The 54,881-nt window shown below is 65.4% G+C and carries 57 protein-coding genes and 2 pseudogenes (2 of these 59 only partly in view); 34 read left to right on the top strand and 25 right to left on the bottom strand.

From position 1 onward, the window contains the following. The 5 genes from NDN16_RS07535 to NDN16_RS07515 form a co-directional block, all read left to right on the top strand. On the top strand, window positions 1-251 hold the 3' portion of the coding sequence (locus NDN16_RS07535) for a hypothetical protein (RefSeq protein ID WP_251112985.1). Its footprint begins 22 nt before the window's first position; 251 of the gene's 273 nt are visible here — the last part of the coding sequence; the start codon falls outside the window, past its left edge; it ends in the stop codon at window positions 249-251. A 226-nt stretch (window positions 252-477) separates the two neighbouring features. Next, window positions 478-873, top strand: coding sequence for a hypothetical protein (locus NDN16_RS07530; protein ID WP_251112984.1), 396 nt, complete (start codon window positions 478-480; stop codon window positions 871-873). Between the two features lie 5 nt (window positions 874-878). Continuing rightward, window positions 879-1,265 carry a DoxX family protein gene (locus NDN16_RS07525; protein ID WP_251112983.1) on the top strand — a complete coding sequence of 129 codons (387 nt, stop codon included), beginning with the start codon at window positions 879-881 and terminating at the stop codon, window positions 1,263-1,265. Window positions 1,266-1,342: 77 nt separating this feature from the next. Beyond that, window positions 1,343-1,600, top strand: coding sequence for a type II toxin-antitoxin system Phd/YefM family antitoxin (locus NDN16_RS07520; RefSeq protein WP_251112982.1), 258 nt, complete (start codon window positions 1,343-1,345; stop codon window positions 1,598-1,600). Continuing rightward, window positions 1,597-1,977 (top strand): type II toxin-antitoxin system VapC family toxin, encoded by a 381-nt coding sequence (locus tag NDN16_RS07515; protein ID WP_251112981.1) that lies wholly within the window; start codon window positions 1,597-1,599, stop codon window positions 1,975-1,977. Before NDN16_RS07520 ends, NDN16_RS07515 begins: the two co-directional genes overlap by 4 nt. Window positions 1,978-1,995: 18 nt before the next feature. On the opposite strand, the pseudogene NDN16_RS07510 reads toward NDN16_RS07515, so the two are convergent. From NDN16_RS07510 to NDN16_RS07495, 4 genes and pseudogenes are all read right to left on the bottom strand, one after another. Further along, a pseudogene (locus tag NDN16_RS07510) lies at window positions 1,996-2,157 on the bottom strand (integrase core domain-containing protein); the annotation flags it as partial. Between the two features lie 21 nt (window positions 2,158-2,178). Continuing rightward, on the bottom strand, window positions 2,179-3,492 hold the full coding sequence (locus tag NDN16_RS07505) for a PQQ-dependent sugar dehydrogenase (protein ID WP_251112980.1): 1,314 nt from the start codon (window positions 3,490-3,492) through the stop codon (window positions 2,179-2,181). Then, entirely contained in the window at window positions 3,489-3,926 is a 438-nt protein-coding gene (locus NDN16_RS07500) for a DUF2231 domain-containing protein (protein WP_251112979.1), read from the bottom strand. Before NDN16_RS07500 ends, NDN16_RS07505 begins: the two co-directional genes overlap by 4 nt. 91 nt (window positions 3,927-4,017) lie before the next feature. Continuing rightward, window positions 4,018-4,950 carry an AraC family transcriptional regulator gene (locus tag NDN16_RS07495; RefSeq protein WP_251112978.1) on the bottom strand — a complete coding sequence of 311 codons (933 nt, stop codon included), beginning with the start codon at window positions 4,948-4,950 and terminating at the stop codon, window positions 4,018-4,020. 97 nt (window positions 4,951-5,047) lie between these two features. Here NDN16_RS07495 and NDN16_RS07490 point away from each other — a divergent pair, with 97 nt between their 5' ends. The 4 genes from NDN16_RS07490 (at window position 5,048) to NDN16_RS07475 (ending at window position 10,784) form a co-directional block, all read left to right on the top strand. Then, window positions 5,048-5,803 (top strand): SDR family oxidoreductase, encoded by a 756-nt coding sequence (locus NDN16_RS07490; protein ID WP_251112977.1) that lies wholly within the window; start codon window positions 5,048-5,050, stop codon window positions 5,801-5,803. A 73-nt stretch (window positions 5,804-5,876) separates the two neighbouring features. Beyond that, entirely contained in the window at window positions 5,877-6,665 is a 789-nt protein-coding gene (locus NDN16_RS07485) for a DUF3667 domain-containing protein (RefSeq protein WP_251112976.1), read from the top strand. 29 nt (window positions 6,666-6,694) lie between these two features. After that, complete coding sequence (locus tag NDN16_RS07480; protein ID WP_251112975.1) at window positions 6,695-8,446, top strand: TPM domain-containing protein; 1,752 nt, start codon at window positions 6,695-6,697, stop codon at window positions 8,444-8,446. Window positions 8,447-8,573: 127 nt separating this feature from the next. Beyond that, a complete protein-coding gene (locus tag NDN16_RS07475) occupies window positions 8,574-10,784 on the top strand; it encodes a TonB-dependent receptor (protein ID WP_251112974.1) in 2,211 nt (736 codons plus the stop codon). Window positions 10,785-10,826: 42 nt separating this feature from the next. Here the strand turns inward: NDN16_RS07475 and NDN16_RS07470 are convergent, their stop codons facing one another. From NDN16_RS07470 to NDN16_RS07455, 4 genes are all read right to left on the bottom strand, one after another. Beyond that, window positions 10,827-11,537: a DUF1428 domain-containing protein gene (locus tag NDN16_RS07470; RefSeq protein WP_251112973.1), complete on the bottom strand. Its 711-nt coding sequence runs from the start codon at window positions 11,535-11,537 to the stop codon at window positions 10,827-10,829. Window positions 11,538-11,713: 176 nt separating this feature from the next. Beyond that, window positions 11,714-12,268 (bottom strand): AAA family ATPase, encoded by a 555-nt coding sequence (locus NDN16_RS07465; RefSeq protein WP_251112972.1) that lies wholly within the window; start codon window positions 12,266-12,268, stop codon window positions 11,714-11,716. Beyond that, window positions 12,265-13,137 carry an alpha/beta hydrolase gene (locus NDN16_RS07460; protein ID WP_251112971.1) on the bottom strand — a complete coding sequence of 291 codons (873 nt, stop codon included), beginning with the start codon at window positions 13,135-13,137 and terminating at the stop codon, window positions 12,265-12,267. Before NDN16_RS07460 ends, NDN16_RS07465 begins: the two co-directional genes overlap by 4 nt. 146 nt (window positions 13,138-13,283) lie before the next feature. Continuing rightward, window positions 13,284-14,192 carry a LysR family transcriptional regulator gene (locus NDN16_RS07455; protein WP_251112970.1) on the bottom strand — a complete coding sequence of 303 codons (909 nt, stop codon included), beginning with the start codon at window positions 14,190-14,192 and terminating at the stop codon, window positions 13,284-13,286. A 100-nt stretch (window positions 14,193-14,292) separates the two neighbouring features. On the opposite strand from NDN16_RS07455, the gene NDN16_RS07450 reads away from it, so the two are divergent. The 8 genes and pseudogenes from NDN16_RS07450 (at window position 14,293) to NDN16_RS07410 (ending at window position 22,355) form a co-directional block, all read left to right on the top strand. Next, window positions 14,293-15,015 (top strand): SDR family oxidoreductase, encoded by a 723-nt coding sequence (locus NDN16_RS07450; protein WP_251112969.1) that lies wholly within the window; start codon window positions 14,293-14,295, stop codon window positions 15,013-15,015. Between the two features lie 16 nt (window positions 15,016-15,031). Then, window positions 15,032-15,547: a nuclear transport factor 2 family protein gene (locus NDN16_RS07445; protein WP_251112968.1), complete on the top strand. Its 516-nt coding sequence runs from the start codon at window positions 15,032-15,034 to the stop codon at window positions 15,545-15,547. Between the two features lie 124 nt (window positions 15,548-15,671). Continuing rightward, entirely contained in the window at window positions 15,672-16,415 is a 744-nt protein-coding gene (locus tag NDN16_RS07440; RefSeq protein WP_251112967.1) for a GntR family transcriptional regulator, read from the top strand. 151 nt (window positions 16,416-16,566) lie between these two features. Next, a complete protein-coding gene (locus NDN16_RS07435) occupies window positions 16,567-17,349 on the top strand; it encodes a transporter substrate-binding domain-containing protein (protein ID WP_251112966.1) in 783 nt (260 codons plus the stop codon). A 69-nt stretch (window positions 17,350-17,418) separates the two neighbouring features. Beyond that, window positions 17,419-18,093, top strand: a complete 675-nt coding sequence (locus NDN16_RS07430) for an amino acid ABC transporter permease (RefSeq protein WP_251112965.1) — start codon at window positions 17,419-17,421, stop codon at window positions 18,091-18,093. 19 nt (window positions 18,094-18,112) lie between these two features. After that, on the top strand, window positions 18,113-19,330 hold the full coding sequence (locus tag NDN16_RS07425) for a cysteine desulfurase-like protein (protein ID WP_251112964.1): 1,218 nt from the start codon (window positions 18,113-18,115) through the stop codon (window positions 19,328-19,330). Next, window positions 19,327-20,775 (top strand): annotated as a pseudogene (gene hydA, locus NDN16_RS07415) (dihydropyrimidinase). Before NDN16_RS07425 ends, hydA begins: the two are co-directional and overlap by 4 nt. Before the next feature lie 44 nt (window positions 20,776-20,819). Then, on the top strand, window positions 20,820-22,355 hold the full coding sequence (locus NDN16_RS07410; protein WP_251112963.1) for a cryptochrome/photolyase family protein: 1,536 nt from the start codon (window positions 20,820-20,822) through the stop codon (window positions 22,353-22,355). On the opposite strand, the gene NDN16_RS07405 is transcribed toward NDN16_RS07410, so the two are convergent. Beyond that, window positions 22,349-22,948 carry a TetR/AcrR family transcriptional regulator gene (locus tag NDN16_RS07405; protein ID WP_251112962.1) on the bottom strand — a complete coding sequence of 200 codons (600 nt, stop codon included), beginning with the start codon at window positions 22,946-22,948 and terminating at the stop codon, window positions 22,349-22,351. The two genes, NDN16_RS07410 and NDN16_RS07405, sit on opposite strands and share 7 nt — an antisense overlap. Before the next feature lie 125 nt (window positions 22,949-23,073). On the opposite strand from NDN16_RS07405, the gene NDN16_RS07400 reads away from it, so the two are divergent. Then, window positions 23,074-23,469: a RidA family protein gene (locus tag NDN16_RS07400; protein WP_251112961.1), complete on the top strand. Its 396-nt coding sequence runs from the start codon at window positions 23,074-23,076 to the stop codon at window positions 23,467-23,469. A 3-nt stretch (window positions 23,470-23,472) separates the two neighbouring features. Here the strand turns inward: NDN16_RS07400 and NDN16_RS07395 are convergent, their stop codons facing one another. After that, entirely contained in the window at window positions 23,473-23,793 is a 321-nt protein-coding gene (locus tag NDN16_RS07395) for a hypothetical protein (protein WP_251112960.1), read from the bottom strand. A 145-nt stretch (window positions 23,794-23,938) separates the two neighbouring features. After that, entirely contained in the window at window positions 23,939-24,652 is a 714-nt protein-coding gene (locus NDN16_RS07390; protein WP_251112959.1) for a DUF2927 domain-containing protein, read from the bottom strand. 183 nt (window positions 24,653-24,835) lie between these two features. Here NDN16_RS07390 and NDN16_RS07385 point away from each other — a divergent pair, with 183 nt between their 5' ends. Then, window positions 24,836-25,492, top strand: coding sequence for a DNA-3-methyladenine glycosylase I (locus tag NDN16_RS07385; protein ID WP_251112958.1), 657 nt, complete (start codon window positions 24,836-24,838; stop codon window positions 25,490-25,492). On the opposite strand, the gene NDN16_RS07380 is transcribed toward NDN16_RS07385, so the two are convergent. After that, complete coding sequence (locus tag NDN16_RS07380) at window positions 25,449-26,399, bottom strand: NAD-dependent epimerase/dehydratase family protein (protein ID WP_251112957.1); 951 nt, start codon at window positions 26,397-26,399, stop codon at window positions 25,449-25,451. The two genes, NDN16_RS07385 and NDN16_RS07380, sit on opposite strands and share 44 nt — an antisense overlap. A gap of 265 nt (window positions 26,400-26,664) precedes the next feature. Between NDN16_RS07380 and NDN16_RS07375 the strand changes: the two genes are divergently transcribed. The 5 genes from NDN16_RS07375 to hisG all read left to right on the top strand — a co-directional run bounded on the left by NDN16_RS07375 (window position 26,665) and on the right by hisG (window position 30,897). Beyond that, window positions 26,665-27,123: a MerR family transcriptional regulator gene (locus tag NDN16_RS07375; RefSeq protein WP_251112956.1), complete on the top strand. Its 459-nt coding sequence runs from the start codon at window positions 26,665-26,667 to the stop codon at window positions 27,121-27,123. A 7-nt stretch (window positions 27,124-27,130) separates the two neighbouring features. Further along, on the top strand, window positions 27,131-27,427 hold the full coding sequence (locus tag NDN16_RS07370) for an I78 family peptidase inhibitor (RefSeq protein ID WP_251112955.1): 297 nt from the start codon (window positions 27,131-27,133) through the stop codon (window positions 27,425-27,427). Between the two features lie 121 nt (window positions 27,428-27,548). Then, entirely contained in the window at window positions 27,549-29,072 is a 1,524-nt protein-coding gene (gene hisS / locus NDN16_RS07365) for a histidine--tRNA ligase (RefSeq protein ID WP_251112954.1), read from the top strand. Beyond that, on the top strand, window positions 29,069-30,205 hold the full coding sequence (locus NDN16_RS07360; RefSeq protein WP_251112953.1) for an ATP phosphoribosyltransferase regulatory subunit: 1,137 nt from the start codon (window positions 29,069-29,071) through the stop codon (window positions 30,203-30,205). The genes hisS and NDN16_RS07360 overlap by 4 nt, the downstream gene beginning before the upstream one ends. Further along, complete coding sequence (gene hisG, locus NDN16_RS07355; RefSeq protein WP_251112952.1) at window positions 30,202-30,897, top strand: ATP phosphoribosyltransferase; 696 nt, start codon at window positions 30,202-30,204, stop codon at window positions 30,895-30,897. Before NDN16_RS07360 ends, hisG begins: the two co-directional genes overlap by 4 nt. Window positions 30,898-31,926: 1,029 nt before the next feature. On the opposite strand, the gene NDN16_RS07350 is transcribed toward hisG, so the two are convergent. The 5 genes from NDN16_RS07350 to groES all read right to left on the bottom strand — a co-directional run bounded on the left by NDN16_RS07350 (window position 31,927) and on the right by groES (window position 36,364). Then, window positions 31,927-32,382: a DoxX family protein gene (locus tag NDN16_RS07350; protein WP_353050201.1), complete on the bottom strand. Its 456-nt coding sequence runs from the start codon at window positions 32,380-32,382 to the stop codon at window positions 31,927-31,929. A 58-nt stretch (window positions 32,383-32,440) separates the two neighbouring features. Then, window positions 32,441-33,835, bottom strand: coding sequence for a class II fumarate hydratase (gene fumC / locus NDN16_RS07345; RefSeq protein WP_251112951.1), 1,395 nt, complete (start codon window positions 33,833-33,835; stop codon window positions 32,441-32,443). A gap of 169 nt (window positions 33,836-34,004) precedes the next feature. Then, window positions 34,005-34,190 (bottom strand): CsbD family protein, encoded by a 186-nt coding sequence (locus NDN16_RS07340; RefSeq protein WP_251112950.1) that lies wholly within the window; start codon window positions 34,188-34,190, stop codon window positions 34,005-34,007. A gap of 169 nt (window positions 34,191-34,359) precedes the next feature. Then, the gene (gene groL / locus NDN16_RS07335) at window positions 34,360-35,994 is read right to left on the bottom strand and encodes a chaperonin GroEL (protein ID WP_251112949.1); all 1,635 of its coding nucleotides are present in this window, start codon (window positions 35,992-35,994) and stop codon (window positions 34,360-34,362) included. A gap of 73 nt (window positions 35,995-36,067) precedes the next feature. Then, window positions 36,068-36,364 carry a co-chaperone GroES gene (gene groES / locus NDN16_RS07330; protein WP_039188743.1) on the bottom strand — a complete coding sequence of 99 codons (297 nt, stop codon included), beginning with the start codon at window positions 36,362-36,364 and terminating at the stop codon, window positions 36,068-36,070. Between the two features lie 311 nt (window positions 36,365-36,675). Between groES and NDN16_RS07325 the strand changes: the two genes are divergently transcribed. From NDN16_RS07325 to NDN16_RS07310, 4 genes are all read left to right on the top strand, one after another. Continuing rightward, window positions 36,676-37,509 carry a TIGR01459 family HAD-type hydrolase gene (locus tag NDN16_RS07325; protein ID WP_251112948.1) on the top strand — a complete coding sequence of 278 codons (834 nt, stop codon included), beginning with the start codon at window positions 36,676-36,678 and terminating at the stop codon, window positions 37,507-37,509. Beyond that, a complete protein-coding gene (locus NDN16_RS07320; RefSeq protein WP_251112947.1) occupies window positions 37,506-38,504 on the top strand; it encodes a bifunctional riboflavin kinase/FAD synthetase in 999 nt (332 codons plus the stop codon). Before NDN16_RS07325 ends, NDN16_RS07320 begins: the two co-directional genes overlap by 4 nt. Before the next feature lie 79 nt (window positions 38,505-38,583). Continuing rightward, on the top strand, window positions 38,584-41,547 hold the full coding sequence (gene ileS / locus NDN16_RS07315; protein WP_251112946.1) for an isoleucine--tRNA ligase: 2,964 nt from the start codon (window positions 38,584-38,586) through the stop codon (window positions 41,545-41,547). 112 nt (window positions 41,548-41,659) lie between these two features. Next, window positions 41,660-42,310 carry a hypothetical protein gene (locus NDN16_RS07310; protein WP_251112945.1) on the top strand — a complete coding sequence of 217 codons (651 nt, stop codon included), beginning with the start codon at window positions 41,660-41,662 and terminating at the stop codon, window positions 42,308-42,310. Here NDN16_RS07310 and NDN16_RS07305 read toward each other — a convergent pair. Then, entirely contained in the window at window positions 42,307-42,750 is a 444-nt protein-coding gene (locus NDN16_RS07305) for a nucleoside deaminase (RefSeq protein WP_251113024.1), read from the bottom strand. The two genes, NDN16_RS07310 and NDN16_RS07305, sit on opposite strands and share 4 nt — an antisense overlap. 132 nt (window positions 42,751-42,882) lie before the next feature. Between NDN16_RS07305 and NDN16_RS07300 the strand changes: the two genes are divergently transcribed. From NDN16_RS07300 to NDN16_RS07280, 5 genes are all read left to right on the top strand, one after another. Continuing rightward, entirely contained in the window at window positions 42,883-44,532 is a 1,650-nt protein-coding gene (locus NDN16_RS07300) for a pseudouridine synthase (protein WP_251112944.1), read from the top strand. Window positions 44,533-44,541: 9 nt separating this feature from the next. After that, window positions 44,542-45,138: a 16S rRNA (guanine(966)-N(2))-methyltransferase RsmD gene (gene rsmD, locus NDN16_RS07295; protein WP_251113023.1), complete on the top strand. Its 597-nt coding sequence runs from the start codon at window positions 44,542-44,544 to the stop codon at window positions 45,136-45,138. A gap of 67 nt (window positions 45,139-45,205) precedes the next feature. Further along, entirely contained in the window at window positions 45,206-46,732 is a 1,527-nt protein-coding gene (locus NDN16_RS07290; RefSeq protein ID WP_353050200.1) for a M16 family metallopeptidase, read from the top strand. 5 nt (window positions 46,733-46,737) lie between these two features. Next, window positions 46,738-48,078, top strand: coding sequence for a M16 family metallopeptidase (locus NDN16_RS07285; RefSeq protein WP_251112943.1), 1,341 nt, complete (start codon window positions 46,738-46,740; stop codon window positions 48,076-48,078). A 10-nt stretch (window positions 48,079-48,088) separates the two neighbouring features. After that, window positions 48,089-48,979 (top strand): patatin-like phospholipase family protein, encoded by an 891-nt coding sequence (locus NDN16_RS07280; protein ID WP_251112942.1) that lies wholly within the window; start codon window positions 48,089-48,091, stop codon window positions 48,977-48,979. 9 nt (window positions 48,980-48,988) lie between these two features. Here the strand turns inward: NDN16_RS07280 and NDN16_RS07275 are convergent, their stop codons facing one another. From NDN16_RS07275 to NDN16_RS07250, 6 genes are read right to left on the bottom strand one after another with little or no spacing between them, the layout of a single operon-like run. Continuing rightward, on the bottom strand, window positions 48,989-49,342 hold the full coding sequence (locus tag NDN16_RS07275; RefSeq protein ID WP_251112941.1) for a RidA family protein: 354 nt from the start codon (window positions 49,340-49,342) through the stop codon (window positions 48,989-48,991). A gap of 13 nt (window positions 49,343-49,355) precedes the next feature. After that, complete coding sequence (locus NDN16_RS07270; RefSeq protein ID WP_251112940.1) at window positions 49,356-50,096, bottom strand: amino acid ABC transporter ATP-binding protein; 741 nt, start codon at window positions 50,094-50,096, stop codon at window positions 49,356-49,358. 4 nt (window positions 50,097-50,100) lie between these two features. Beyond that, window positions 50,101-50,790: an amino acid ABC transporter permease gene (locus NDN16_RS07265; RefSeq protein ID WP_251112939.1), complete on the bottom strand. Its 690-nt coding sequence runs from the start codon at window positions 50,788-50,790 to the stop codon at window positions 50,101-50,103. A gap of 1 nt (window position 50,791) precedes the next feature. Then, window positions 50,792-51,514: an amino acid ABC transporter permease gene (locus NDN16_RS07260; protein ID WP_251112938.1), complete on the bottom strand. Its 723-nt coding sequence runs from the start codon at window positions 51,512-51,514 to the stop codon at window positions 50,792-50,794. 4 nt (window positions 51,515-51,518) lie between these two features. Beyond that, window positions 51,519-52,430, bottom strand: coding sequence for an amino acid ABC transporter substrate-binding protein (locus tag NDN16_RS07255; RefSeq protein ID WP_251112937.1), 912 nt, complete (start codon window positions 52,428-52,430; stop codon window positions 51,519-51,521). Continuing rightward, complete coding sequence (locus tag NDN16_RS07250) at window positions 52,427-53,359, bottom strand: LysR family transcriptional regulator (protein WP_251112936.1); 933 nt, start codon at window positions 53,357-53,359, stop codon at window positions 52,427-52,429. Before NDN16_RS07250 ends, NDN16_RS07255 begins: the two co-directional genes overlap by 4 nt. Before the next feature lie 216 nt (window positions 53,360-53,575). Here NDN16_RS07250 and NDN16_RS07245 point away from each other — a divergent pair, with 216 nt between their 5' ends. Beyond that, the gene (locus NDN16_RS07245; RefSeq protein WP_251112935.1) at window positions 53,576-54,814 is read left to right on the top strand and encodes an NAD(P)/FAD-dependent oxidoreductase; all 1,239 of its coding nucleotides are present in this window, start codon (window positions 53,576-53,578) and stop codon (window positions 54,812-54,814) included. 18 nt (window positions 54,815-54,832) lie between these two features. On the opposite strand, the gene NDN16_RS07240 is transcribed toward NDN16_RS07245, so the two are convergent. Next, window positions 54,833-54,881: the end of a DNA topoisomerase IB gene (locus NDN16_RS07240; protein ID WP_251112934.1), read on the bottom strand. Its footprint extends 989 nt past the window's final position; the window shows 49 of its 1,038 coding nt (coding positions 990-1,038); its start codon lies off the right edge, out of view — the gene reads right to left on this strand; its stop codon occupies window positions 54,833-54,835.

The raw sequence follows: 54,881 nt of genomic DNA, 5'->3' as shown, positions 1-54,881 counted from the left end.
CGGCGCTCGCTTGCGGTTTTCACCAGCTTGCGCGCGACGGTCAGCAGATCTTCGGGAACGATCCGATGGGCGATGCCCACGAATGCATCCACCGGCAGGAGATAGCCGTCTTCGGTCTCGATGAGACGTCCGGGGATGTGTCTCCATTCGCCGGTCTTGAACCGGACGTGCATCAGGCCATCGCGGATGCGAGAGGTGATGCAGACGGTGGAGGAAATATGATAGAGGCTGGATTAGCCATGATGCTCTAAAACCTCGCTGGTTAAAATGAGCGTTACGGTCAGGCCCGGTGTGGGAGCCGCTAACTCTCCACCGGGCCGATTGGTTTATAGAACATAAGCTATTCTCTTGGAAAGCGCGAAGTTGCGACGACAACTTGTCGCAACCGGCCGGCGCCTGCCGCGTTATGCGGTGGCTCCCCATGGAGCTAGCCTCGTACAGGCTGTCGATTCGAGTTTTTCGAGGATGGAAGAACCAGTGAAGACGCTTCTGCCTTTCGCCCTTCTCGCCACGCTGGCGCTTGCCGCCTGTGGCGACGACCAGACCAACGATGCGGCGGGCACGACCACGCCGCCGCCTGCGGCCACCACCGAGCCCGCGCCACCGCCGCCGGCGCGGTCGGAAGCGGAGCAGGAAGCGCGCGAGGCCGGCCAGGCGATCGAGGATGCGGCCCGCCAGTCGGGCGACGCCATCGGCGCGGCTGCCCGCGACGTGCAGGAGCGCGCCGGCCCGGCCATGGAGCGCGCGCGGCAGGAAGGCGCTGAGGCGCTTGAGAATGCCAGGCAGGGCATCAACAATCTGACGCGCAGCGCGGCCTGCCAGACGGCGCGCGCCGCCAACGACGCCGAGGGCATCGCGGCCAACTGCGAATAATCCTGATGAAGGAACCGGCATTGCGGAAGGCGGCGCGGCTTTTGCTCGCCGCCTTTTTCGCGTTGGCAGGCATTGCGCATTTTGCCTACGCCGACGCCTTCGCGCGGATCGTTCCGCCTTTTGTTCCCGAACCTGTCCTGGTCGTTCAACTGACCGGACTTGCCGAACTTGCCGGCGCGTTTGGCTTTCTCATGCGTCGCTTCCGCCGCGTGGCGGGCATCGCGCTTGCGCTTTATTGCCTGTGCGTCTGGCCGGCGAACTTTTATCACGCGCTGCTCGACTGGCGCAGCGGCACCGGCCTGCCGATGGCGTACCACGCCCTCCGCCTGCCCCTCCAACCTGTTCTTGTAGCGTGGTGTCTGTGGGTTGGTGGGAGTTTGCGGGGAAGGTGATCTTGTTTTGGACCACCAGATAGTCTAGATTTTGATGCGTACAGAAATCTATCTGGTTTGGATCGGAGTGAAGTCACATGCTGGTATCTGTAACGGATGCGAAGGGGCAATTGACCGAGCTCGTTCGGCGTGCTGAAGCGGGAGTAGACGTCATCCTGACCCGGCATGGGCACCCAGCCGTGCGGCTGGTTCCTGTCACCGTAGCGGCGGACGGCGATACCCGACGCAAGTTGCTCGAAAGTGTTCGAGAGTCCGCAGCCGCGAAAGCAGTTGGAGGCTTGAGCGCGGCTCGCAGCCAGGATTTTCTCTACGGTGATGACGGCATGCCAAAATGATAGCGGTCGATACCTCTGCTTTGATGGCCATCATTCTAAATGAACGTGACGCGGATGGCTGTATTTCCGCACTGGAGACTGATGGCGATCTGCTGATCTCAGCAGGCACGGTAGCCGAGGCTTTAATCGTGGCTGCTCGACGCAACGTCGGCGAGGAAATGCATCGTCTCATCGATGGGCTTGGCTTCGAGGTTGTCGGCGTAACGTCGGCATCGGCGCGCCGGATCGCGAATGCTTATGAAACATGGGGGAAAGGCGTGCACCCGGCAGGGCTGAATTTTGGCGACTGCTTTGCCTACGAGGTCGCGAAGGAACATGGGTGCCCGTTGCTATATGTCGGCGACGACTTTGCGCGTACCGATATCGATAAAGCGTAAGCACGAGGGCGAGGCAGGCTAATCACTTGCCGGCAAATCGTCGAATGTCCTTGGTTTGATGCGTTTCAAACGAGAGGCGTCTAGCCGGGTAGGCCACACGATGGCCTCCGGCGCGAGTGGCTTATAGCCGAGCGATGAGTGCGGCCGCTCGGTATTGTAGTAGCGCCCCCATGCTTCAATCCGTCATCGCGGAATATCCTATCAACGCGAGGCCTGCTCCTGCGGGTTCTGAGACACACGCCAAATCGTGTTGGAAAGGTCGTCGGCGATCAGCAGGATCCGCTTGTTCGGATCAAAGGTAACGCCCACCGGGCGACCACGCGTCTCGCCCCCTTCGATGTGGAAGCCAGTGGCAAAATCGACCGGGTCGCCTGCCGGCTGGCCCTGTTCGAACGGCACCCATACAACCTTGTAGCCCGATGGGTCCTGACGGTTCCAACTCCCGTGTTCGCCGATGAAGGCGCCTTGGGCGAAGTCTCCGCCAAAGCCGTCCTCGGTCGCGAACGACAGTCCAAGCGCCGCGACGTGCGAGCCGAGCGCGTAATCCGGTGCGATAGCCGTATCGACAAGTTCGGGCTTCTGCGGATGGACGCGCGGGTCCAGGTTCTTGCCCCAGTAGCTATAGGGCCAGCCATAGAATGCGCCATCGCGCACCGATGTCAGATAGTCCGGCACCAGTTGCGGTCCAAGCTCGTCGCGCTCGTTCACCACGGCCCACAGGCTGTTGCTTGTCGGCTCGATCGCCAATGCGGTCGGGTTGCGGATGCCACGGGCAATCGTCCGGGTTGCGCCAGTGAGGCGGTCGATCTCCCAGACGACGGCCCGCTCTTCCTCCACGTCCATGCCACGCTCGCCGACATTGCTGTTCGAGCCGATGCCGACATAGAGCTTCGAGCCGTCGGCGCTGGCCGCGAGGGACTTCGTCCAATGGTGGTTGATTGCCGAAGGCAGCTTGGCCACCTCTTCGCCCGGCGCGGTCATCTCGGTCTGCCCCTCCTGGTAGGGGAAGCGCATCAGTGCGTCCTGATTGGCGACGTAGAGGGAGCCGTCGACGAAGGCCAAACCGTAGGGCGCATTGAGATTGTCGATGAAGACAGTCCTGATTTCCGGCGTGCCGTCATTGTTTGCGTCGCGCAGGAGGGTAATGCGGTTGCCGCTCTGGACCTGCGTGTTGCCCTGCTTCTTGATGTAGCCGGCGATGACGTCTTTTGGGCGAAGCGCGGGCGCGTTGCCGCCGCGCCCCTCCGCCACCAGAATGTCGCCATTGGGCAGAACGAGCATCTGCCTGGGGATCAGGAGGTCGCTTGCCAATGCAGTGATGGTGAACCCCTCCGGGACGGTCGGAACCTCTCCGTTCCACCCTGCGGGCTCGGCGATTTTCATAGGCGGGATCAGCGTTTCGTTCACCGCCGGCAGATCGGGCGTTGCCCCGACCTGGTTGAGGGAGGGGTCGCTCTCGCTGCAGCCCGTCAGCGCCAATGCGGCAACGGCAGTCATCAGGAATGTTCTGGTCATCGGGCTGCTTCCAAGCGTGCGGTTCGGGAGAAAAACATCCAGCCCGCGATCAGCGCGAGGATGGTCGTGGCAGCCGACAGGCCGACGCCCACCATGCCGACGGAGCTCCACGCATCCCGCGCATGATGAAACGCGTTGACGAGGCCAAGAACCCACATGAGGGCGATGACTGCGAAGTAGGCAAGGCGGCTGCCGCTGTCGGCGCGGCGAAGCTTGAAGAGCCAGTCGATGAGCGCCCAGGCGGCAACCACTCCACCGAACACGAGCGCTCCGGCAATGGACCAGCTTGCGAAGTTGGTCCATTGTATCTCGGCGGTGTTGAGGTAGGCGATGTCCGCGGCGAGCGCCGTCGCGAAAAGGGCTACCGGAAAGCTGAGCAGGATGCCGTGCAAGGCCCTCGAAGAGGACCTCCTGCCTTCGATTACATGGGTCATGCGCAACTCCGGTGCTTTCGGCTGAAACAAACCGGCAATCGATCTGTTCCACCGGCTGGCGGCGAACGGAAGGTTGCGATGCGATGCGCCGCTAACATGCAGCCTGCGCATCTGCCCCGGCTCGCATCGAAAGCGGAGTCCTCCGGGCATAGGCTCTCGGCGTCGCGCCAACCTCGCGCGAAAAGGCCACGCTGAACGTGCTTTGCGAGCTGTAGCCGACACGCCGGGCCACTTCGCCGACGGCCGGGCCGCTTGCTCCGCGCAGCAGGTCCTTGGCCAGGGCCATCCGCCATTTCAGCAGGTAATCCATCGGCGGAACGCCGACCGCCCTCCGGAAGCGGTCGTAGAAGGCCGAGCGCGACAGGGCCGCCTCCCGCGCCAGCTCGCCGACCGTCCAGGGCCGGGCCGGTTCGCCATGCATCCGGCGCAGGGCCGGCGCCAGCCTTTCGTCCGAAAGGCCGCGCAAAAGGCCGGGGGCGGGGGAGGAAACCTTCGAGGTGCGGAACGCCTCGATCAGCAGCACCTGCAACAGATGCTCCAGAACCACATCGCGGCCGGGCCGGCCGCTGCGCGTCTCGGCGTTCAGCAGCTCGACCAGCATGGTCAGCCGCCGCTCTCCGTGCACCACGATCATCTCCGGAAGCAGGGACATCAGCAGCGCCGAATCGTCGGAGCCGAACGTGCAATAGCCCACCAGCATCCGCGTGTCGGGCGTCTCCTGCGGCCCGAGGTGAAAGATGCCGGGCTCCAGCTCCACCGGGTCGGCCACATGTCCCGCCGCCGGTGCAACGCGGCTCGTGACCATGAAGTCGTCCACGGCGGGAATAAGGATGAAATCGCCCGTGCACAGGCGCTCGGGAGCGCCCCCGCCGACAGACAGAGCCACCTCGCCCTCCAGCACGGCGGCATAGAAGGGCTGGTCGCCCGGTGGACGCACCGCCCAGTTGCCGGCGGCCGTCACGAGCTTGGCATAGGAGGCGCCGGGCCTGAGAAGAGATATCACCTGCGCAAGCGGATCGATCACCGTCCGGACGCTCTCCAATGTTTTACGGATTTTGAAGCATAGCACGTCCGGCCCTGCGCAACCATCTCCCGGTCATCACCACGAGGAGAGATAGCCCATGCACACCGTTCTCATTACCGGAAGCTCCACCGGCTTCGGCCGCGAAATCGCCATGCGCTTTCTGAGCGAGGGATGGACCGTCATCGCCACGATGCGCGATCCGTCGGCCAACACCATACCCGCCTCCGACAAGCTTCGCGTCCTGCCGCTGGATGTCACCGATGCCGCGAGCGTCGAGGCCGCCGTGGCGCAGGCCGGCGCGGTCGACGTGCTGGTCAACAATGCGGGCATCGGCTGGCTGAACGCGGTCGAGGGCACGCCGCTGGACGTGGCCCGCCGCATCTTCGAAACCAACACGCTGGGGACAATAAGGGCGATGCAGGCGTTGCTGCCCGGCATGCGGGAGCGGCGCTCCGGAGTGATCGTGAATGTCTCCTCCAGCACGACGCTTGCGCCGATGGCGCTTCTGTCGGTCTACGCCGCCAGCAAAGCCGCGGTGAATATGCTGACGCAATCCGCCGCGCTGGAGCTGGCAGAGTTCGGCATCAGGGCGCGCGTCGTGCTGCCGGGGGCGGCGCCCTCAACCAGCTTCGGCAACAGCGCCCGCGCGCTGATCGGCGCCCATGGCGGCTTTCCGGATGCCTACGGTGCTTTCGTCGGCCAGACGATGGAAGCGATGCAGCGCCACGCATCCGGGCCTGTCACCACCGCCGAAGACGTCGCCGAGGCGGTGTTTCGGGCGGCGACGGACCCGGATTGCCCGATGATGCTGCCCGCCGGGGCAGACGCGCTGGCCCTGGCGCAAGGGCGCTGAAAATGCGGCTTGCGCAAGCCGGCAGGCCCTGAAGCCTTGCCGCGCCCGGCAGGGCGCGGCATCTTCCCGACCTGTGACCGATGATTTGCCGGCGGGCAGGGCGCTGACGGATTCCTATTTCGAAGCCGATGTCTGCCACAATTGCGGGGCGGCCTTGACCGGCCCCTATTGCCAGGCCTGCGGGCAGAAGAAGGCCGACCGTTTCGGCCGCTCGCATCTGAAGGACGAGATCTGGCAGAAGCTCCGCTGGTTCGAGGCGGAGATGCTGAAGGCCGCCTTCAACGTGTCTCTGCGCCCCGGCAGGGTGGCGCGCGACTATGTGCTGGGCAAGCGCAAGGCGCATGTGCATCCGCTGAAACTGCTTCTGGCCGCCATCGTCATCCTGCTGATCGTCATCGCGCAGACCGGCTATCTGGAATCGGGCGATGCGCGCCTGTCCAGGGCGTTGGAGCTGGTACGCACCTATTCCAAATGGTCGTTCTCGCTCGGCATCGTGGCGGTGCTGGTGGCCTCCAACCTCGTCTTCCGGCGGCGGCAGGGCTTCAACTTTTTCGAGCATCTGGTGCTGGCGACCTACGTGCAGTTCGTCATCATCGTCGCCAACATCATCAATCTTTCGCCCCTCCTGCTGCGCTCCGGCCCCGATCTGGTGGCGCGGCACCGGCAGGTGACGGGCCTCTACATGGATTGGGTGGAGGCCGGCATCGTCTTCCTGGCCTTTGGCCAGTTTTTCGCCATCGACTGGCGGCGGCAATGGTGGTGGCCGGCCATCGGCGCGGCCGTCTTCTATGTCGTGAAGGAAGGACTGCTCTATCTCTATGCTCGGGCGGTGATCCGCATCGTGATCGCGCAGTTGAGCTGAGTTGAAGGTTTCTTGCGGGAGGACACCGGATGAAGACCCTGTTCGTTTGCGGCATGATCGCCGGTTTCGGAGCAGCCCTTGCCCAGGCGCAGGCCGCGCCTCGAAGCCCGTTTTCGACGCAGGCCGACAAGGAGATCTGCGATCCGATCTTCGCCAGCCTCCAGCGTATGGAGCAGGGCATGCTGATGGCACAGGCCGAGGCGCCGCCGCCACCGCAGTCCGCCCCGGCGGAAGAGGGCGCGGCACAGGAGCTGAGCGAGGATGAACTGGCGACCGAACTCAGCGCCATGCTGCAGGCCTGCTCCTACGAGGGCAAGGCGCTGGCGGTGGACCCGAAGGCGCTGACCGCGCCGCAGCAGCCGGGCGAGGTGGAGGCGGTGGGCGCCATCATGCGCTTTACCGGCCTGCCGCAGAATTTCCGCATCATGGAGGGCGACGTGCCCAATGCGGCGGCGATGATCGTTCTGGGGCCGGACGGCATCCCGCAACGGGTGATCGCCTACAATGCCGGCTTCATGGAAGAGGTGCGCACCGCCACACGCGATAACAACTGGTCGCCGCTTTCCATCATGGCGCACGAGATTGGCCATCATCTCTCGGGTCATACGATGGTGCCGGGCGGCAGCCAGCCGCCCACCGAGCTGGAGGCCGACAAATTCTCGGGCTTCGTGCTGTTCAAGATGGGTGCAGCCCTGTCCGATGCGCAGATGGCGATCGCGACGCTGATTCCCGAGGCGGATGGCCCCACCCATCCGGGCCGGGCCAGGCGGCTTGCCGCCATCGAGGCGGGTTGGAGCGAATCCTGCGAGCAGCAGCAGGGCCGATGCGACGGTGCGGCCCCCGAAGCGGTCGCCGCCGCGGACACCGCGCCGGCGTCCCGGCCAGAGGCGGCCGGCATGCCGGATATTCCTGCCGCAGGGCAGATCATGATGCCGGACGAAGCCCGCCGCATGCGCGAGGCCGATGCCGGCCGCCAGTCGCAGGTAGACCGGATGCCCCGCCTGAGCGCGGAGGCGACCCCGGCCAAGTTCGACCGTTTCGTCTATGACGAACTGGGCGTGTTCGGCCCTTCCATCCGCGACAGGCTGCAGGAGACGGCCTTCCGCTTTGCGGCGGCAGCGAATGTGGAGATCGTCACCATCGTGGCACGCGATCTGCAGGGCCGCACCGCCGATGAATACGCGCTCGATGCGATGCGGCAATTGCGGGTCGGCAAGCTGGATGTCGGCAATGGCGCCGTTCTGGTTGTGGCGCCGGAAACAGGGCAGGCGGGCGTGGCGCTCGGCCCCGGCCTGCTGGTGCAGTACGACACGGTGGAACCGCTGCGCACCTATCTGCAATCCTATACCGACCTCGTCGCCGCCGGGGCGGAGCCGCGCACGGCAAGCCAGGTATTGGCCGATGCCTCCTACCGCATCATGCGCGATGCGCGCGCACTGGAATGGGACGTCCGCTACGGAAACCTCGGTGCCGTGGCAGCGGAGCCGGGCGCTGCCGCCCGCCGGCTGGTGGCCATCGATGCCACCATCGTCTCCACATCGCCCGACAGGGGCGACCCTGCGTTGGGCATCAACGAGCCGATGACGCGCCATACCGGCCCGGCGCTGCATGCCCGTACCGAAAGCGGACAGGATCTCGTCCTGTACGTCAACCCGAGCGTGCCCTCCCTGATGCCCGTGCCGCTGGAGGAAGGGAAGCGATATCGCTTCATCGCCCGCAACAGCCTGCTGATCCAGGATACGCCGCAACTGGACCTTATCAGCTACGACCTACTCCAATAGGGGTACGCCCGGGAGATCATCACGAAAACATGATGATTTGGGTCATAATTTAGAGGCGTTCTTCGTTGAGCGCCGCAATCCCGCCATCGTAAGCCCATCCCGAGATCGATCGCGGGAGGTTGGGGCGATGTCGAGGCAAGGTAAGGTAATCCGTTTTCTGGCGGCGAGTGCGTCCATCCTGACGCTGGCTCATGGTACATCCGCCCATGCGCAGCAGGCCGGCTCGGTGCTGCTGGACGAGGTCGTGGTGCAGGGCGCGGGGCAGGCCGGCAGCGGCCTTCCGGCCACCGGCACCTTGGGCCAGCCGCCCGCGCCCTATGCGGGCGGGCAGGTGGGTTCCGGCGCTCGTCTGGGCATGCTGGGCAATCGCAGCTTCATGGAAACGCCCTTCAACATAACCGGCTTTACCGACGAGCTGATCCGCGATCAACAGGCCCGCACACTGGCGGACGTCGTGCTGAACGACCCGTCGGTGCGCAACGACGCGCCGGCCTTCAGCGAGCGCGACGCCTTCTTCATTCGCGGCTTTTCCGTAACCAATCTCGATACCGCCTATGACGGCCTCTTCTATATCGCCAACCCCAGGCGCAGCTACCTGGAAGGGATCGAGAGGGTCGAGATCCTGAAAGGCCCGTCCGCCCTTCTCAATGGCGGCGTCGGGCGCGTCGGCGGCACGATCAACCTCGTGCCGAAGCGCGCGGGAGATACGCCCCTGACGCGGCTCACCACCACCTATATCAGCGACTCGCAGATCTGGCCGCATTTCGATATCGGCCGCCGCTACGGCCCGACGGGAGAGTGGGGCATCCGCGTCAACGGATCGTACCGCGCGGGCGATACCACGCTCGACAGGAACGACATCCAGCTCGGCGTGGGCGCGGTGGGGTTGGACTATCGCGGCGAGCGCCTGCGCGCCTCGCTCGATCTCAATTATTCCAACCAGAAGATCGATGCGCCGACGTCGCTGTTCAATGGCGCGGTGCCGGGCATAACCATCCCGCGCGCGCCGGACGGCAGCATCAATACGGCGAACTCGTTCGAATATATCGACAGCGTGCACCAGATGGCCGCGGGTCGGATCGAATACGACCTCTTCGACAATACCACGCTGTATATCGCCGGTGGCGCCAGCCGCTACAGGGAGGATTTCCTGACCTCTTCCTACCTGATCCAGGACGAGAACGGCGACGCCACCGCCACGCTGGCCATTCAGCCGCAGAAGATCCAGGGCTTCACCGGAGAGGTGGGCGCGCGATCGAAGTTCGATACCGGGGCGGTGGGCCACCAGTTGAACGTCTCGGCCTCGCAGGCGCTGAACGAGAACTATCGCGGCGGTTTCGCGCGCATCGCCCTGCCGAGCTTTCCCACCAATATCTACGACCCGACCTTCTTCGTCGGAAGCCCCATCGACACAAGCGCCTTCCCGCGCGCCAGCGGCCGGCCGAAATTCGCCGACCTGCAGCTTACCAGCGTCGCCCTCACCGATACGCTGTCCATGTTCGACGACCGCTTCCAGTTGACGCTGGGTGGGCGCTACCAGGATATCCGCTCGCGCGGCTTCTCCACCGTTCCCGGCCCCACGCTGGGCCAGCGTAACTACTACTACAGCGATTCCCGCCTGAGCCCAGCCGTGGCCGCCCTGGTGCGCGTGACCGACAGCCTGTCCGTCTACGGCAACTACGTGGAATCCCTGACCGAAGGGCCCATCGCGCCGGCGACCGCCGCCAACGCCAATGAAATCTTCGCGCCGGTGGTGAACGACCAGAAGGAAGTCGGCGTCAAATACGATTTCGGCTTCGTGGCCGTGACCGCCTCGCTGTTCGAGATCACGCAGGCCAGCGGCTTCACCGACCCCGTCACGCGGATATTCTCGGTGGGCGGTCGGCAGGTCAATCGCGGCCTGGAGTTCAACGTCTTCGGCGAGGTGGCCGACGGTGTGCGGCTGCTCGGCGGCGTCACGCTGCTCGACGCGGAACTGGAGCGCACCGCCGGCGGCCGCTTCGACGGAAACGACGTGCCCGGCGTCGCCAACGTCACCTTCAACCTGTATGGCGAATACGACATAGACTGGCTGACGCCGGGCCTGACGCTGACCGGCCGCGTGATCCATACGGGCAGCACCTGGTACGACCAGGCAAACACGCAGAAGATCGACGATTGGACGCGCGTCGATGCCGGCCTGCGCTACGCCTTCACCGGCCCCTACGACAAGCCGGTGGAACTGCGCGCCAATGTGGAGAACCTGTTCGGCGAAGACTATTGGGCCTCGTCCGCACGCGGCTTCCTGGCGGCGGGCGCGTCGCGCACCTTTACGGTTTCCGCCGCCTTCGAGTTCTAGATCCGAGGCTTTTCCTTTTCCCGGGAACTGCAGCGAAGCGCCTTAGCGGCTGACGACCTCGAAGCCGCCATAGATCACGCGCTTGCCGTCGAAGGGCATGGGGTTGTCGTCGCCGCTGTTCTCCATCTCGTCGGAGACGGCCTTCATCCCGTTGTCGCGGGTGGCCTTGTCGGGCCACTCGATCCACGAAAAGCACACGGTCTCGTCGGGCTTCACCTGCACGGCGCGCTGGAAGTCCGTCACCTTGCCGGCCGGCACGTCCACGCCCCAGCACTCGACATGGCGTGTCGCGCCGTTTTTCAGGAACATCGGCGCGGCGAAGCGGCAATGATCGACGAATTCCTGCCTGCGGGAGGTCGGCACGGCGAGCACGAAGCCGTCGACATAGCCGAAGTCGCCGCCCGGCCCTTCGTCCACAACGGGGTCGAAGCCGCCGAAGATCATCCGCTTGCCGTCGAAGGCCATGTCGGACATGTCCATGCGCGGGTCTTCCATCATCTTCGCCTCGCCGGCATCGCGCGTCGCCTTGTCGGGCCATTCGATCCAGCCGAAGCCGACGAGTTCGCCGTCCCGCGTGTCCACGGAGCGGTGGAAGTCCGTCAGCTTGCCATGGGGCACGTCGTCACCGACGGCATCCACCACCGATCGGGCGCCGAACTCCCGAAAGAACGGGGCGGCCTGGCGCGCCTGCTCGATGAAGCGTTCGCGCTTGCCCGCCATGACGGGGAGCACGCATCCGACGATATAAGGCATGGTCGTTTCCTCTTATGGTTTCGGCATGTCGTTGATGTGAATGATGTTGCCGTCCGGATGGCGGCTCTCTCTCGCCGCCGGTGTCTACCGATGAATTTTAAGTTGATATCAACACAAATTGCGCCTGTCAATCCGGGCGGCGGCTGTACCGCAGGCCGGGGCCTGCGTTCCGGTGGCTAACGCGAAAGGCAGGCCAGCACGAAGTCCGCGCGGTCGGCGATCCCGGTTTTCGGCAGGACGATCGTTTCGTAGCGAAGGTCGCCGCAAGCGGCGAGGAGACGATCATATTCGTCGGTGGCCTCGGTCAGTCCATGCCGACGCTCCGGGTCGCTTACGTAGATCTCGGGCCAGGGCGGCGTCAGGAAGACCCGGGAATGATAGCGCCCATGATCGGCAAGGGTCTGCCTTGCCGGATGCCCGGTCGCATGCTCCAGCGCCACGGCGGCATCGATGAGCCCACGGTCGAAGAAGACAGGGCCGGGCAGATGCGCGGCGGCCTTCCGGTCCGCTGCCGCCAACGCCAGCGCCCGCCTGGCGAAGGCGGCGAGGTTCACCCATGGCAGCGCCGCCCCGTCGCCCTGCAATTCCTGCTCCACGATCCGGCGGCCGGGTTCCGCGACGGTGGCGAAGCCCCGTTCCGCCAGTTCCGTCAAGAGGCTGGATTTGCCGCCGCCCGAACAGCCGGAAAGGACGACATGCGGGCCAGGCATCGGGTTCGGACATCGCTTCATACATGATCCCGCAGAAACGCCACGACCGTCTCGCGGATCGCCCGATCCCCGACGGGGAGCGCGGTAACCAACGAGGAGATCGGGCCTATATGGTCGACGCCATCGAACATGCGCAGCGCCACCACGCCGCCGGACCGCCCGATGGCCTGCGCCATGGAGGCCGAGTTCTCGGGATCGACCGTCCTGTCGGCCGTGCCGTGGATCAGCAGCGTCGGAGGCCCGCCGCCATCTGCAAACTCGACGGGCTGGCTGCGGCCGCGCAGCGACGGCGGGAAGATGCGCTTGTAGCGCTCGTCCGTCAACGGCAGGAAATCGTAGGGGCCAGCCAGTCCTACGAAGGCGAACAGGTCCGTCCGCGAAGAGCCGGCGGCAGCCAGATAGCGTTCGTCGAAGGCCAGCAGCGCGGCGATCTGCGCGCCGGCCGAGTGGCCCATCAGCGCCATGGGGCGCCGCCCCGCAGGCATGCCGCCGGTACCGGTGCGCGCCGCGTCCTCGATGGCGGCGAAGGCCATGGCCGCATCTTCGACGAAGGCGGGAAAGGTCACCTGCGGATAGAGCCTGTATTCCGGAATGGCGACGATGAACCCTTCCGCCGTCAGGGCCTGTCCGACGAAGCGGTAGATATCCTTCGAGCCCGTGTCCCACGACCCGCCATGGATGAACACGACCAGCGGCGTCGTCGGGGTTGCGTCGTCCGGCACATAGAGATCGTAGGTCTGGCGCGGATCCGGCCCGTAGGCGATATCCGCCGAAACGCCATATCCGGCCCGGCTGGTTACGAGATCGACGATCTGGCTGGCGCAACCGGTCAGGAACATTGCGAGCCCGGCGGCAAGCGACGCGGGGCGGAAGCGACGCGCAAGGCTCATGGATCGAGGGTCCGGTCGAATGGGCCCGGCATGACGTATCCCATCGCAGCGCTCCGTGGAAATCGCGGCATAGCCGCCGCCGGCCCGGCTGGAACTGGCGTAGCGCCGCCACTTGTCAAACGGCCCTGCGCGCCGACGCGGGCGCTCTATCGCGCGGAAGCCGTGTCCGGCGCCTCCCGCCGTACATGGGCGATCAGCGCGCGCAGTTTGGGCGCCATGTTCCGGCGCTGCGGAAAATAGAGGAAGAAGCCGGGGAAGGGTGGCAGGAACGCTTCCAGGAGGGGCACCAGCTCGCCCCGGTCGACATGCGGTTGCAACGTATCCATGGGCGCGAAGGTGATGCCGCCGCCGGCCAGAGCCGTTCGCAGCATCAGGCGCAGATCGTTCGTCGTCAGCTGCGGCTCCACCTGCACGTCGAAGCCTCTGCCGTTCTCCTCGAATTCCCATCTGTGCGGCGCCACGTTGGGCGCGCGGCGCCAGCCGATGCACCGGTGCCGCACAAGATCCCGCGGGTGCCGCGGCTTCCCATGGGCGGCCAGGTAGGCTGGGGCTGCCACGGCGATCTCCCGCTGTTCTCCGCCCAGCGGCACGGCGATCATGTCCTGCTCGATCACCTCTCCCAGCCTTACCCCCGCATCGTATCCGGCCGCCACGATGTCGAATTCCTCGTCGCTGACCGTCACGTCCAGCGTCACGCCGGGGTTTTCCTTCATGAATGAAGCGATCTGCGAGCCGGACAGGAACCGCTCGGCGATGGAGGTCGCCGCGATGCGGAGAAGGCCGCGCGGCGCGTCTTCGTCGGCGATGGCGTCCAGCGCGGTGTCGATTTCCGCAACCGGGCCGGCCAGCGCATCGAGCAGCCTTTCTCCGGCTTCCGTCAGCCGGACCGAGCGTGTCGTGCGCAGCACGAGCGCAACGCCGAAAGCGTCCTCCAGGCGTCGTATGCCCTGGCTGACCGCCGATCGCGTCACGCCGAGCCGGTCGGCCGCGGCACGGAAATTGTGTTCCTCGGCCACCGCCAGGAACAGGGGAAGGAGATTGAGGTCTATCCGCATTGTCCAGCACTGCTAACCAGCCAGTCGAGGAATGGCAGGATACCGGCGACAGGACGGCGCGTCCATCTTGGCCTCGCAGACATTGCGGAAAGGCAAGAGCATGAACAAGACCATCCTCATTACCGGCGCGTCCGGCGGCATCGGCGAGGGCCTGGCGCGGGAGTTCGCAGGCGCCGGCGCCCGCGTATTGCTCGGCGCCCGGCGCCTGGATCGTATAGGGCAGATCGCCAGCGATATCCGCGCGGCGGGCGGCGTGGCGGAGGCGCGCACCCTCGACGTCACGGAGCGCGACGGCATGAAGGCCTTCGTGCAAGCGGCGCTCGACCTTTGGGGCGGCGTGGACGTGATGGTCAACAACGCCGGCATCATGCCCCTGTCGCCGATGGCCGCCCTCAAGGAAGACGAGTGGGACCGGATGGTCGACGTGAACATCAAGGGCGTCCTGTGGGGCATCGGTGCGGTGCTGCCGGCGATGAAGGCGCAGGGACATGGCCATATCGTCAACATCGCTTCCATAGGAGCCCTGTCCGTTGTGCCCACGGCCGCCGTATACTGCGCGACCAAGTTTGCCGTTCGGGCCATTTCGGACGGGCTCAGGCAGGAAAGCCCGGACATCCGCGTGACATGCGTGAACCCCGGTGTGGTGGAAAGCGACCTCGCATCCACGATCACGCACGAAGAGACGATGGCGGTGATGGGGCAATACCGTGCCGTCGCCTTGAAGCCCGCCGACATCGCCAGCGCCCTGCGCCACGTGATCGAAGCGCCCGCCCATGTCGACACTACCGAAATCACCATCCGCCCGACCGCGTCGGCGAATTGACGAGAAGGATTGCATCATGGCCCTGTCCCATCACCTGGCAAGCACGCGCTCCCATGGCCGCAAACTCATCCTGGCCCTGGCCGCGATCATGACCATCGGTGTTGCGCACGCCGGCACGGGCGGCGAGGAGAGCCGCAACGCGGAACTTGTGCGCGCGGCGTTCACGGCGTGGGAACGCGGCGAGGGGGCGGTCTTCGATCTGCTCGCGCCCGATATCGCATGGACGATCCACGGATCCGGCCCGGTAGCGGGGACATATCATGGCGTGGACGCGTTCCTGGAGCGCGCGTCGGCGCCGCTCGTCAACCGGCTTGCGACCCCGCTCGTGCCGCGCGTGCACCATATCTGGGCCGATGGGGAACGGGTGATCGTGCGCTTCGATGCATCGGCCACGACGACATCCGGCGCACCGTACGAAAACCGGTTCGTCTGGATATTCAGGCTTGAGGACGGCGCGGTCGTCGAGGCGGAGGCCTTCCTGGATCTCGTCGCATACCAGCAGGTGGTCGAGAACAACGAACCTGCAAACTGATTGCACGCAATACGATAGTTGATCTGCATGCGATACGAAGCGGTCTGCGGCTTTGAATTTCCGGGTGGCCAACTGCTATGAGTGGGGCGACGCAACGCTTCTACGAAAAGCCGAACCAGAACCCATGGATGCTTCCAACCGCGCCCTCATCATTTGCCGTGCCATACGCCGCGCCATCCTGGAGCAGGCCCTGGCGCCAGGCGACAAACTGCCCGAGGACACCTTGGGCGAGCGTTTCGGCGTCAGCCGCACCATCGCGCGGCATGCGCTGGGGCAACTGGCCTCGGAGGGGCTGGTGGAGTTGCGGCGCAACCGCATCGCCATCGTTGCGACCCCTTCCTTCGACGAGGCACGGGACGAGTTCGACATCCGGCGCGAACTGGAGCGGCTGGTCATCCGGGCCTTGTGCGGCAACCTTTCGGACCATCAGGTCGAGGCCTTGAAAGCCCATGTCCGCGAGGAAGAGAAGGCGCACGGCGGACCGGATGCGAATTCGATCCGCCTCGCCACCGAGTTCCATGTGATGCTGGCCGACATGACGGGTAAGCCGACGCTCATGCGGTACGTCCGCGAGATCGCCTACAGGTCCAGCCTCTCGCTGGCCACGTTCGGGCGTCCGCACTCTTCGGAATGCGCCATCTCGGAGCATCGCGCCATCATCGATGCGCTCGTCGAGGGCGACCCGGACACAGCCGCTTCCCTCATGGCGCATCATCTGGACGAGGTCGCATCGCGCGCTTTCCTGAAGACGCCCCAGTCCCGCGGCAGCCTTATGGATCTGCTGGGGCCGTATGCCGAGGCCGAGAAGGCCGCATCGACTGCGCGCAAGAGGCGTCGCAAGGATCAGGATGCGGAGGAATCCTCTTGAGATAATGGAATTACCGCTTGGCGATTCCACAAACTGGTCGTACAGATTGCTTTATAAAGTGCATGCAATTTTAGTGCACGATTGTTGAGCATTCCTGTGCCCAAGACTTAGGCGGATGCTCGGCGTCGTTCCTCTCACGCAAGGAGCCGTCATGATCCGCAAGACAATCACCGCATTCGCGCTCGTCGCCGCCATCGCCTCGCCCGCCTTCGCAAAGACGCTGACGGTCGGCGCCAATGTCGGCAACGTGCCCTGGGAGTTCCAGAACGAGCAGTCCGAGATCGTCGGCTTCGAGGTGGAGCTGGTGCAGGAAGTCGCCACGCGCCTCGGCTACGACGAGGTGAAGATCGAGAACATTCCGTTCAACGGCCTGTTCTCGGCCGTGCAGTCCGGCCGCATCGACGCCGCCATCTCGTCCATCACCATCACGGACAAGCGGCTGGAGTCGGTGTCCTTCGCCCAGCCGTATTACGATAGTGATCAATCGCTTTCGGTGCTGGAAGCATCGGGCATAACGGGCCTTGCGGGGCTTTCGGGCAAGGCCGTCGGCGTCGATACGGGCTCGACCGGCGACATGTGGGCGACAGCTCACCAGGCCGAGTACGGCATTTCGGAAATCCGCCGCTTCGAGGGGCTTTCTCCGGCGATGCTGGATCTCGCGGCGGGCCGCATCGACGGCTACATCTCCGACATTCCGGCCGTGGAATATTACATCAAGGACAAGCCGCAATATGCGGTCGTCGAACGAATCCGTACCGGCGAACAATATTCCATGATGTTCGCCAAGGATTCGCCGCTTGCGGCCGAGGCCACCAGGGCGATCGGCGAACTGAAGGCCGATGGCTTCATGGCGAAGCTGCACGAGAAGTGGTTCGGCTCCGCCCCCGATGCTTCCACGTCCACGGTCACGAATGCCGAGATGCCGAAGCTCTGACGCAGTTCCCGATCCCGTAGCCGGAGGCGCAAGACGCTTCCGGCATTCCTGGCAAACGGAAACCCATCGATGGATCTGGTCAGCACCTTCTTCAACATCGACGTCCTGATCCGGTATTTTCCGCTGCTTCTGCAGGGTCTTGGCCGCACGGTGCTGCTGGGGCTCCTGTCCATCGCGTTCGGCCTCGTCGGCGGGCTCTTGCTGGCGCTGGTGCGCCTGTATGCGATCCGGCCATTCCGTATCTTTGCCATCGCCTATATCGACGTCTTCCGCGCGCTGCCGGTCCTGGTGTGGCTGGTGATCGTCTATTATGCGCTGCCTTTCGTCGGCATCCGCTTTTCGCCCTTCGTGGCGGCCTGCTTCGCGCTGGCGACGGTCTCCAGCGCCTATGCCGCAGAAATTTTCCGCGCCGGAATCGAGGCTGTGCCGCGTGGCCAGTTCGAGGCGGCCGATGCGCTGGGCCTGCACGCCTATCGCCGGATGCGCCACGTGGTGCTGCCGCAGGCGATCCGCGTCGTGATCCCGCCGCTGACCAACAATTCCATCAACGTCATGAAGGATACGGCGCTGGCCTCCGTCGTCGCGTTGCCGGACCTCCTGAAACAGGCGACGCAGGCGCAGGCCCTCGCCGCCAATCCGACGCCGCTCATCGGCGCGGCCATCCTCTACCTCGTCATCCTCCTGCCCATGGTGCGCCTGGTCGCCAGATACGAGCGGCGCAGCGCGAGGCAGGGGCGACACTGACAGAAAGCCAGGAACCCGAATGTCCCTCGACATCGATTTCGTCCGCGCGCAGTTTCCCGCCCTGTCGGGCGAATGGGCGTTCATGGACAATGCCGGCGGCAGCCAGGTGCTGCGCCGCGTCGCCGACCGCGTGTCCGACTATCTCCTCACCTCGAATGTCCAGACGGGCGCGAGCTACGCGCCGAGCAGGCTGTCCACGGAGCGCGTTTCGCAGACGCGCGAGGCCTTCGCGCGCTTCATGAACTGCGATCCCGGCGAGATCGTCGAGGGGCCCAACACCACGATCCTCTTGCGCTTCCTGTCCGAGGCGATGACGGGCCGGCTGCGGCCGGGCGACGAGATCATCCTGACCAATGTCGATCACGAGGCCAATATCGGCCCCTGGCTCAAGCACCAGGAGCGGGGCGTCGACATCAAATGGTGGCGCTGCGACCCGGAGACCTTCGAGCTGGACCTTGAGACGTTGAAGGGGTTGATGAGCGAACGCACGCGTCTGGTCTGCGTCACGCATGCCTCCAACATCCTGGGCACGATCAACCCGATCGCCGAAATCGCCGACATCGTCCACGGCGCCGGCGCCGAACTCGTGGTCGATGCCGTCGCCTATGCGCCGCACCGGGCCATCGACATGCAGGCCCTGAAGGCAGACTACTACGTCTTCAGCGTCTACAAGGTCTTCGGCCCGCACCATGCCGTGATGTACGGCCGGCGCGACCGGCTGGAGGCCCTCGACAACATCTACCACTACTTCTTCGACAAGAGCCGCGTGCCGCACAAGCTGGAGCCCGGCAACATCAACTATGAATGCGCCTGGGGCGCCATGGGCGCGGTGGACTACGTGGAGGAACTCGGGCGCATGGCGGGCGCCGACGGCCGTCGGGGCGCGGTCGAAGCCGGCTTCGCCGCGATCGCCGAGCAGGAGCGCGTGCTGACCGGACGGTTGATGGATTATCTGGTTTCGCGCAACTCGGTGCGCGTCATCGGAAGGACGTCCACGGCGATCGGGGACCGCGTCTCCACCGTTTCCTTCACCGTCGGTTCGGAAAGCTCGAAACGCATAGTCGATGCGGTCGACGCCGCGCGCATCGGCATCCGCCACGGCGACTTCTATGCGCGCCGCATCGTGGAAGAGCATGGCCTGACGGCGCGGGACGGCGTCGTGCGCGTATCCATGGTCCACTACAATACGGTGGACGAGGTCGACCGGCTGATCGCCGCTCTGGAGCCGCAGCTATGACGCTGGATCTCGTCATCCGAAACGGCATTGTGGCGACCGCGTCCGATGTCTTCCGCGCCGATATCGGCGTGCGCGACGGCCGCATTGCGCTGATCGGGGAGGGGCTCGGCCCCGCGCGAGAGGAGATCGACGCCGGCGGACGCTACGTCCTGCCCGGCGGCATCGACAGCCATGTCCACATCGCCCAGCCCTCGGGAGACGGCGTCGTGATGGCCGACGATTTTGAAAGCGGCACCCTGTCGGCGCTGTTCGGCGGCAATACCACGGTGCTGCCCTTCTGCCTGCAGCAGAAAGGCCAGTCGCTGCGCGCGGCCCTGACGACCTATCATGCGTTGGCGGAAGGGCGGTGCTATACGGATGTCTCCTTTCATCTGATCGTGTCCGACCCGACCGCGTCCGTGCTGGGCCAGGAACTGCCGGCCCTGGTGGCCGATGGCTACACGTCCTTCAAGGTCTTCATGACCTATGAGGGGCTGCGGCTCAACGATGCGGAAATCCTCGCCACGATGGACGTCGCGCGCCGCACCGGCGCGCTGGTGATGGTCCACTGCGAGAACGAGGATGCGATCCGCTACCTGATCGGCCGGCACGAGGCCGAGGGCGATGTCGCGCCGCGCGCCCATGCCGCGACGCGGCCGGTGGCGGTGGAGCGGGAAGCGACCCACCGCGCCCTGTCATTGGCAGAGATCACCGAGGTTCCGGTGGTCATCGTCCATGTGTCGAATGGCCCGGCCATGGAGGAGATCGCGCGGGCACGGGCGCGGGGCCTCATGGTGGTGGGCGAAACCTGTCCGCAATATCTGATGCTGACGGCCGACGATCTCGATGGCATGGATTGGGAAGGGGCCAAGTTCGTGTGCTCGCCGCCGCCGCGCGACCGCTAAAGCCAGGAGGCCTGTTGGCGCGGCATAGAGGCGGGGATATTCGATCTGTTTTCCTCCGATCACTGCCCGTTTCGCTACGACGACCCGATGGGCAAGCTCAACCCCAGGGGCCGGGCCAGCTTCCGCCATATTCCCAACGGGATTCCGGGCGTCGAGACCCGGTTGCCGATCCTGTTCTCCGAAGGCGTCATGAAGGGGCGGATCGATCTTCCGCGCTTCGTGGCGCTGACATCCACCAACCATGCCAAAACCTATGGGCTGACGGGAAAGGGAAGCATCGCCGTCGGCATGGATGCCGATATGGCGATCTGGAATCCGGACGAGGTCCGCACGATCCGTCACGCCGATCTGCATGATGGGGCGGATTACACGCCCTATGAGGGCATCGAGGTGCGGGGCTGGCCGACGACGGTCGTTCTCGGCGGGAAGGTGATGGTGCGCGACGGATATCTTGCCGGTGCGATGGGCGCGGGCCGCTACGTAGCGCGCGGGCTGTCGGCGCTCGCGGGCGGGGTGGAGCGTCGCAGGGCCCTTGCGGCAGCCGCCATGCACGACATCTAGCCCGCTCACGCCCCTGCCGGGGCCTCGATAGAGCGGTATCGCGAATGGCCCGTCTTCGCCTCGTTCTCGGCGATCAACTCAGCCGCAGCCTGTCCAGTCTCGCCGACCTGGAAGACGGCGATGTGGTGCTTATGGCCGAATTGGCCGACGAGGCGACCTATGTTCGCCACCACCAGCGCAAGATCGCCTTCCTGTTCTCGGCGATGCGGCATTTCGCGGCGGACCTCTCCGCCGAAGGCGTGCACGTGGATTACATGGCCCTGGACGCCGAGGGCAACAGCGGCAGCTTCGGCGGAGAAGTCGCACGCGCGCTTTCCCGTCACGCGGTGGACGGCATCGTCGTGACGGAATCCGGCGAATGGCGCGTCCAGCAGATGCTGGAAAGCTGGGAAGACGCCTTCGGCCTGCCGGTCGACATCCGGTCCGACCACCGGTTCCTGTGCCCGCTTGCCGACTTCTCAGGGATGTCCGGTGGCGGCGGGCCGCTGCTGATGGAGACCTTCTATCGCGCGATGCGCCGCCATACCAGCTACCTCATGGACGGGGACCGCCCCGTCGGGGGACGTTGGAACTTCGATGCCGAAAACCGCGAACCGTTGCCCCCGGACACGGCGCTGCCCGAAAGGCCGGCCTACCCGCCCGATACGCGGACGGATGCCGTGCTTTCGCTCGTGCGCGAGCGGTTCGGCAATCATTTCGGCCGGCTCGACGACTTCGACTATCCGGTCACGCGACGGCAGGCGCAGGGCTATCTGCGCTGGTTCATCGCCGAAGCGCTGCCCTGGTTCGGAACCTACCAGGACGCGATGGTGCAGGGGCAGCCGCTGCTGTTCCATTCGCATCTTTCGGCCCTTCTCAATTGCGGCCTGCTGCTGCCGCGCGAATGCTGCGAGGCCGCCATCGCAGCATTCGAGAGTGGTATGGCGCCGCTCAACGCCGTGGAAGGCTTCGTGCGGCAGATCATAGGCTGGCGTGAATTCATCCGTGGTATCTACTGGCGCGAGATGCCCGGCTACGATAACCGCAACAGCCTACGGGCGAAGCGTCCCTTGCCCGATTTCTTCTGGACCGGCGAAACCGAAATGAACTGCATGGCGCAGTGCATCGGCGAAACGCGGGACAACGCCTATGCCCACCACATTCAGCGGCTCATGGTGATCGGCAATTTCTGCCTTCTGGCCGGGCTCGACCCCAGACAGGTGCAGGAATGGTATCTCGTGGTCTACCATGATGCCTACGAATGGGTGGAGATGCCGAACGTGGTGGGCATGATCCTGCATGCCGATGACGGCCTTTTCGCCACCAAACCCTATGCCGCCTCGGGAAACTACATCAACCGCATGTCGGATTACTGCGGGAATTGCCGTTACGACGTGAAGCAGCGCACCGGCGAGGACGCCTGCCCGTTCAACTATCTCTACTGGGACTTCATGGCGCGCAACGCTGCGGCCTTTCGCGGCAACCGGCGCATGGCGCGCACCTTTTCCGCGCTGGAGAGCATGGACAGGGCGAAGGTCGCAGCCATGCGCCAGGACGCGACGATCTTTCTGGACGCGATGCCCGTCTCGGGCGGCTACTGACCGCGTCCGTTCAACAACCCCCCGGCCATCAGCCTGAAAGCCGCGACGGCCCTCGGCAGCGTTTCGGGCGGCGTTTCGCTTGCCGCTACCCAAAGCGCCGCGTTCATGGCCGCGCCGTTCAACAGGCGCGCGGCAGCCTCCACATCGACAGGCCGCATCGTGCCGTCCGCGACCAGCCGCGCAACGGTTTGTCGCGTTACGTCCAGACAGGCGCTCTGGCTCGGCCATTGCGAAGGATCGCCCAGGAAGGCGGGCCCATCCAGCAGGACGATACGGCGGATTTCCGGGTCCAGCGCCATGGCGACGTAGGCGGCGCCTTCGGCCATGAGGCCATCCCACAGCGATCCGGCCGCTGCGCCCGCCTCCTGGGCCCGTGCCGCCATCTCCCCATCGACCTCTGCGACGACGGCCGCCAGCAGCCCCTTCTTGTCGCCGAAATTATGGTAGAGCGCACCCCGCGTCAGGCCGGCAGACGCGGTGAGTTCGTCCATCGACGCGGCCGCGAAACCCTGCTCGGCGAAAGCCTTCCGCGCCGCGGCCAGAAGCTTCCGCCTGTTTTCTTCCATCGTGTCGACACGCCGCCGGAACGTCATCCTCGCAACTCCGATATTCACATACACATCGTATGCGGTTGACATACGGTGCGTATGTTCCGATATTCGACATACGCCATGTATCTGAAAATAGTGGCTATCCGCAACCGATGAAAGAGCCTTCCATGACACGAGAAACCGTTTACCCCGCCAGGCCCAACCCCCTGAACGAACAGCATGCCTATTCCCCCGCCGTCCGGCACGGCGATCTTCTGTTCGTCGCAGGCCAGGTCGGCGTTCGTCCGGACGGCACGCCCGAGCCGGATTTCGAGGCGCAGGTGCGTCTGGCCTTCGAGAACCTGAAGGCCGTGCTCGAGGCCGCCGGCTGCACCTTCGACGATATACTGGACGTGACGAGCTATCACACCGACCCGGAAAGGCAGTTCGAGACGATCCTGCCCATCAAGTCGGCCTATTTCCCCGACAAGCCCTATCCGACCTGGTCCGCCTTCGGCGTGACCTGGCTGGCAGGCTTCGACTTCGAATTGAAGGTCATCGCGCGTATACCGACGCGGAATTGAGGGTCAGTCCTTGGTGATGACGGCGGGCAGCGGGCCACCGCGCCCGTCGTCGTAGCTGCCCACGGGGCGTGTCACGCCGTCCGTGCCCAGGACGCCGATGGGCACGCCCTCGCGCAGGATAGCCCGCCCGGCGCGATAGGGCGTCACGAGGCGCGGGCGCGTATAGCCGGGAAACACGCCGCTGCCCGGCGACAGTTGCAAGGTGCGCTCGCTGGCGACCCTGTCCGGCAGCACAAGCCTCTGGCGTTCGCCGGCATGGGCGAGCGCGCCGCCGGAAAGGGCGGCCAGCATCAGGGCCAGTCTGGCGGGCGTGGCGAGGCGCATGCGCCAAGCTTGACAGTAAATGGTAGCCGGGAGATGAACGAATTCAGAGCATCGGACCGAAAAGTGGAATCCGGTTTTCGGATAATCCGATGCTCCATCTATAATCTAGAGCGACCTCTGTGCGTCCGATTGGACGCATGCCACTTTAGCGCGTACCGCGCCGGGCCTCGCGCGCTAGTATCGGCAGCAGCGGCCGCGCCGCCTGAAGGTTCGTGCCGGGGCGCAGGCGCGGATCGTACAGCATCGTCATCATGATGCGGTCGTAGCGTGTCAGTACGCTGTGCGTCGACGTGTCGTTGAAGACGCTGTAGGGCGCGTCCGGATTATCGTCCAGGGGGCCCAGCCCCTGCAGGATTTCCTCGATCAGGCAGCGCTGGAAAAGACGCTCGCCCCCATCGGAAACGATGACGGCCTCCGATCGTTCGATGCCGCGCCGCCCATAGCTGGCGCGGACGATGCAGTTTCCGGGTACCTGCATGAAGGGGTTGCGATGCACCCTGCGCGCGGTGGCCACGTAATCCTGCCGGTCGACCACATGGACGACGAAATCGGTGCGTTCCGCACCCTGCGCCATGCGGGTTTCCAGACCCGGGATCTCGCGTCCGATCCGGCTTATGAACGCCTCGACCTCCGCGCGCCGGTCCACGCTCGCATGATTTTCCACGCGGAAGCGCACGGGCCCGGCGAACTTCTTGACGAAACCGGCGTCGCTGAAGCGACCGGGGATCTCGGCGTTGAAGACGATGCGTTCGAAGCCGGCGATGATCTCGGCATCGTCCGGCAGGTCCGCCGCCTTCGAACTGGTGGGCGGGGTCAGGATCGCGGCGACGAGGGCAAGTGCCCATAGAAGAAGTTTCATGAAAGCGGTGCCCCCATGGCGTGCCCAAGCGGTACGCCATGCAACGACTTCTGGCGTATACGGGGCACCCGCCGCAACTGCCTGCGCGCGTACGTGAAGCGACGGATGGCGATGCGTTGCGCAAATGCCGCGTTGCACAGAGGGTGCGTTTCCACGGCCGGTACGTCGCAGTATCATCCAATCATGACCGACGACGATTCGACCGCACTTCCGGACGGGCTGACCCTGTCAGCCGATGGCAAGGCCCGCTGTTTCTGGCAGGCCGGTTCGCCGGAGTACGAAACCTACCATGATCGTGAGTGGGGCCGCCCCGTTGCCGGCGACACAGCCCTCTATGAAAAACTGTGCCTTGAGGGGTTCCAGGCCGGCCTTTCGTGGATCACCGTTCTGCGCAAGCGCGACGCCTTCCGCGAATTGTTCGAGGGGTTCGACGTGGAGCGCGTGGCGGCCTTCACGCCCGCCGACGTCGACCGTATCGTACAGGATCCGCGCATCATCCGGCATCGCGGCAAGATCGAGGCGACGATCTCCAATGCACGCGCGGTGATCCGCCTTCGACAGGACGAGGGCAAGTCGTTCGCGGCTTTTCTCTGGGCATTCGAGCCGCCGGCATCGGACAGGCCGTCCGTCATGACGCTGGGCTGGCTTCGCAGCAATGCCGTCACGCCCGCCTCGAAGGCGATGTCGACGGCCCTGCGCAAGCGGGGCTTCAACTTCGTCGGGCCGACGACGTGCTACGCCTTCATGCAGTCGATGGGTTTCGTGAACGACCATATCGAAGGATGCACTTGCCGCGCTATTTGCGAGGAAAAGCGGAGCGCGTTCTCACGTCCGCGCTGATGGCGGCCAGGCCCTCCGCGAACGAAGTGACGACGAAATCCGGAAACCGGATCTTGAATTTGTCCGACACGAAGATGTTGTCGGTCGCGTAGCGCGGCAGAAGCTCTTCGGCGTCCCGCACCGCAGGGCTGAACAGGCCCGCCAGTCGCAACTGCCAGCGCCTGAGCACACGGTAGCGGGGCGTGGTTCCCAATTGCTCCGCCGCCAGGCGGACGAAGTCACGATAGGTCGGCCGATCATCGTCGCACGGCAGATGCCAGGTCTGGCCGTAGGCGTCGGGCGTGTTGCCCAGGCGCGACATCGCGCGGCTGGCGTCCGGCGTGTAGATGAGGGTGCGCAGGGTGTCGTCGCGGAGGAAAACCCTGGCTGTCCTGCCTTGCGCCAACGGTTCGATGATCGTGCTGTTGGTAATGCTTTGCGTCCTGCCGGGTCCGTAGAACTCCGGAGCGCGACAGATCATGGCCGAGACGCGCCGCTGCTCCATTGCCGCAAGCAGATTTCGGGCGATCGTTGCGCGAACGCGTCCTTTTTCGCCATTGGGCCGGAATTCGGTGTCTTCCGTCTGCGGCGCGGCGGTCTGCGGATACATGTAGGTGTTGTCGAAGAATACCAGCCTGGCGCCGTTGGCGGCGCAGGCGTCGATCACGTTTCTCATGATGACGGGCCATTGCTCGACCCACAGCCTCGTATCCATCGGCAGGCCGGCAGTGAGATAGACGATCTCGGAGCCTTCGACTGCACGTCGCGTCTCTCCTGCGTCGAGCAGGTTCGCCCTGTGAAGCTCGTCGCTCTCGTTCACCTTTCCGGGGTTCCGGCTGACGAGGCGGATGTCGTCGGTGAAGTCGCGTTTGAGATGGACGGCCAGTTCCCGCCCGATCTGCCCGGAGGCGCCAAGAATTGTCTGCATGCGATATAGCTTTCGGCGATGGGGTGCCTCTTCGGCCCGCTGCGGGGAGCAGGCCGAAGAGGTGACTGCGGATAGAGGCGCCTTTAGCCCCGCGCCCCTTGCGGCCCCCAATCCTTGTAGAAGATTTCGACGCCGTCTTTCGTAGTAACGTAAGCCATGGGTCTCTCCTCGGAATTTCCGACCGGAAACGGATTGCCATGAAGCAGTGTGCCCGACCGGACACCGTCAAGCTTGACCGAAACCCGAGCATAACCTTAAAGTTCTGTTGAAGGTCAACGGGACGGAAATGCAGGTGAGGATTGGGGAGCTTTCGGAACGCACAGGCCTGAACCCTTCGAGGATACGTTTTTACGAGGCCGCCGGCCTGATCGGTACCGTCGAGCGCCGTCCCAACGGGTACCGCCGCTATGCACCCGAAGCCGTCGCGACCCTGGCGATAATCGTCAGCGCGCAGCGTGCCGGCTTTTCTCTGGACCAGATCCGCCATCTGATGCCGGCGGGCTTGCACTGGCGGCACGACGAACTGTTGGCGACGCTGAAGGAAAAGGTGGCCGAGATCGGCGCCATGCAAGAGCAGTTGGCACGGAACAAGGCGCAACTCGTTGCCGTCATCGAGGGTATCGAGAACCGGCCCGAAGGAATCGCCTGTTCGGATAACAAGACGCGCGTTCTCGACCTGATGCGCGGAGAGGGTGCCTTGCAGCACCGACGGAAAAAGGATTGATCCTCTTATGAACAGGAAACGGGTGAACGCCCTTACGCTTGCTTTCGCCGCTGCTTCCCTTGCCGCCTGCCAGGCAGGCACGGGCATGGACGGCGTGGCGCAGGGAGCCTGCCGGGCCGACGCAGCCGAGGCGCTGGTCGGGATGGACAGGCTGACGGACGCGCGGGCCGCGCAAGAGACCGGCGCCACCATCATCCGCCAGATCGTGCCGGGCCAGGGCGTTACCATGGACTATCGTCAGGAACGGGTGACGATCGAGACCGACCCACGATCCGGCAGGATCGTTCGGGCAACCTGCGGATAGGCGTGGGGGGGGGGGACGGCAAGGCCTGCAACCGGCGGGGCGCTTCTTGTGCTGGCAGGTTCGATCCATTAGACCCCGGCTTGTCAGTCCGCACCGACTTGTATTCCGAGGCCCAAGACCGATGTCCGCCAAGCAGAACCGGGTGAAGGCGCGCCAGCCGCGCGGCTTCGTCGACCGCAGCGCCAGCGACCTGCGTGCGCAGGACGCGATGCTCGCCACGATCCGCGACGTCTATGAGCGTTATGGGTTCGAGCCGGTCGAGACTCCATTCTTCGAATATACGGATGCGCTGGGCAAGTTCCTGCCGGATAGCGACCGGCCGAACGAAGGCGTCTTTTCCCTGCAGGACGACGACGAGGAGTGGCTCTCGCTCCGCTACGACCTGACCGCCCCCCTGGCCCGCTACGTGGCCGAGAATTTCGAAGACCTGCCCAAGCCATATCGCAGCTATCGCGCCGGCTACGTGTTCCGGAACGAGAAGGCCGGGCCGGGCCGGTTCCGCCAGTTCATGCAGTTCGATGCCGACATCGTCGGCGCTCCGTCGGTATCGGCCGATGCGGAAATGGCGATGATGATGTCCGACACGATGGAGGCGCTGGGCATCGCGCGCGGCCAGTATGTGATCCGGGTCAACAATCGCAAGGTCCTGGACGGCATCCTCGACGCCATCGGCCTCGGCGGCGACGGAGCCCGTCGGTTGACCGTGCTGCGCGCGCTCGACAAGTTCGACAAGTTCGGGGTGGATGGCGTACGCCAGCTGCTGGGGGCCGGCCGGCTCGACGATGGCGGCGGCAAGGGCGATTTCACCAAGGGCGCAGAGCTGGATGCGGCGGCGATCGAACGCGTCCTGTCGATCTTCTCGTTCGCGGACGCGGGCGGCGCGGCGCGCATCGGGGGTGTCCGGGAAGCCTTCGGCGACAATGGCCGCGTCGTTGAGGGGCTCGACGAGCTCGAAACCATCCGGTCGCTTGCCGAGGCCGCGGGCTATGGCGACGACCGGGTGTCCGTCGACCCCTCGGTCGTGCGCGGCCTCGAATATTATACAGGGCCCGTATTCGAGGCGGAGCTCCTGTTCGACGTCACCAACGATAAGGGCCAGAAGGTCCAGTTCGGATCGGTTGGCGGCGGTGGCCGCTATGACGGGCTCGTCGCCCGCTTCATGAGCCAGCCCGTTCCGGCGACGGGTTTCTCCATCGGTGTTTCCCGTCTCATGACGGCCCTGAAGAACCTCGACCGCCTGGCTGTAGCCGAGCGTCCCGGGCCGGTCGTCGTGACGGTGATGGACCGCGACCGGATGGCGGACTACCAGCGCCTGGCCGGCATGCTGCGCGCCGGGCTTAATAGCCCCGGCCGCCCCGTCGTGCCGGTAGAGGTGTTCCAGGGCAATCCGAAGCAGTTCGGCAAGCAGTTGCAATATGCCGACCGTCGCTCCGCCCCCCTCGCGATCATCCAGGGCGGTGACGAGAAAGCGGCCGGGGTCGTGCAGGTCAAGGATCTCATCGAGGGCAAGCGCCTGTCCGCGGAGATCGAGGACAACGCCACCTGGCGGTCCGCCCGGCCGGCGCAGGTGACCGTGCCCGAGGCCGAGTTGGTGGAAGCCGTCCGCCGCATGCTGGCCGAGCAGGCAGCGGATCGCGGGGAATGAGCGCGGCCATCGCAGCACTGGAGCGGTCGCTGCCGGCCCAGTTCGTGCAGCGTGGCGCCGTGATGATGGATGTGCCGATCCTGCAGCCCTCCGACCCGTATCTGGATACGGCCGGCGAAGCGTTGCGTCGGCGCATTTTCCTGACCAAGGGCGAGGACGGGCGCGGACTTTGCCTTCGCCCCGACTTCACGATTCCCGTCTGCCTCGCGCATATCGCGCAAGGGGCGGGCCTGCCGCGCCGCTATGCCTATTGCGGAACGATCTTCCGGCAGAGCGGCGACGGACCGTCGGAGTATCCGCAAGCCGGCATAGAGGATCTCGGCGATGCCGACCGAGCCGTCGCCGATGGACGTACGATCGCCGACGCCCTCGGCGTGCTTGCGGATTGCGGCATCGACCTGCGGATCGTGGAAACCACGGTCGGGGATCAAGCCCTGTTCGAACAGTTCCTGGCGTCGCTCGGCCTGCCGTCCGGTTGGCAGCGCCGCCTCATCCGCACCTTCGGGCATGACGCTTTGCTGCGGCAGGCGCTGGAATCGCTTGCCACCGGCGGTGGCCGCGCCTCCGTCGACAATCTGGCTCCGGATCTCTATGAGCTGGCGCTTGCCCGCGATGTCGCAAGGCTTTCCGACAATATCCGGGACAGGATGGAAGAGGGCGGCCTGCCCCTGCACAGGGGGCGCACCCCGACCGAGATCGCCGGACGACTGATCGAAAAGGTCGCCGTTGCGGAAACCCGGCTGGACCGCACCGTTCTAGAGCGCCTGCGCGCCTTTCTGTCCATCGACTGTCCGCTGGATCGCAGTGTCGATGCGCTGGAAATGCTCTGCCGCGAAAGCGGCACCGATCTCGGACACTCTCTCGACGCCTTCAAGGCGCGCGGCCAGGCGCTGGCGCGCGCTGGCGTGGACCTGGCAGCGTTACGCTATCGCGCGGCATTCGGACGGGCATTGGATTACTATACCGGAATGGTTTTCGAGATATCCGTCGAAGTACAGGATGGGCCGCTGGTCGGCGGTGGCCGGTATGACAGGCTGGTTTCCTACCTCGGGGCGCGGGAAACGATCCCGGCCGTGGGCTTTGCCTTGTGGCCGGGCCGGATGGCAACGGTCGGATCGGGAGCGCCGGCATGAGCGTCACCCTCGCCATTCCGTCCAAGGGGCGGCTCAAGGACCTGACGATCGAGGCACTGGCGGCCAGGCGGATATTCGTCCGGCCAAGCGAGGACGCACGATCCTACCGCACGCGTGTGGAGGGATGTGACGGATTGGAGGTCATTCTCCTTTCTGCATCCGAGATCGCCCGTGAATTGCGTGACGGGGCAATCCGCTTCGGTGTGACGGGGGAAGACCTGTTGCGCGAGACGCTGCCCGATTTCGGCGATCGCCTGTCCATCGTATCCCGGCTCGGCTTCGGCCATGCCGACGTGGTGGTTGCCGTTCCGGACAGCTGGGTAGACGTGTCCACCATGGAAGACCTGAACGACGTGGCCGGGGGCTTCCGTGCGGCGCACGGTCATCGAATGAGGATCGCAACGAAGTACTGGCGTCTGACGCAGAGCTTCTTCACCCGCAATCACGGCATCCAGACCTACCGGATCGTCGAGAGCCTGGGGGCGACGGAAGGGGCTCCGGCAGCCGGCTCGGCGGATATCATCGTGGACATCACCTCGACTGGCTCGACCTTGACGGCCAACCGGCTGCGCGTCTTGTCCGATGGGCTCATTCTTTCCTCGCAGGCCTGCCTGGCCCAAGCCAGGGCGGCTGACGTGACGGAGAGCGAGCAGGGGATCGTCGACGACGTGCTTGCACGCTTCGGCGAGTGATACGCCCTCTGGTTGGTTGAAGTAAACTTGGTGAGGCCTTATGATGAAGGAGTGAGGCCGGGTGCGCTAACACCCGACCCCGTTTCGCTAGACGATCGAGAAGTAAACCCGGAGCCGGATACGCCAGCCGCTCCGGGTTTTCTCTATTTCAAGCGTGATCATCACCGGCAGACGCCACATGAGTACCACTCCTGTTCGAGGGCAAGCCTTTTGCCACAGCCGCGGCGGCTCATCCTCCGCGGTCGACATCGGGCTGGCGCGGTGTCTGCTGCTACGCCCTCGAACAGGCTGCTTATACGGCGCTGCCTTGCAACCGGTCCAACAATGTCCGGTTGGTTTCATACGACTGTTGGTTGGTTGATCGGCTGCCGGATCAGGATTATGTTTGAGGAGTGAGGCCGGGTGCGCGAACACCCGACCTCGTTTCACTTACTCAAAAGTGTCGAGACCCGGAGCCGGAATTTCCAGCCGCTCCGGGTCTTTCTTATGAGCAGTGTGATCGTCAATGGCAGAACCATCGCTTCTCACTCCTGTTCGAGGGCAAGCCTTTTGCCACAGCCGCGGCGGCTCATCCTCCGCGGTCGACATCGGGCTGGCGCGGTGTCTGCTGCTACGCCCTCGAACAGGCTGCTTATACGGCGCTGCCTTGCAACCGGTCCAACAATGTCCGGTTGGTTTCATACGACTGTTGATTGGTTGATCGGCTGCCGGATCAGGATTATGTTCGAGGAGTGAGGCCGGGTGCGCGAACACCCGACCTCGTTTCACTCAATGATACCAGAACTGTACCCGGAGTTTGGCCTGCCAGCCGCTCCGGGTTTTCTGTATCACCAGCGTGATCGTCAATGGCAGAACCATCGCTTCTCACTCCTGTTCGAGGGCAAGCCTGCTGCCACAGCCGCGGCGGCTCATCCTCTGCGGTCGACATCGGGCTGGCGCGGTGTCTGCTGCTACGCCCTCGAACAGGCCGCGTATAGACGCGCCCCGGCGAGCGCGTCCAACAACGCCCGATTGCGATCCGCTGTCGTGCTAGCTGGCGAGCCGGTCTCTGTCCTTGTCGATGGCCGGCGCGTACGCGCCGAAGGTGGCGAGATACAGGAAGCCGCCGGCCAGCGCGAAATTCTTCAGGATGGCGCTGGAATCGCCCCAATGGCCGATAAAGGCGGTAACGACACAGAAGGCGGCCAGCAACCAGGCCGCGATGCGCGTCTGGAAGCCGACGATGACCAGCAGGCCGAACACCAGTTCGAACAAGCCGACGACATAAGCCATGGCCAACGGCGCCGGCACGCCGAGGCTGCCGAGATAGCCTGCAAAGCCTGCCGCGCCCATGAGCTTGCCGAACCCGGCCGGCACGAAAAGCAGGCCCAGCAGAATGCGTCCGATCAACAATACGGTGGTGTTCATGCGGCTGTCCCCCTTGGCCCGCAACAAGGCGTCAAGGTGCAGCAACAGGCGGGCGACGTAAAGTGCTTGATCGCTCAAGCGATGTCGCCGGCCAGGACGTACGGGGAGGGGGGGCGCGAGGCACCCCCCTCGAAGATCACTCGCCCGGACGCGTCATGGCTGCGGGATCGACGATCCGGTCGTATTCCTCCGCCGTTACGTGGCCGGAGGCGATCGCCTCCTCCCGCAGTGTCGTACCCTTCTTGTGCGCCGTCTTGGCGATACCGGCGGCATTGTCGTAGCCGATGGTCGGGGCGAGCGCCGTTACCAGCATCAGGCTTTGCTCCATCAAGGCCTTGATGCGGTCCGTGTTGGCCTTGATGCCGTCCACGCAATGCTCGCGGAAGGAATCCATGCCATCGGCCAGAAGCCGGATCGAGGATAGGACGGCGTTGGCGATCACCGGCTTGAAGACGTTCAACTCGAAATGGCCCTGGCTGGACGCCACGGTGACTGTCGTCTCATGGCCGAAAACCTCGGTTGCGACCATGGTCAAGGCCTCGGCCTGCGTCGGGTTGACCTTGCCGGGCATGATGGACGAGCCGGGCTCGTTTTCGGGCAACGACAATTCGCCCAGGCCGGAGCGCGGCCCCGATCCCAGGAAGCGGATATCGTTGGCGATCTTGAACAGGTCCGTCGCCAGGGCGTTGAGTGCGCCGTGGAAGAAGGCGAGCGCGCCGTGCGATGCCAGCGCCTCGAACTTGTTGTCGGCGGTGCGGAACGGCAGTCCGGTCAGGCGCGAGATTTCCGCCGCGATCTTGACGTCGAAGCCGACCGGCGAGTTCAGGCCCGTGCCGACGGCCGTGCCGCCCTGCGCCAGGGCGTGAACGCCGTCCAGCGCCTGCTCGACGCGGCGGCGCGACAGCGAAAGGGCGGCGGCATAGCCGGAAAATTCCTGTCCCAGCGTGATCGGCGTCGCGTCCTGGGTGTGCGTGCGGCCGATCTTGATGATGTCGGCGAACTCCTTCGCCTTCCTGTCGAGGGCATCGTGCAGCGCATCGATGGCCGGCAGGATGCGGTTCGTCGCCTCGACCACCACGGCGACATGCATCGCCGTCGGGAAGACGTCGTTGGAGGACTGGCCCATATTGACGTGGTCGTTGGGATGAACCGGCTTCTTCGAACCCAGCTCCCCGCCCATCATCTCGATGGCGCGGTTGGAGATGACTTCGTTGACGTTCATGTTCGTCTGCGTACCGGAGCCGGTCTGGTAGACGACGAGGGGGAAATGATCGTCCAGTTTGCCGGAGATGACTTCGTCGGCAGCCTTGACGATGGCGTCGGCAAGATTTCCGTCGAGCTTGCCCATGTCGGCATTGACGCGCGCCGCCGCCTTCTTGACGGTCGCAAGCGCGTGAATGAGCGGCAGGGGCTGACGGTCGGTGCCGATCCGGAAATTGTTCAGGGAGCGTTCCGTCTGGGCACCCCAGTAGCGATCGGTCGCTACCTCGATGGCTCCTATGGAATCGGTCTCGCGCCGCGTCTTCGTCATTACCCTTGGCTCCCGAAGGTTTATCAGATTTGTGGGACGGGTATGCGCCATGACGTCACGCTAGTCGAGGCGCGATTGCTGCGTTGCGGCGGTAAAATCGTTTGAAGGCGTGCCAACGAAAAAAGCCGCCGCGCAGATGCGCGACGGCTTTTCGGGTATCGAGGCAGGGTCAGTTGCCGGTCTGGTCCTTCACGGCATCCTTGACCTTGCCATAATTCTTCTGGGTCTTGCCTTCGGCCTGATCAGCGAGGCCCTCGGCCTGAAGGCGATCATTGCCGACGACCTTGCCCGCGGCTTCCTTGACCTTGCCGGCCACTTCCTTGGCGCCGCCCTTGACTTCGTTCTTGTCGACCATCTGTCACTCCTGTTTCCTTCCGGCGGAGCGCCGGTGTTCGGGTAGGAAACGGCGGAGCTGGAAAGCCGTTCCCGCGGCCGGATTACAAATTGGTCATCTCGCATGTGATCGGCATAAAAAAAGGGCCCGGCGAACCGGACCCTCTTCGTGCTTTGGCGGGAGCCTGGACTTAGAAGTCCATGCCGCCCATGCCGCCGCCCGGCATCGCGGGCATGGCCGGCTTGTCCTTCGGCAACTCGGCCACGAGCGCCTCGGTCGTCACCAGCAGGCCGGCGACGGACGCCGCATCCTGAAGGGCCGTGCGAACGACCTTGGTCGGGTCGATGATGCCGGCCTGTACCAGGTCAACATAGGTCTCGGTGTAGGCGTCGAAGCCGAAGGCTCCATCCTGCTCGAGAACCTTGTTGATCACGACCGAGCCTTCGACACCGGCGTTCTCGGCGATCTGGCGTGCCGGAGCCTCGAGGGCGCGGAGCACGATCTTGATGCCGGCCTTGATGTCCGGGTTGGCGTCGCTGAGAGCCTCGACGGCCTTCTTGGCGCGCAGGAGGGCCGTACCACCACCGGGGACGATGCCCTCCTCGACGGCGGCGCGGGTGGCGTTGAGCGCGTCGTCGACACGGTCCTTGCGCTCCTTGACCTCGACTTCCGTCGCACCGCCGACGCGGATGACGGCGACGCCGCCGGCCAGCTTGGCAAGGCGCTCCTGGAGCTTCTCGCGGTCGTAGTCCGAGGTGGTCTCCTCGATCTGCGCCTTGATCTGCGCGACGCGGGCCTGGATCTCGTCCTTGGTGCCGGCGCCGTCGACGATCGTGGTGTTCTCCTTGGTGATCTGCACCTTCTCGGCGGTGCCGAGCATGTCCAGCGTCACGTTCTCGAGCTTGATGCCGAGATCTTCGGAGATGACCTGGCCACCGGTCAGGATGGCGATGTCTTCCAGCATGGCCTTGCGGCGGTCACCGAAGCCGGGAGCCTTGACGGCCGCGATCTTGAGGCCACCACGCAGCTTGTTGACGACCAGCGTGGCCAGGGCCTCGCCCTCGACGTCCTCGGCGACGATGAGCAGCGGACGCGACGACTGCACGACCGACTCCAGCACCGGCAGCATGGCCTGCAGGTTGGAGAGCTTCTTCTCGTGGATGAGGATGTACGGCTTGTCGAGCTCGGCGACCATCTTTTCGGCGTTGGTCACGAAGTAGGGCGACAGGTAGCCGCGGTCGAACTGCATGCCTTCGACGGTCTCGAGCTCGAACTCGAGCGCCTTCGACTCCTCGACGGTGATGACGCCCTCGTTGCCGACCTTCTGCATCGCCTCGGCGATCTTCTCGCCGACGATCTTGTCGCCATTGGCGGAAATCGTGCCGACCTGGGCGACTTCGGCCGAGGTGGAGATCTTCTTGGAGCGGGACTTCAGGTCCTCGACAGCCGCCGCGACGGCCAAGTCGATGCCGCGCTTCAGGTCCATCGGGTTGATGCCGGCGGCAACGGCCTTGGCGCCTTCCTTGACGATGGACTGTGCGAGGACCGTGGCGGTCGTCGTGCCGTCACCGGCCTTGTCGTTGGTCTTGGACGCGACTTCGCGGACGAGCTGGGCGCCGAGATTCTCGAACTTGTCCTCGAGCTCGATTTCCTTGGCCACCGACACGCCGTCCTTGGTGATGCGCGGAGCACCGAAGGACTTCTCGATGACTACGTTGCGGCCCTTGGGGCCGAGCGTCACCTTGACCGCGTTGGCGAGAATGTCGACGCCGCGCAGGAGCTTGTCGCGCGCATCGCCGGAGAACTTTACTTCTTTGGCTGCCATTGTCTCTCTCTCCTCGGCGCGCCTTCAAGGCCGCGCCGTTTCAGATTGTCAGGAAAATGCGATGCCGGAAGGGTCAGCCGACGATCCCGAGGATGTCGGATTCCTTCATGATGAGCAGGTCTTCGCCGCCGATCTTGATCTCGGTGCCCGACCACTTGCCGAACAGGACGCGGTCGCCGGCCTTGACGTCCAGCGCAACGACCTTGCCCGCTTCGTCGCGCGCGCCGGCGCCGACGGCGATGACTTCGCCTTCTTGCGGCTTTTCCTTGGCCGAGTCGGGGATGATGATGCCACCGGCGGTCTTGTTCTCTGACTCCACGCGGCGCACGACGACGCGGTCATGCAGAGGACGGAAGTTCACGTTAGCCATATCGTCGAACCTTCACTTTAATGGGGCGGGCCGAAACCCTTCGGCATTCCGGCCCGGATGGATTGGCACTCCCCACTGGCGAGTGCTAACGGCGACGAGATAGGTGCGGCCCGGCTCGATTGTCAAGGAATGGGGAGCGGCCTGGCCCAAGAATTTTTCGCCATCGTCCGTGCTGCACTGCCGCAACATCGGCAAAGGCGGCTCGCGCCGAGGTTGACGCGGCGGGACGGGAAACGTACGCCATCACCCATTGGCCGGCATCCAGGCATGCCGGCACTGCAGGAACAGGGTGCGGAATGGATTCGGGACCGATGATCCCCAGGAGAATCGACCGGCTTTCGACGATCGCCGGTTCCTACGATGTCATCTTCTGCGATGTGTGGGGTGTCGTCCACGACGGCGAAGTGAAATCGCCGCAGGCGGAGGCCGCCCTTCTGGATGCGAAGCGCGCCGGCTGCCGCGTCGTTCTTCTGACGAACTCGCCCAGGCCGGGCGAAGGGGTGCGCGCGCAGCTCGACGCATTGCACGTCACGCGTGATGCCTACGATACGATCGTCACCTCCGGCGACGCCACGCGGGCGCTGATCGCCGAGGGGCCGGACACGATCTTCCATATCGGCGCGCAGCGGGACCTGGATCTCTATGCGGGCCTGGACGTGCGGCTGGTGCCGGAGCAGGAAGCGGAGGCCGTCGTGGTGACGGGCCTCTTCGACGACGAGAAGGAGACCCCGGCCGATTACGCCGACATGCTCTCCCGTCTCGCCGCGCGCAACCTGCCGATGATCTGCGCCAACCCCGATATCGTCGTGCATCGCGGCCCGCGCCTGATCTATTGCGCCGGCGCACTTGCCGCCGAATACGAGAAGCGTGGCGGAACCGTCCACCTGGCGGGCAAGCCGCACCGTCCCATCTACGAGGTCGCGGCCCGCGCCGCAGAGCTGGCGGGTGGGCGGCTTCTGTGCATCGGGGACGGGCTCTATACCGACATACGCGGCGCGAACGCCTATGGCGGCGATGCACTTCTGGTCGAGAAGGGTATCCACGAGCAGGATCTCGCGCCCTTCGGCGCCGATATGCAGGCCCTTGCCGACGAGCTGACGCGGCGTCGCCTGCAGGCGCGATACGTGACGGGCTCGCTCGCATGACAGCGTCCGGGCGCATCCTGCGCCTCGATGCCGCCGGCGCCTTGCCTGCCGATCTGCGCGGGGGCGTGGTGGCGATCGGCAATTTCGACGGCGTGCACCGCGGCCATCAGGCCGTTCTTGGGGCCGCCGCGGAGATTGCCGCGCAGGAGCGGCTGCCGCTGATCTGCCTGACGTTCGAGCCGCATCCGCGCACGGTGTTCCGGCCGCAAGAGCCCGTGGCGCGCCTGACGCCTGCCCCGCTGAAGGCCCGGATCCTGAAGGAGCTCGGCTTCGATGCGGTGGTGGAGCAGCCCTTCACCCGCGACTTCGCGTCGGCCACGGCGGAAAGCTTCATCGAGGATTGCCTGCTTGGCGCCCTGGGCGCACGCCATGTCGTGGTGGGATACGATTTCCGGTTCGGCGCCCGGCGTGCCGGTACGGCAGAGACGCTGGCGGCCGATTGCGGACACAGGAATGTCGGCGTGCGGGTGATCGCCGAGTTCGACGACGAGGGCGGCGCGGTGGTCTCGTCCTCCCGCATCCGGTCGGATCTGTCGGTCGGCGACGTTGCGGGGGCGAACGCGCTTCTGGGCTACCGCTGGATCGTCGAGGGCGAGATCGTCCATGGCCGCAAGCTGGGCCGCACGCTGGGCTACCCGACGGCGAACATGACGCTTCCGCACGATACGCTGCTGATGCAGGGCATCTATGCCGTCAAGCTGGCGCGGGCGGACGGCGTGGCCATGCCCGGCGTCGCGAGCTTCGGTCGTCGCCCGACCTTCGATGGCGGCGCGGCGCTGTTCGAAACATACGTCTTCGACTTCGACGACCGGCTCTACGGAGAGACGGTCTCCGTCTCGGTCTTCGGCCGCTTGCGGGGCGAAATGCGCTTCAACGGTGCCGATGAGCTGGTTGCGCAGATGGATCGCGACTCGGAAGAAGCGCGGGCGCTGCTGTCCGGCGCCAAGCCGCTCTCGCCGCTGGATGCGCGGCTTTCCTTCGGCGGTGCCGGCTGAATTTCTCTTTATAACATGCCGGTCTTGCACTAGAAACTGCGCCACCGAAGCCGGTCCATCCCGACAAAAAGCCTGATCCATGACCAAAGACGCCTTCGATTACGCCGCGACCCTCTATCTGCCGCAGACGGATTTCCCGATGCGCGCGGGCCTGCCGGACGCCGAGCCGAAATGGATCGAGAAGTGGGACTCGATGGATCTGTACGGCACGCTGCGCCAGGCCGCGAGAGGCCGGCCGAAATACGTGCTGCATGACGGGCCCCCTTATGCCAACGGCAACCTTCATATCGGCCATGCCCTGAACAAGGTGCTGAAGGACGTCATCACCCGCTCGTTCCAGATGCGGGGCTTCGATTCCAATTACGTGCCCGGCTGGGATTGCCACGGCCTGCCGATCGAATGGAAGATCGAGGAACAGTATCGCGCCCGCGGCCTGAACAAGGACGAGGTGCCGATCAACGAGTTTCGGCAGGAATGCCGCGAGTTCGCGGCCCATTGGGTGGGCGTCCAGTCCGCCGAGTTCCGCCGCCTGGGCGTCGAGGGCGACTTCGCCAACCCTTATCTGACGATGGCCTACGAGGCCGAGTCCGTCATCGCCGGCGAACTGCTCAAATTCGCCATGAGCGGCCAGCTCTATCGCGGCTCCAAGCCGGTGATGTGGTCGGTCGTGGAGCGCACGGCCCTGGCCGAGGCGGAAGTGGAATACCAGGACCACGAGTCGGACACGATCTTCGTGCGGTTTCCCGTGCGCGGGGTGGGTCCGTTCGCCGGCGCCGCCGTCGTGATCTGGACGACGACGCCCTGGACCATCCCCGGCAACCGCGCCGTGACCTACAATCCGCGCATCGCCTACGGTCTCTACGAGGTGACGGCGCCCGAGTCCGCGGAGGCGCCGCGCTGGGCCCATCAGGGCCAGCGCTACCTCATCGCGGACGCATTGGCAGGCGACGTCATGGCGAAGGCCCGCGTGCCGGAGGGCGGCTATGTGCGGCTGGCCGACGTGCCTGCTGCGGCGCTCGAGGACATGGTGCTCGACCATCCGTTGCGGGATTGGCGCCCCGAGGGTGCTTTTGCCGCCGCCGGCGAGCCCTATGCGTTTCCGGTGCCTCTTCTCGTGGGCGCCCATGTGACCGACGATGCCGGCACCGGCTTTGTGCACACGGCCCCCGGCCACGGCACGGAGGACTTCGAGGCGTTCATCGATGCGCGCCGGACGCTGGAGCGGCGCGGCATCGACACGACGATCCCGTTCACGGTCGATGACGACGGCTTCTACACCAAGGATGCTCCGGGCCTCGGACCGGATGCGCCCGAAGGCGCCGCCCGGGTCATCGACGACAAGGGCAGGAAGGGCGACGCGAACAAGCGCGTCATCGACGCCCTGGTGGAAAAGGGCACGCTGATCGGCCGCGGTCGCCTCAAGCATTCCTATCCGCATTCCTGGCGCTCCAAGAAGCCGGTCATCTACCGCAACACGCCGCAATGGTTCGTCCATATGGACAAGGATCTCGGCGGTGGGGGCGACGACACGCTGCGCGACCGTGCGCTGAAGGCCATCGACGACACGCGCTTCGTGCCTGCTACCGGCCAGAACCGCCTGCGCGGCATGATCGCGGACCGGCCCGACTGGGTCCTGTCGCGCCAGCGCGCCTGGGGCGTGCCGATCTGCGTCTTCGTCGACGAGGACGGGGCCATCCTGAAGGACGAGGGCGTCAACGCCCGCATCCTCGCGGCGTTCCGGGAAGAGGGGGCGGATGCCTGGTTTGCCGAGGGCGCCAAGGAGCGTTTTCTCGGCAATGGCCACGACGCCCGGCGGTGGACCATGGTCCGCGACATCCTGGACGTATGGTTCGATTCCGGCTCCACCCATGCCTTCGTGCTGGAGCAGCGGCCCGATCTGAAGTGGCCGGCCGACCTTTATCTCGAAGGGTCCGACCAGCATCGAGGCTGGTTCCACTCCTCGCTGCTGGAAAGTTGCGGAACCCGCGGTCGTGCGCCCTATGACGCCGTCCTGACGCACGGCTTCGTCATGGACGAGGACGGGCGCAAGATGTCCAAGTCGCTGGGCAACATCGTCACGCCGCAGGAAGTCATCAAGCAGTCCGGCGCGGATATACTGCGTCTCTGGGTGGTGTCCTCCGACTATTCGGAGGATCTCCGGCTCGGCAAGACGATCCTGCAGACCAATGTCGACGCCTACCGCAAGCTGCGCAACACCATCCGCTGGATGCTGGGCACGCTCGCGCATGATCGGGGCGAGACGGTGCCCGTGGCCGAGATGCCGGAGCTCGAGCGGCTGATGCTGCATCGGCTGTCCGAGCTTGAAGCCCTCGTGCTGAAAAGTTACGACGCGTTCGACTTCAAGCGGATCGCGCGCGCACTGCTCGATTTCGCGGTGGTGGAACTGTCGGCCTTTTATTTCGACATCCGCAAGGACGCTCTCTACTGCGATGCACCGTCATCCTTGCGCCGCAAGGCCGCGTTGCAGGTGGTGCGCGAAATCTTCGACAGGCTGGTGACCTGGCTGGCCCCGCTTCTGCCGTTCACGATGGAGGAAGCCTGGCTGGCGCGTCATCCGCAGGCAAGGTCCGTCCACCTCGAACAATTCCGGCCCGCAGGCGCCGACTGGCGGGACGAGGCGCTGGCCGGCCGGTGGCGTGACGTCAGGCGGGTTCGCCGCGTGGTAACCGGCGCGTTGGAGGAAGAGCGGCGCGCCAAGCATATCGGTTCTTCGCTCGAAGCCGCGCCGGTGGTGCATATCGAGGACGCCGCTCTGGCCGCACTGGTCGAATCGCTCGATCTTGCGGAAATCGCGATCACCAGCGCTATCGCGGTTACCACCGCTCCGGCGCCGGCCGATGCCTTCCGGCTGGCCGATACGCCCGGCGTCGCCGTGGTGAACCGGCTGGCCGAGGGCCGTAAATGCGCGCGATCCTGGAAGATATCGCCCGATGTCGGCTCCGACCCGGACTATCCGGATGTCACCCCGCGCGATGCCGAGGCGCTGCGCGAGCTGAAGGCGCTGGGTGTGGCTGTCGCCTGACCGCCGCCTTGCATTATCGGCCCGGAAATCTGTAATTTAGCCGCAGTTGAGTGTAAGGAGGCCCGGAAGCATCGGCCGGATGGTCTGCGATGCAACGGGGATTGGAAGGTTCATGAGCATGAAGAACGCGAGCCGCGCCATACGCCTGGCCATGCTCGGCACATGCGGGCTCGCCCTCGCCGGTTGTGTCGGCCCGACCTACGGAACCGGTACGACGCAGGGCGCACAGCTCCTGAACGACCTGGACAACATCGTGTCGCTCGGTTCCAGCGACAGCAAGCAGCCGATCAACTATCAGCCGCGCCCCGAACTGGTTAAGCCGCAGAACCTCAACCAGTTGCCTCCGCCGCGCGACGCTTCGGTGGCGTCCGCCGACCCGAACTGGCCGGTTTCGCCCGAAGTCCAGCGCGCGCGCCGCATGGCTGCCGCCGAATCGACGGCGGGCGATGCCGCGTTGCCGGCGGACTATCGCACGGGGGTGCAGGCGCCGGCCGGCGGCAACACGCGCCTCGGCGACAGCGAAGGCTCGTGGATCGATCCGCGCCGGCTCGGCCGCGAGGGCCAGCAGGCGCAGCAGGCCCGTGCGACCCAGTACGGCACGCCATCGGAGCGCCGCTACCTGTCCGAGCCGCCGCTCGCCTATCGCCAGCCCGCCGCCGGCGCTCCCGTGGGAGACCAGGGCGTGGACGAGTCGGTCAAGGAGCGCCGCTCCAAGGGAACCAGGACGCTCGGCTCTCGTATCCGCGACGCGCTTCCGTTCTAATCCTGCTGGGGCTCGCGCCTCTGGCGGAAGAACTCCGTCAGGATTTGGGCGGATTGCGTCTCCGCGATGCCGCCATAGACATCGGGCGCGTGATGGCAGGTCGGCTGCGCGTAGAACCGGCCCCCGTGCTCGACACCGCCACCCTTGGGGTCGCCTGCGCCGAAGTAAAGCCGGCGCACCCGCGCAAACGAGATCGCCGCCGCGCACATCGCGCAGGGCTCCAGCGTCACATAAAGGTCTGCGCCGGGCAGCCGCTCCTGGCCCAGGGCGTCGCAAGCGCGCCGGATCGCCAGGATTTCGGCATGGGCAGTCGGATCGTTCCGGGCGCGCGTCTCGTTGCCGGCGCGGGCGACGATGCAGCCATCCATGACCAGCAACGCGCCCACCGGCACCTCGCCGCGCGCGCCGGCGGCCACCGCTTCTTCCAGCGCGGCCTGCATGAATTCGGTGCCGTTCAATTCGTGTGACCCCTCGTGTGCGTAGGCCGGACCTGATAGAGCATTTTCAACGAAGGTGGGAGCGTGTTGTGCCTGACGACGCGTCCCGCCCAGACAGATGACGTGGATCGAACGATGAACGACAAGGACGGCCGCGACGACAAGCGGCAGAGGGATGGCCGCCGGCCGGGGCAAGGCGCGGGGCGCCAGGGTGCGGGCGGCGACAAGAAGCCGTTCAAGCCGCGCAGTCACGGCATGAAATCGCATGGCGGGCACGATGCGGACGGCGCTCCGAAGAAGCCGCGCAGCTATGGCCGTCTGTCGCATGAAGCCGGTGGCCGGGACGACGACAGGCGAGGCGGGTTCGGCAAGGACGGGGAAAAGCGGGGCGGCTTCGGCAAGCCGCGCGCCTTTGCCGAACGGGCGGATGCACCGCATACAGCACGTCCGCCGCGCGATGCGGCGCCGGAGGATGTCGGCACGATGCGCATCGCCAAACGGCTGGCGCGTGCCGGCGTCGCCTCGCGCCGCGACGCCGAGGGCATGATTGCCGACGGCCGTGTGCGGGTAAACGGAACCTTGTTGGACAGCCCTGCCGTCGATGTCGGACCATCGGACCGCATCGAGGTGGATGGTGCGCCGCTGCCGGCCATCGAGCGGACGCGCCTCTGGCTGTTCCACAAGCCGGCCGGGCTGGTGACCACCAATCGCGACCCCGAAGGGCGGCCGACCGTCTTCGACCGCCTACCGGAGGACATGCCCCGCGTGCTCAGCATCGGGCGGCTGGACATCAACACCGAGGGCCTGCTGCTGCTGACGAACGACGGCGGCCTGTCGCGGACGCTCGAATTGCCGGCCACGGGGTGGCTTCGGCGCTACCGGGTGCGGGTTCATGGTTCCGTGTCGCAAGCCGCCCTGGACGAGCTCCGGCAAGGCATCGCCATCGACGGCGTCTTCTATGGCGCGGTCGAGGCGACGCTCGACCGCGAGCAGGGCTCGAACGCCTGGCTGACGGTGGGCTTGCGCGAGGGCAAGAACCGAGAGGTGAAACGCATTCTCGGGCATCTGGGCCTGGAGGTGAACCGCCTGATCCGTGTTTCCTTCGGCCCGTTCCAGCTTGGCGAACTGGCCGAAGGCGCGGTGATGGAGGTGAAAGGGCGCACCCTCCGCGACCAGCTCGGCGCGCGGCTGATAGAGGAATCGGGCGCCAATTTCGATGCGCCCATCGTCAACGAATTTTCCAACAAGCCTGTGCGCACCGAAAAGCGCGATGCGCCGGAGCGCCGCCGCGCCGATGGCGCCGACGGTGAATGGATCACCGTCGGGGACATGAAGCGCAAGCCGAACCGCAAGCGTTCGGATGCCGCGTTCCGTGAAAACGGCCTGGCCCGCCTGGATACGAGGCCGGGGGGCGATCGCGGTCCGCGTCGCGAGCGCGACGACAAGCCCTTCCGCGAGGGACGGCCGGATCGGCGCGAGCGCCGGGATGGCGATGGCGAAGAAGCGCCGCGTCCACGCCGGCCCGCCCCGTCGACGGGGCGCCGTTCGGCGAATGTGTGGATGGCGCCCGGTGCCCGCGCCATCGGGCCCAAGCGCAAGGAAGCCCTGGAGGAAGGCGCGCGCGCCGAGGGTAGCCGCCCGCCCCGTTCCGGCAGGCCGGACCAGAAGGGCCCGCGCGGCGACGGGCCGAAAGGCGATGGGCCCAAGCGGAGCGGCCAGAGGCCGGGTGGCCCGAAGGGGAGCGGCCCCCGGCCGGGCCGTCCCGGCCCGTCCCGCGGACGCTGAGCCGGCATGCTGCGCATCGTCGCCGGCGCGTTCAAGGGGCGGGCGCTTGCGGGGCCGAAAAGCGACGCGATCCGCCCGACGTCCGAACGCCATCGCGGCAGCCTGTTCGACATACTCGAACATGGCCTGGCTTTCGACATGACGGGCGTGCGGGTGCTGGACCTTTTTTCCGGCACGGGGGCGCTCGGGCTGGAGGCGCTGTCGCGCGGCGCGCGCGCCTGCGTCTTCGTGGAAGAGGGCGTGGAGGGGCGGGGTCTTCTGCGCACCAATATCGAGGCATTGGGGCTGGGCGGACGCACGAAGGTTTTCCGGCGGGACGCGACACGTCTCGGCCCGGCCGGCACGCTCGAACCGTTCGACATCGTGATGGCCGACCCGCCCTACGGTAGACGTCTCGGGGAGGCTGCGCTGGATGCGGCGCTTTCCGGCGGCTGGCTGCGGGCGGACGCGCTTGCGGTGCTGGAAGAAGGGAAAGGCGCGTCCTTTTCGCCCATCGCCGGTTTCGACCTTCTGGACGAGCGGGACATGGGGGCCAGCGTGCTGCGTTTGCTGCGCGTGTCGCAAGAGTGGAGCGAAAAATCCTCGGCGCGCCTTACAAAAACGTAAATTGCGCGTTGCTGGTGGATTGGACATATCTCGACCCGACCGTCGAGCTCCAAAGGATGTGAGACCCTTGATCGCCAGAGCCATTCATTCCTCGTCGTCCGGAAGCGCCCGCCTGCGGCGTCTGCTCATGGTTTCCGCCATGGCTTTCGGCCTCTCCGCCGGCCTGGTGCCGGCCTCCTTCGCACAGACGCCGGCACCGGACGCGCCTACCGCCACCTCGACCGCCGAGGAGGCGGCCGCCAAGGCGGAGGCGATGCGCCCCGATATCGAAAGCTTCATGCTTGACAACGGCTTGCAGGTCGTCGTCATTCCCGATCATCGCGCGCCGGTCGTTACGCAGATGGTCTGGTACAAGATCGGCTCGGCCGACGAGCCCCCCGGCCAGTCCGGCATCGCGCATTTCCTCGAGCACCTGATGTTCAAGGGCACGAAGAACCACCCGGCAGGCGAGTTTTCGGCGGCCGTGTCCGATATCGGAGGCGAGGAGAACGCCTTCACCTCCTACGACTACACGGCTTATTTCCAGCAGGTTCCCGTTTCCGCCCTGGAACAGATGATGCAGTTCGAATCCGACCGGATGGCCAATCTGGTGCTGGACGATGCCGCCGTCCTGCCCGAGCGCGACGTCATCCTGGAAGAGCGGCGCATGCGCGTGGACAACGATCCCGGATCGCAGCTCGCCGAGGCCATGGGCGCGACCCTGTTCGTGAACAGCCCCTACGGCACGCCGATCATCGGCTGGCAGAGCGAGATGGAGAAGCTGTCGCGCGACGACGCCATCGCCTTCTACGACCGGTATTACACCCCGAACAATGCGACGCTGATCGTGGCCGGCGACGTCACGGCCGACGCGGTCCGCGCACTCGCCGAGAAGACCTTCGGGCAGGTGGCGCGCCGGGCCGATCCGGGCCCGCGCGACCGTCCGCGGGAACCGAAAGCCCTGACCGAGCGCACCGTCACGCTGCGGGACGCGCGCGTCACGCAGCCAAGCGTGCAGACGGCCTACGTCGTACCGTCGGAGCGTACGGCGGAGGGGCGCCAGTCCGAGGCGCTGGACATACTGGCCGACGTATTGGGGGGCGGCTCGACCAGCCGGCTCTACCGCGCGCTCGTGATCGACAATCCCATCGCGGCCGGGGCGGGCGCCTACTACCAGGGCGACAGCCTGATGGAAGGCCAGTTCATCACCTACGGTACGCCGCGCGGGGCAGCCGATATCGAGACGTTGAAGACCGCCATCGACGCGGAACTCGAGAAGATCGTCACGGACGGCATCACGGATGCGGAACTGGCCGCCGCCAAGAATCGCGTGCGCAATGCCCTGATCTATCAGCGCGACAGCCAGACCTCGTTGGCCCGCCGGTACGGGGTCGCCCTGTCGACGGGCCGGACGGTGGAGGATGTCGAAAGCTGGCCGGAGCGGATCGAAGCGGTGACGGTCGACGACGTACAGGCGGTCGCCCGGGAATATCTGTCCGGGGTCGGCGCCGTGACCGGATATCTTCTGCCTGCCGACGACGCAGGGCAGCCGGCTGACGCGCCGGCAGCGGCAAACCCGCCTGCCGCACCCGCCGCAACCGATATCGAGGGCTGATCGCCATGTTCCGTTTTTCGAAGTTCCGGCCCTCCATGGCCGTGCGTGGCGGTCTTGCATTCCTGCTGACGGCGACGGCGGGGCTGGCGGCAACGCCGGCCTCCGCCATCGAGATCCAGGAAGTGACCAGCCCCGGCGGCATCCATGCGCTGCTGGTGGAGGATTACACGAACCCGCTGATCGCAATGCGTTTCGCCTTCAAGGGTGCGGGCTCGACCGAGGATCCGGCCGGCCGGGAGGGCATGGCTAATCTGCTGTCCGGCCTTCTGGACGAAGGGGCGGGCGATATCGAGAGCCAGGACTTCCAGTCGCGGCTGGACGAGTTCGGCGTCAGCCTCTCCTTCAACGCGGCCTACGATAATTTCGCAGGCAATTTCCGCACCATCGTCGAGCATGAGGATGTCGCCTTCGACCTGCTGCGCCTGGCCGTGAACGAGCCGCGGCTCGACGAAGAGCCGGTAGACCGCATTCGCGGACAGATCGCGACCGGCATCATCGCCAGCCGCAACGACCCCGGCACCCTGGCCGGCGAAGCGTTTCGCCGCACGGTGTTTCCGGACCACCCCTATTCCCGCCCCACGGAGGGCACCGTCGAAAGCCTGAACGCCGTGACGGTGGACGATCTGCGCCACTTCCGCGACACGGCCTTTGCCAAGGACAATCTGGTCGTGGGCGTCGTCGGCGCCATCGACGCCGAGCGCCTCGGCGAACGGCTGGACGAGGTGTTCGGCCCGCTGCGCGATACCGCCGAGTTGACGACAGTGCCGGATATCGAGCCGGTAATGGGGGCGCGCGAGCATGTCGAGCTGGCTGTTCCGCAGACGACGATCCAGTTCGCACTGCCCGGCATCGCGCGGGACGACCCGAAATTCTTCGATGCCTATCTGATGAACCATATCCTCGGCGGCGGTACCTTCTCGTCCCGCCTGTACACCGAAGTCCGCGAAAAGCGGGGGCTGGCCTACGGCGTCGGCTCCTATCTGGTCGATTACGATCATGCGTCCTTCCTGGCGGCCTCGACGGCGACGCGGGCCGACAGGGCCGGCGAGAGCATCGACATCATCCGGCAGGAGATGGCGCGGCTGGCCGATGAGGGGCCGGGAGACGAGGAACTGGCAAAGGCCAAGGCCTATGTGAAGGGGGCCTATGCGGTGCAGAACCTGTCGTCTTCCCTGTCCATCGCCTCCACGCTCGTGGGTATCCAGCTGGACGGGCTGGGCGTCGATTATATCGACAAGCGGGAAGGCCTCATCGACGCGGTCGATGCCGAGGGGGTGAAGGCAATGGCGAAAGAGCTACTGACACCGGATCCGACCATCATAACGGTTGGCCAGGACAACGGCTGAGCGGATCGCCATGGACGAGGCCGTCGCACCCGTCATGGACGACCAGCCGCCGCCACGCGGGAAGCCGCGGATCGGGCTTGCGCTCGGCGGCGGCGGCGCGCGCGGCATAGCCCATATCCACGCGCTGCATGCTTTCGACGATCTGGGCATAAAGCCGCACAGGATCGCGGGGACGTCCATCGGCGCCCTGATCGGCGCGGCCTATGCGGCGGGAATGCCGGCAGCCGTGATCGAGGAGTTCGTCGTCGATACGCTTGGCAACAAGCGCCTCGTCGCCGGCCGTCTCTGGCGGACGCGGCCGGCCAGCTTCGCGCAGTTCATGGCCGATGGTGGCGTGCGCCTCGGCCAGTTGAACGCCGAGCGGGTGGTGGGAGCGTTCCTGCCGCTGGAACTGCCGTCCCAGTTCGAGGACCTGTCGATCCCGCTGGCCGTCACGGCCACGGATTTCTATTCCGGCCGGGTGATGTCGCTGGAGAGCGGCGATCTCGTCAGCGCCATAGCCGCTTCCGCCGCCTTGCCCGCGATCTTCCGGCCGGTGCGGCGGGAAGGCATCGTGCTGATCGACGGGGGGATTTGCGATCCGCTGCCGTTCGACCTTCTCGCCGGGCGTGTCGATCTCAATATCGCGGTCGACGTGACCGGCGGGCCGCTGGAATCGGCCGGCGGCCTGCCGACGCCGACCGAAGCGATGTTCGGTGCATCGCAATTGATGATGCATGCGATCATCCAGGCAAAGCTTGCGTCATCCCCGCCCGACCTGGTCGTAGCACCGCCCGTCAGCCGCTATCGTGTCCTGGATTTCCTGCGGGTGCGTATGATCCTGAAGGACACGTCCGGCCTGCGCGAGGAGATGAAACGCAAGATCGCCGCCTTGTGCGAGCTTCACGACATGCACCTGTGAGCTGGTCGTTCAGACGGCCGCGATGACGGCCACCTCGACCCTCGCACCGACCTGCAGCTCCGCCTGCACGCAGGCGCGCGCGGGCAGGCGGCCGGGCACGACCCACTCGTTCCAGACGGCGTTGAAGTCGGCGACGTCGCCATTGACGTCCACCAGCCATATCGTGGCCGACAGGAGTTTGCCTTTGTCGCTTCCCACGGCGGCAAGCCGGGCGTCGATCTGCGCAAGAACCTGTTCCGTCTGTCCGCGCATGTCCTGGCCGACGTCGGCCGGCACCGCGCCCGCGACGTAGGCGACGCCGTTGTGAACCACGACGTCGGAACGATGCTTGAGATTGTCCGGATTGCTGTAAGTCATGTCCATTCCAGATGTCCTGCTAGTGAGACAAAATCTTCGACAGGAACTGGCGCGCCCTGTCGCTGCGGGCTCCGTCGAAAAACGTGGTCTTGTCCGTATCCTCGACGATCTCGCCGGCATCCATGAAGACGACACGGTTGGCGACCTTGCGGGCGAAACCCATTTCATGGGTAACGACCATCATGGTCATGCCCCCATGCGCCAGCTCCACCATCACGTCCAGAACCTCGCTGACCATCTCCGGGTCGAGCGCCGAGGTCGGCTCGTCGAACAGCATGACGATGGGGTCCATCGCCAGGGCGCGGGCAATGGCCACCCGCTGCTGCTGCCCGCCCGACAATTGGCCGGGAAACTTCTCGGCATGGGCAAGAAGACCGACGCGATCCAGGAGCCGCCGGGCGTTGTCCCGCGATGCTTCGGCAGAGCGGGACAGAACCTTGCGCGGACCGATGCAGAGATTGTCCAGGACCGTCATGTGCGGAAAAAGTTCGAAGTGCTGGAACACCATGCCGACCCGGGCCCGCAGGCGGGGCAGGTTGGTGCCGCGTGCCGTGACGTCCGTGCCGTCCACGACGATCGATCCGGATTGCACGGGCTCCAGCGCGTTGATCGTCTTGATCAGGGTGCTCTTGCCGGAGCCCGATGGGCCGCACACCACCACCACCTCGCCCTTGGCGACGGCAAGCGAGCAGTCCTTGAGAACCTGGAAGGTGGCGTAATGCTTGTTGACGCCCGACAGGCTGACGACGGGTTCGGACATATTCTCAGACCCTTGTAGCGTTGGCTATGCGCAGCCGCTTGACGAGGCGGGAGGCGACGAAACAGATGACGAAGTAGATCACGGCTGCGGTGACGTACATTTCCACCAGGCGCCCATCGCGCTGGGCAAGCTGCGAGGAGGCGCCCAGGAGGTCGGTCAGGCCCAGAACGTAGACCAGCGACGTGTCCTGGAACAGGATGATCGTCTGAGTCAGCAGAATCGGCAGGACTGCGCGAAAGGCCTGGGGCAGGATGATTTCCGCCATGACTTGCCGACGCTTCAGGCCGATGGCGAGGCCAGCCTGCATCTGTCCGGCGGCTACACTGTTGATGCCGGAACGGACGATTTCAGCGAAATAGGCGGCTTCGAAGGCGATGAACGTGATGAGCGCGGATTTGAATGCCCCCACCTGGACCGGATAGTCCGAGCCGGTGATCCATTGCGCGATGTACGGTACCAGAAAATAGAACCAGAAGATCACCAGCACCAGCGGCAGGGCCCGGATGACGTTGATGTAGGTGGCGGCGATCCGGTCGAGCACCGGATTGCCGGATACGCGCATCAGGGCAAGGAGCGTGCCGAAGACGATGCCCCCGATCGTCGCAAGGACGGTCAGCGTAACGGTGAACCAGAGGCCCTGGCCGAGGATGTAGGGGAGCGCGGCATACACCGCTCCGAAATCGAAGTCGGCCATGTCAGCGGGATCCCTTGATGCGCAGGCGTCTTTCGACGATCGTCGCCAGCCATGTCGCGAGAAGGTTGAGCAGCAGGTAGACAAGGGTTGCGGCGATGAGCGCCTCGAAGACCTGATACGACAGTTCCTGCATCTGGCGCGCCGCGGCGGTCAGCTCGATCAATCCGATCGTCAGGGCGACGGACGTGTTCTTGATCGTGTTGATCATGTCGTTCGTCAGGGACGGAAGCATGATCCGGCAGGCGATCGGCAGCAGTATGTAACGATAGGACTGCCATCGGGTCAGGCCGATGGCCGTCGCCGCCGCAGCCTGCCCGCGAGGCAGGGATCTGATCCCCGCCTCGACGCCGACCGCAACGCGCGCGGACATATAAAGGCCGATGCCGATCGCTGCCGTGACGAACGGGCCGTTCGGCATCTGCTTCAGCCAAGTGCCCATGGCGGCCGGAAGGAGTTCCGGAAGCACGAAGAAGAACAGGAACAGGTGGACGAGCAGGGGGATGTTGCGGAAATACTCCACCCAGAATCCCGAAAGCCACCCTGCCGCCCGCCCCGGAAGCGTGCGCGCTATGCCGATGGCGAAGCCGAAGGCAAGCGCGATCAGGCAGGCGACGGCCGCCGTGGCCAGTGTCATCGAGAGGCCGCGGAGCAGCAGGTCCATATAGGTCCCGCTGCCGTCGGCTGCCTCCTGCCAGAATATGCTCCAGTTCCAGTTGTAGTTCATGGTGCTAGCCGGCGTAATCGTCGGGGTTGGAGCTGTTGGTGGGGGTCTCGAATGCCTTGCGCATCGCTTCCGGCATCGGCAGGTTGAAGTTCAGCCCGCGCGGCGGGACCGGCTGGGTGAACCACTTGGCGTAGGTGTCGTTGATCTTGCCGCTTGTGTAGTATTCCGCCGTGGCCGCATCGACCACCGTCTGGAACGGAGCGTCGTCCCGGCGCAGCATGATGCCGTAGGGCTCCGGCTTGGCGAAGGCCTCTTCGCTGATCATGTAAAGCGAAGGATCCTTGGACGCCGCGATCACGATGGCAAGCTGCGCGTCGTCCATCACGAAGGCGTCTGCGCGGTTCGTCTCGAGCATCAGGAAGGCTTCGGCCACGTCCTTGGCCGGCAATACCTGTGCATTCAACTGCCGCTGGTTATTCTCCCGCGTGATCTGGGTCAGGTTCACCGAGCCCGAAACCGAGACGACGCGCTTGCCCGCCAGATCGTCGATCGTGTTCAGCCCATCGCTCTTGCGCGCGGCGAAGCGGCTGGCAGTCAGGAAGTGCGAGTTGGTGAAGGCGACCTGCCGCGCGCGATCCGGGTTGTTTGTCGTCGATCCGCATTCGAGGTCGATCGTGCCGTTGAGCATCAACGGAATCCGGTTCGACGAGGTGACCGGCGTTTCGTTGACGGTCAACGTCTCCATCTGGAGCTCGTCTTTCACCTTCTCCACGATGTAGTCGCAGATATCGATGGCGTAACCGACGATCTGCTGCTGGTCGTCGATGTAGCTGAAGGGCAGGGCGCTGTCCCGGACGCCGAGGGTTATCGCGCCCGTGTCCTTGATCTTCTTCAAGGTGCCCGTCAGGTCCTGTGCCTGCGCCGCGCCGGTGACGGACAGCAGGGACAGCGCCAGCAATGCGATCGTCTTCTTCATGTCATTGCCTTTTCGTTTCGGAGAGAGGGAGAAGGAGAGGAGAAAACGAGCGGTCCGCCGCTTTCGAGCCGCTGCATGAGCCGCAGCGTCAGCGGGTTTTCGGAGCGCTTGTCGGCAAGGGCCACGATGTCGACATCGAGCGACCATGCGCCGTCGTCGTCGAGCGGTACCAGTTCCGGATCGCGGTCGACGGTGCTGGCGGGGAGCCACGCCACGCCCAACCCCGCGGAGGCGAGATCGCGCAGGATATCGGCCATGTGCGACTCGGCGACGATGTTGCCGTGGAGTTTCGTTGGAGCCTGCGTTTCGATCGTGTCCACGAGGCGGCTGAAGAAGACGCCCTTGCGATAGGCAAGGATCGGCATGGGGGCGCGCTCGGAGCCAGGCCACGCGATCTTGTCCCGAAGATCGCGGCGGGCGAACGGCCTGACGCGCTCCGAGCCGACCTTCAGTCGCATGAAGCGCTCGCTGTCGATGATGATGGGATGTGCCGGGCTGTGCCAGTTGATCAGCACGTCCGTTTCGCCGGATACCAGCGCCGTGAACATCGCATGCGTGTCGCCGGGCTCGATGCTGAAGCGCATGCGTTCGTCGGCCCATTGGGACGTCCATCGGCCGATATGCCTGATCGCCAGCGCGAAGGGCAGGCTGATGCGCAGGAGGCCGGTCGGCCGCTCGTCCGAAACGTCGAGCATCGCGCTTCTCAGCTGGGGAAGGATCTCGATGAGCCGGGTGCGAAAACGCCGGCCGGCGTCCGTCAGCTCGAATGGGTAGGTTCCACGGTCGATGAGGGGCGACTTGAGCTGGTTTTCGAGGGATTGGATGCGGCGGCTGAAGGCGGCCTGCGACGAGTTGCGCAACTCCGCAGCGCGTGTGAAGCTGCCGGTTTCGACGAGCATCAGGAAATCGTACAGCCAGCGAATATCCAAGCGCTCTCGATCCGTCCGCAAGGTTTGTCGTTCCCACAAGCCTAGTGACGGGGTGGGGAAGCGTCCAATGCAGATAATGCATAACAGTTATACAGTGATGAATTTTTATACATTCGACTTATGCGAAATTTGCATTGGACCGGACACCCCGGTGTTCCGCTTATTGCGGCCGGTGGCGAACAACGCATCTCGGTCAAGGCAATGCTCGGAAAACAGGTGATCATACTCGGGGGTGGTGTCGTCGGTCTTTCGACAGCGCTGCATCTCCAGCGCCGCGGCATCGCCTCGGTGGTCGTGGACCGCGCAGACATCCGGCTGGCTGCATCCTATGGCAATGGCGGCCTGATCCAGCGAGAGGCGGTCTTTCCCTATCGCTTTCCCCGCGCCGTGCGTCCGCTGCTGAGGATGATGCGGAACAGATCGATAGACGTTTCCTACGAGCCGGCAGCGCTTCCCGGCCTTGCCGCCCGCCTTTTGCGCTACTGGGCCGCTTCCGCGGAAACACCCTATGCGCGCACCGTCGAGGCCACGGCGCCGCTCATCGCGAGCTGTCTCGACGAGCATCGCGACCTGGCGGACGAAGTCGGCGCCGCCGCCCTGCTGCGGCCCATCGGCTGGCACCGCGCCTATACGACCGCCGAGGGGCTGGAGGCCGCCATTGCGGTGGCCGAACATGCGAAGGCCGCCTACGACGTCAACTTCCGTGTCGTCGGTCCGGATGCCCTGGCCAGCGAAGAGCCATCGTTCCGAGCGCGCAGGGCCGGCGCGATACACTGGACCGACAGTCTCTCGCTCAGCGATCCGGGGGCGCTGCTGGAGGCCTATCGCGCGCGGTTCGAGGAGACCGGAGGCGAGGTGATCGACGCCGACGCGATGCAGGTGGAACGCCATGGCGCCGGTTGGCGCCTGCGTCATGCCACGGGCGCCGTGGAGGGGGCGGAAGTGGTGGTGGCGATGGGGGCGGCCTCTGCCGCCCTTGCGCGCCGTTTCGGGATTTCCGTGCCGCTTTTCGGAAAGCGCGGCTACCACATGCATTACCACCTGCGCGACGGCGAGCGGCTCAACCGACCGATCCTCGACGATGAAAGCGGTTTCCTACTCTCTCCGATGGCAAAAGGCGTCCGCCTGACCACCGGGGTCGAGTTTGCCCGCCCGGGTCGCGCGCCGACACCCGTTCAACTCGAGAGGGCCGAAAAGGTGGCCGGGCGCCTCATCCCGATCGCCGGGCGTGCCGAACCGGCCCCCTGGATGGGTACGCGGCCCTGCATGCCCGACATGCTTCCGGTCATCGGATGCTCGCACCGCCTGCCCGGGTTGTGGATGGGGTTCGGTCATGGGCATCAAGGCATGACCCTCGGACCGACGACGGGCCGATTGCTGGCCGAAATGATCGCCGGCGTCCCGCCTTTCCTGAAGGTGAATGCCTATAGCCCGGATCGGTTCGCCCGCCGATAGGGAACGTGTCGGACGCCTTCAGCCCCGGCGCGCGGTCTCTTCGAGAAATCGCATCAGGCCGGTTTCG

This window comes from Aureimonas altamirensis (genome assembly GCF_023702225.1).
In the GTDB taxonomy this organism is placed as follows: domain Bacteria; phylum Pseudomonadota; class Alphaproteobacteria; order Rhizobiales; family Rhizobiaceae; genus Aureimonas; species Aureimonas altamirensis_B.
This window is presented reverse-complemented; position numbering and strand designations above follow the sequence as displayed.

Bases quoted from the DNA above. Each gene is read 5' to 3' on its own strand.
- NDN16_RS07525 (WP_251112983.1), top strand. From the start codon at position 879: ATGAAGGAACCGGCATTGCGGAAGGCGGCGCGGCTTTTGCTCGCCGCC.
- NDN16_RS07520 (WP_251112982.1), top strand. From the start codon at position 1,343: ATGCTGGTATCTGTAACGGATGCGAAGGGGCAATTGACCGAGCTCGTT.
- NDN16_RS07515 (WP_251112981.1), top strand. From the start codon at position 1,597: ATGATAGCGGTCGATACCTCTGCTTTGATGGCCATCATTCTAAATGAA.
- NDN16_RS07505 (WP_251112980.1), bottom strand. From the start codon at position 3,492: ATGACCAGAACATTCCTGATGACTGCCGTTGCCGCATTGGCGCTGACG.
- NDN16_RS07500 (WP_251112979.1), bottom strand. From the start codon at position 3,926: ATGACCCATGTAATCGAAGGCAGGAGGTCCTCTTCGAGGGCCTTGCAC.
- NDN16_RS07490 (WP_251112977.1), top strand. From the start codon at position 5,048: ATGCACACCGTTCTCATTACCGGAAGCTCCACCGGCTTCGGCCGCGAA.
- NDN16_RS07480 (WP_251112975.1), top strand. From the start codon at position 6,695: ATGAAGACCCTGTTCGTTTGCGGCATGATCGCCGGTTTCGGAGCAGCC.
- NDN16_RS07475 (WP_251112974.1), top strand. From the start codon at position 8,574: ATGTCGAGGCAAGGTAAGGTAATCCGTTTTCTGGCGGCGAGTGCGTCC.
- NDN16_RS07470 (WP_251112973.1), bottom strand. From the start codon at position 11,537: ATGCCTTATATCGTCGGATGCGTGCTCCCCGTCATGGCGGGCAAGCGC.
- NDN16_RS07465 (WP_251112972.1), bottom strand. From the start codon at position 12,268: ATGAAGCGATGTCCGAACCCGATGCCTGGCCCGCATGTCGTCCTTTCC.
- NDN16_RS07460 (WP_251112971.1), bottom strand. From the start codon at position 13,137: ATGAGCCTTGCGCGTCGCTTCCGCCCCGCGTCGCTTGCCGCCGGGCTC.
- NDN16_RS07455 (WP_251112970.1), bottom strand. From the start codon at position 14,192: ATGCGGATAGACCTCAATCTCCTTCCCCTGTTCCTGGCGGTGGCCGAG.
- NDN16_RS07450 (WP_251112969.1), top strand. From the start codon at position 14,293: ATGAACAAGACCATCCTCATTACCGGCGCGTCCGGCGGCATCGGCGAG.
- NDN16_RS07445 (WP_251112968.1), top strand. From the start codon at position 15,032: ATGGCCCTGTCCCATCACCTGGCAAGCACGCGCTCCCATGGCCGCAAA.
- NDN16_RS07440 (WP_251112967.1), top strand. From the start codon at position 15,672: ATGGATGCTTCCAACCGCGCCCTCATCATTTGCCGTGCCATACGCCGC.
- NDN16_RS07435 (WP_251112966.1), top strand. From the start codon at position 16,567: ATGATCCGCAAGACAATCACCGCATTCGCGCTCGTCGCCGCCATCGCC.
- NDN16_RS07430 (WP_251112965.1), top strand. From the start codon at position 17,419: ATGGATCTGGTCAGCACCTTCTTCAACATCGACGTCCTGATCCGGTAT.
- NDN16_RS07425 (WP_251112964.1), top strand. From the start codon at position 18,113: ATGTCCCTCGACATCGATTTCGTCCGCGCGCAGTTTCCCGCCCTGTCG.
- NDN16_RS07410 (WP_251112963.1), top strand. From the start codon at position 20,820: ATGGCCCGTCTTCGCCTCGTTCTCGGCGATCAACTCAGCCGCAGCCTG.
- NDN16_RS07405 (WP_251112962.1), bottom strand. From the start codon at position 22,948: ATGACGTTCCGGCGGCGTGTCGACACGATGGAAGAAAACAGGCGGAAG.
- NDN16_RS07400 (WP_251112961.1), top strand. From the start codon at position 23,074: ATGACACGAGAAACCGTTTACCCCGCCAGGCCCAACCCCCTGAACGAA.
- NDN16_RS07395 (WP_251112960.1), bottom strand. From the start codon at position 23,793: ATGCGCCTCGCCACGCCCGCCAGACTGGCCCTGATGCTGGCCGCCCTT.
- NDN16_RS07390 (WP_251112959.1), bottom strand. From the start codon at position 24,652: ATGAAACTTCTTCTATGGGCACTTGCCCTCGTCGCCGCGATCCTGACC.
- NDN16_RS07385 (WP_251112958.1), top strand. From the start codon at position 24,836: ATGACCGACGACGATTCGACCGCACTTCCGGACGGGCTGACCCTGTCA.
- NDN16_RS07380 (WP_251112957.1), bottom strand. From the start codon at position 26,399: ATGCAGACAATTCTTGGCGCCTCCGGGCAGATCGGGCGGGAACTGGCC.
- NDN16_RS07370 (WP_251112955.1), top strand. From the start codon at position 27,131: ATGAACAGGAAACGGGTGAACGCCCTTACGCTTGCTTTCGCCGCTGCT.
- hisS (WP_251112954.1), top strand. From the start codon at position 27,549: ATGTCCGCCAAGCAGAACCGGGTGAAGGCGCGCCAGCCGCGCGGCTTC.
- NDN16_RS07360 (WP_251112953.1), top strand. From the start codon at position 29,069: ATGAGCGCGGCCATCGCAGCACTGGAGCGGTCGCTGCCGGCCCAGTTC.
- hisG (WP_251112952.1), top strand. From the start codon at position 30,202: ATGAGCGTCACCCTCGCCATTCCGTCCAAGGGGCGGCTCAAGGACCTG.
- fumC (WP_251112951.1), bottom strand. From the start codon at position 33,835: ATGACGAAGACGCGGCGCGAGACCGATTCCATAGGAGCCATCGAGGTA.
- NDN16_RS07340 (WP_251112950.1), bottom strand. From the start codon at position 34,190: ATGGTCGACAAGAACGAAGTCAAGGGCGGCGCCAAGGAAGTGGCCGGC.
- groL (WP_251112949.1), bottom strand. From the start codon at position 35,994: ATGGCAGCCAAAGAAGTAAAGTTCTCCGGCGATGCGCGCGACAAGCTC.
- groES (WP_039188743.1), bottom strand. From the start codon at position 36,364: ATGGCTAACGTGAACTTCCGTCCTCTGCATGACCGCGTCGTCGTGCGC.
- NDN16_RS07325 (WP_251112948.1), top strand. From the start codon at position 36,676: ATGATCCCCAGGAGAATCGACCGGCTTTCGACGATCGCCGGTTCCTAC.
- NDN16_RS07320 (WP_251112947.1), top strand. From the start codon at position 37,506: ATGACAGCGTCCGGGCGCATCCTGCGCCTCGATGCCGCCGGCGCCTTG.
- ileS (WP_251112946.1), top strand. From the start codon at position 38,584: ATGACCAAAGACGCCTTCGATTACGCCGCGACCCTCTATCTGCCGCAG.
- NDN16_RS07310 (WP_251112945.1), top strand. From the start codon at position 41,660: ATGAGCATGAAGAACGCGAGCCGCGCCATACGCCTGGCCATGCTCGGC.
- NDN16_RS07305 (WP_251113024.1), bottom strand. From the start codon at position 42,750: ATGCAGGCCGCGCTGGAAGAAGCGGTGGCCGCCGGCGCGCGCGGCGAG.
- NDN16_RS07300 (WP_251112944.1), top strand. From the start codon at position 42,883: ATGAACGACAAGGACGGCCGCGACGACAAGCGGCAGAGGGATGGCCGC.
- NDN16_RS07285 (WP_251112943.1), top strand. From the start codon at position 46,738: ATGTTCCGTTTTTCGAAGTTCCGGCCCTCCATGGCCGTGCGTGGCGGT.
- NDN16_RS07280 (WP_251112942.1), top strand. From the start codon at position 48,089: ATGGACGAGGCCGTCGCACCCGTCATGGACGACCAGCCGCCGCCACGC.
- NDN16_RS07275 (WP_251112941.1), bottom strand. From the start codon at position 49,342: ATGGACATGACTTACAGCAATCCGGACAATCTCAAGCATCGTTCCGAC.
- NDN16_RS07270 (WP_251112940.1), bottom strand. From the start codon at position 50,096: ATGTCCGAACCCGTCGTCAGCCTGTCGGGCGTCAACAAGCATTACGCC.
- NDN16_RS07265 (WP_251112939.1), bottom strand. From the start codon at position 50,790: ATGGCCGACTTCGATTTCGGAGCGGTGTATGCCGCGCTCCCCTACATC.
- NDN16_RS07260 (WP_251112938.1), bottom strand. From the start codon at position 51,514: ATGAACTACAACTGGAACTGGAGCATATTCTGGCAGGAGGCAGCCGAC.
- NDN16_RS07255 (WP_251112937.1), bottom strand. From the start codon at position 52,430: ATGAAGAAGACGATCGCATTGCTGGCGCTGTCCCTGCTGTCCGTCACC.